The organism is Promicromonospora sp. NPDC060204 (assembly GCF_042728455.1).
Lineage (GTDB): Bacteria > Actinomycetota > Actinomycetes > Actinomycetales > Cellulomonadaceae > Promicromonospora.
Genome location: NZ_JBHWZO010000013.1, coordinates 1 through 45,004, shown reverse-complemented (window position 1 = coordinate 45,004; position 45,004 = coordinate 1). Strand labels below are relative to the sequence as shown.

At 73.8% G+C, this 45,004-nt stretch carries 39 protein-coding genes; 17 read left to right on the top strand and 22 right to left on the bottom strand.

Features of this window, described 5'->3' with window-relative positions; genetic code table 11:
* Window positions 1–410, bottom strand: a 410-nt coding sequence (locus tag ACFWEJ_RS03455; protein WP_377227810.1) for a DAK2 domain-containing protein, incomplete at its 3' end; no start/stop codon positions are given.
* Between the two features lie 331 nt (window positions 411–741).
* Between ACFWEJ_RS03455 and rpmB the strand changes: the two genes are divergently transcribed.
* Together rpmB and ACFWEJ_RS03445 are read left to right on the top strand one after the other, a co-directional pair.
* On the top strand, window positions 742–939 hold the full coding sequence (gene rpmB, locus ACFWEJ_RS03450) for a 50S ribosomal protein L28 (RefSeq protein ID WP_119143026.1): 198 nt from the start codon (window positions 742–744) through the stop codon (window positions 937–939).
* Window positions 940–1,090: 151 nt separating this feature from the next.
* Window positions 1,091–1,600: a GNAT family N-acetyltransferase gene (locus ACFWEJ_RS03445; RefSeq protein WP_377227809.1), complete on the top strand. Its 510-nt coding sequence runs from the start codon at window positions 1,091–1,093 to the stop codon at window positions 1,598–1,600.
* A gap of 56 nt (window positions 1,601–1,656) precedes the next feature.
* Here ACFWEJ_RS03445 and ACFWEJ_RS03440 read toward each other — a convergent pair whose 3' ends face one another.
* Complete coding sequence (locus ACFWEJ_RS03440) at window positions 1,657–2,724, bottom strand: thiamine-phosphate kinase (RefSeq protein WP_377227808.1); 1,068 nt, start codon at window positions 2,722–2,724, stop codon at window positions 1,657–1,659.
* 125 nt (window positions 2,725–2,849) lie between these two features.
* Between ACFWEJ_RS03440 and ACFWEJ_RS03435 the strand changes: the two genes are divergently transcribed.
* Window positions 2,850–3,341, top strand: coding sequence for a DUF3515 family protein (locus tag ACFWEJ_RS03435; RefSeq protein WP_377227807.1), 492 nt, complete (start codon window positions 2,850–2,852; stop codon window positions 3,339–3,341).
* The gene (locus tag ACFWEJ_RS03430; RefSeq protein WP_377227806.1) at window positions 3,338–4,117 is read left to right on the top strand and encodes a TetR/AcrR family transcriptional regulator; all 780 of its coding nucleotides are present in this window, start codon (window positions 3,338–3,340) and stop codon (window positions 4,115–4,117) included. The genes ACFWEJ_RS03435 and ACFWEJ_RS03430 overlap by 4 nt, the downstream gene beginning before the upstream one ends.
* A 12-nt stretch (window positions 4,118–4,129) precedes the next feature.
* Here ACFWEJ_RS03430 and ACFWEJ_RS03425 read toward each other — a convergent pair whose 3' ends face one another.
* The 4 genes from ACFWEJ_RS03425 to ACFWEJ_RS03410 all read right to left on the bottom strand — a co-directional run bounded on the left by ACFWEJ_RS03425 (window position 4,130) and on the right by ACFWEJ_RS03410 (window position 9,300).
* Window positions 4,130–4,663, bottom strand: coding sequence for a hypothetical protein (locus ACFWEJ_RS03425; protein WP_377227805.1), 534 nt, complete (start codon window positions 4,661–4,663; stop codon window positions 4,130–4,132).
* Between the two features lie 95 nt (window positions 4,664–4,758).
* A complete protein-coding gene (locus tag ACFWEJ_RS03420) occupies window positions 4,759–5,940 on the bottom strand; it encodes a D-alanine--D-alanine ligase family protein (RefSeq protein WP_377227804.1) in 1,182 nt (393 codons plus the stop codon).
* Window positions 5,941–5,964: 24 nt separating this feature from the next.
* On the bottom strand, window positions 5,965–7,563 hold the full coding sequence (locus ACFWEJ_RS03415) for an AMP-binding protein (RefSeq protein WP_377227803.1): 1,599 nt from the start codon (window positions 7,561–7,563) through the stop codon (window positions 5,965–5,967).
* A 33-nt stretch (window positions 7,564–7,596) separates the two neighbouring features.
* The gene (locus tag ACFWEJ_RS03410; protein ID WP_377227802.1) at window positions 7,597–9,300 is read right to left on the bottom strand and encodes an aldehyde dehydrogenase family protein; all 1,704 of its coding nucleotides are present in this window, start codon (window positions 9,298–9,300) and stop codon (window positions 7,597–7,599) included.
* Between the two features lie 168 nt (window positions 9,301–9,468).
* On the opposite strand from ACFWEJ_RS03410, the gene ACFWEJ_RS03405 reads away from it, so the two are divergent.
* Window positions 9,469–10,749, top strand: a complete 1,281-nt coding sequence (locus ACFWEJ_RS03405) for a PucR family transcriptional regulator (protein WP_377227801.1) — start codon at window positions 9,469–9,471, stop codon at window positions 10,747–10,749.
* Between the two features lie 9 nt (window positions 10,750–10,758).
* Window positions 10,759–11,937, top strand: coding sequence for an acyl-CoA dehydrogenase family protein (locus tag ACFWEJ_RS03400; protein ID WP_377227800.1), 1,179 nt, complete (start codon window positions 10,759–10,761; stop codon window positions 11,935–11,937).
* Between the two features lie 345 nt (window positions 11,938–12,282).
* Here the strand turns inward: ACFWEJ_RS03400 and ACFWEJ_RS03395 are convergent, their stop codons facing one another.
* Window positions 12,283–13,647: a trans-sulfuration enzyme family protein gene (locus ACFWEJ_RS03395; RefSeq protein ID WP_377227799.1), complete on the bottom strand. Its 1,365-nt coding sequence runs from the start codon at window positions 13,645–13,647 to the stop codon at window positions 12,283–12,285.
* A 115-nt stretch (window positions 13,648–13,762) separates the two neighbouring features.
* Window positions 13,763–15,085 (bottom strand): MFS transporter, encoded by a 1,323-nt coding sequence (locus tag ACFWEJ_RS03390; protein ID WP_377227798.1) that lies wholly within the window; start codon window positions 15,083–15,085, stop codon window positions 13,763–13,765.
* An 83-nt stretch (window positions 15,086–15,168) separates the two neighbouring features.
* Here ACFWEJ_RS03390 and ACFWEJ_RS03385 point away from each other — a divergent pair, with 83 nt between their 5' ends.
* Complete coding sequence (locus tag ACFWEJ_RS03385; protein WP_377227797.1) at window positions 15,169–16,218, top strand: GlxA family transcriptional regulator; 1,050 nt, start codon at window positions 15,169–15,171, stop codon at window positions 16,216–16,218.
* Between the two features lie 22 nt (window positions 16,219–16,240).
* On the opposite strand, the gene ACFWEJ_RS03380 is transcribed toward ACFWEJ_RS03385, so the two are convergent.
* A complete protein-coding gene (locus ACFWEJ_RS03380) occupies window positions 16,241–18,154 on the bottom strand; it encodes a right-handed parallel beta-helix repeat-containing protein (RefSeq protein ID WP_377227796.1) in 1,914 nt (637 codons plus the stop codon).
* A gap of 65 nt (window positions 18,155–18,219) precedes the next feature.
* The gene (locus tag ACFWEJ_RS03375) at window positions 18,220–20,700 is read right to left on the bottom strand and encodes a glycoside hydrolase N-terminal domain-containing protein (RefSeq protein ID WP_377227795.1); all 2,481 of its coding nucleotides are present in this window, start codon (window positions 20,698–20,700) and stop codon (window positions 18,220–18,222) included.
* Between the two features lie 176 nt (window positions 20,701–20,876).
* Here ACFWEJ_RS03375 and ACFWEJ_RS03370 point away from each other — a divergent pair, with 176 nt between their 5' ends.
* Complete coding sequence (locus ACFWEJ_RS03370; protein WP_377227794.1) at window positions 20,877–21,593, top strand: hypothetical protein; 717 nt, start codon at window positions 20,877–20,879, stop codon at window positions 21,591–21,593.
* 68 nt (window positions 21,594–21,661) lie between these two features.
* On the opposite strand, the gene ACFWEJ_RS03365 is transcribed toward ACFWEJ_RS03370, so the two are convergent.
* The 3 genes from ACFWEJ_RS03365 to murA form a co-directional block, all read right to left on the bottom strand.
* Complete coding sequence (locus ACFWEJ_RS03365) at window positions 21,662–22,711, bottom strand: NAD(P)H-dependent glycerol-3-phosphate dehydrogenase (protein ID WP_377227793.1); 1,050 nt, start codon at window positions 22,709–22,711, stop codon at window positions 21,662–21,664.
* Window positions 22,708–23,436 (bottom strand): lysophospholipid acyltransferase family protein, encoded by a 729-nt coding sequence (locus ACFWEJ_RS03360; RefSeq protein WP_377227792.1) that lies wholly within the window; start codon window positions 23,434–23,436, stop codon window positions 22,708–22,710. Before ACFWEJ_RS03360 ends, ACFWEJ_RS03365 begins: the two co-directional genes overlap by 4 nt.
* 112 nt (window positions 23,437–23,548) lie before the next feature.
* Window positions 23,549–24,865 (bottom strand): UDP-N-acetylglucosamine 1-carboxyvinyltransferase, encoded by a 1,317-nt coding sequence (gene murA, locus ACFWEJ_RS03355; protein ID WP_377227791.1) that lies wholly within the window; start codon window positions 24,863–24,865, stop codon window positions 23,549–23,551.
* 282 nt (window positions 24,866–25,147) lie between these two features.
* Between murA and ACFWEJ_RS03350 the strand changes: the two genes are divergently transcribed.
* Entirely contained in the window at window positions 25,148–26,530 is a 1,383-nt protein-coding gene (locus tag ACFWEJ_RS03350; protein WP_377227790.1) for an MFS transporter, read from the top strand.
* A gap of 79 nt (window positions 26,531–26,609) precedes the next feature.
* Here ACFWEJ_RS03350 and ACFWEJ_RS03345 read toward each other — a convergent pair whose 3' ends face one another.
* Genes ACFWEJ_RS03345 through ACFWEJ_RS03335 form a run of 3 tightly spaced genes read right to left on the bottom strand, consistent with a single transcriptional unit; the run spans window position 26,610 to window position 29,790 of the window.
* Window positions 26,610–27,515: a hypothetical protein gene (locus tag ACFWEJ_RS03345; protein WP_377227789.1), complete on the bottom strand. Its 906-nt coding sequence runs from the start codon at window positions 27,513–27,515 to the stop codon at window positions 26,610–26,612.
* The gene (locus ACFWEJ_RS03340; RefSeq protein ID WP_377227788.1) at window positions 27,512–28,603 is read right to left on the bottom strand and encodes an ABC transporter ATP-binding protein; all 1,092 of its coding nucleotides are present in this window, start codon (window positions 28,601–28,603) and stop codon (window positions 27,512–27,514) included. The genes ACFWEJ_RS03345 and ACFWEJ_RS03340 overlap by 4 nt, the downstream gene beginning before the upstream one ends.
* A complete protein-coding gene (locus ACFWEJ_RS03335; protein WP_377227787.1) occupies window positions 28,600–29,790 on the bottom strand; it encodes an outer membrane lipoprotein carrier protein LolA in 1,191 nt (396 codons plus the stop codon). The genes ACFWEJ_RS03340 and ACFWEJ_RS03335 overlap by 4 nt, the downstream gene beginning before the upstream one ends.
* Window positions 29,791–29,954: 164 nt before the next feature.
* On the opposite strand from ACFWEJ_RS03335, the gene ACFWEJ_RS03330 reads away from it, so the two are divergent.
* From ACFWEJ_RS03330 to ACFWEJ_RS03315, 4 genes are all read left to right on the top strand, one after another.
* Window positions 29,955–30,638, top strand: a complete 684-nt coding sequence (locus ACFWEJ_RS03330) for a response regulator transcription factor (protein ID WP_377227786.1) — start codon at window positions 29,955–29,957, stop codon at window positions 30,636–30,638.
* Window positions 30,638–31,999: an ATP-binding protein gene (locus ACFWEJ_RS03325; protein WP_377227785.1), complete on the top strand. Its 1,362-nt coding sequence runs from the start codon at window positions 30,638–30,640 to the stop codon at window positions 31,997–31,999. Before ACFWEJ_RS03330 ends, ACFWEJ_RS03325 begins: the two co-directional genes overlap by 1 nt.
* Window positions 32,000–32,114: 115 nt before the next feature.
* Window positions 32,115–32,867, top strand: a complete 753-nt coding sequence (locus ACFWEJ_RS03320; RefSeq protein ID WP_377227784.1) for a TSUP family transporter — start codon at window positions 32,115–32,117, stop codon at window positions 32,865–32,867.
* A gap of 32 nt (window positions 32,868–32,899) precedes the next feature.
* The gene (locus ACFWEJ_RS03315; RefSeq protein ID WP_377227783.1) at window positions 32,900–34,144 is read left to right on the top strand and encodes a hypothetical protein; all 1,245 of its coding nucleotides are present in this window, start codon (window positions 32,900–32,902) and stop codon (window positions 34,142–34,144) included.
* Window positions 34,145–34,162: 18 nt separating this feature from the next.
* Here ACFWEJ_RS03315 and ACFWEJ_RS03310 read toward each other — a convergent pair whose 3' ends face one another.
* Window positions 34,163–35,350, bottom strand: a complete 1,188-nt coding sequence (locus tag ACFWEJ_RS03310; RefSeq protein WP_377227782.1) for a hypothetical protein — start codon at window positions 35,348–35,350, stop codon at window positions 34,163–34,165.
* Window positions 35,351–35,454: 104 nt separating this feature from the next.
* Here ACFWEJ_RS03310 and ACFWEJ_RS03305 point away from each other — a divergent pair, with 104 nt between their 5' ends.
* Entirely contained in the window at window positions 35,455–36,075 is a 621-nt protein-coding gene (locus ACFWEJ_RS03305; RefSeq protein ID WP_377227781.1) for a TetR/AcrR family transcriptional regulator C-terminal domain-containing protein, read from the top strand.
* Window positions 36,076–36,111: 36 nt separating this feature from the next.
* On the opposite strand, the gene ACFWEJ_RS03300 is transcribed toward ACFWEJ_RS03305, so the two are convergent.
* From ACFWEJ_RS03300 to ACFWEJ_RS03285, 4 genes are all read right to left on the bottom strand, one after another.
* Window positions 36,112–36,429, bottom strand: a complete 318-nt coding sequence (locus ACFWEJ_RS03300; RefSeq protein ID WP_377227780.1) for a DUF5808 domain-containing protein — start codon at window positions 36,427–36,429, stop codon at window positions 36,112–36,114.
* A gap of 122 nt (window positions 36,430–36,551) precedes the next feature.
* A complete protein-coding gene (locus ACFWEJ_RS03295; RefSeq protein WP_377227779.1) occupies window positions 36,552–37,448 on the bottom strand; it encodes an aminoglycoside phosphotransferase family protein in 897 nt (298 codons plus the stop codon).
* Between the two features lie 36 nt (window positions 37,449–37,484).
* Window positions 37,485–38,660, bottom strand: a complete 1,176-nt coding sequence (locus ACFWEJ_RS03290; protein ID WP_377227778.1) for an NUDIX domain-containing protein — start codon at window positions 38,658–38,660, stop codon at window positions 37,485–37,487.
* Between the two features lie 93 nt (window positions 38,661–38,753).
* Window positions 38,754–39,269: a hypothetical protein gene (locus tag ACFWEJ_RS03285; protein WP_377227777.1), complete on the bottom strand. Its 516-nt coding sequence runs from the start codon at window positions 39,267–39,269 to the stop codon at window positions 38,754–38,756.
* Window positions 39,270–39,382: 113 nt separating this feature from the next.
* Between ACFWEJ_RS03285 and ACFWEJ_RS03280 the strand changes: the two genes are divergently transcribed.
* Both ACFWEJ_RS03280 and ACFWEJ_RS03275 read left to right on the top strand, forming a co-directional pair.
* Window positions 39,383–40,711: a glycoside hydrolase domain-containing protein gene (locus ACFWEJ_RS03280; RefSeq protein ID WP_377227776.1), complete on the top strand. Its 1,329-nt coding sequence runs from the start codon at window positions 39,383–39,385 to the stop codon at window positions 40,709–40,711.
* Between the two features lie 23 nt (window positions 40,712–40,734).
* Window positions 40,735–41,007 (top strand): nickel-binding protein, encoded by a 273-nt coding sequence (locus ACFWEJ_RS03275; protein WP_377227775.1) that lies wholly within the window; start codon window positions 40,735–40,737, stop codon window positions 41,005–41,007.
* 27 nt (window positions 41,008–41,034) lie between these two features.
* On the opposite strand, the gene ACFWEJ_RS03270 is transcribed toward ACFWEJ_RS03275, so the two are convergent.
* Window positions 41,035–43,959, bottom strand: coding sequence for an AAA family ATPase (locus ACFWEJ_RS03270; RefSeq protein ID WP_377227774.1), 2,925 nt, complete (start codon window positions 43,957–43,959; stop codon window positions 41,035–41,037).
* A gap of 169 nt (window positions 43,960–44,128) precedes the next feature.
* Here ACFWEJ_RS03270 and ACFWEJ_RS03265 point away from each other — a divergent pair, with 169 nt between their 5' ends.
* Window positions 44,129–44,830 carry a hypothetical protein gene (locus ACFWEJ_RS03265; protein WP_377227773.1) on the top strand — a complete coding sequence of 234 codons (702 nt, stop codon included), beginning with the start codon at window positions 44,129–44,131 and terminating at the stop codon, window positions 44,828–44,830.
* Window positions 44,831–45,004 lie beyond the last annotated feature (174 nt).

The following is a 45,004-nucleotide window of genomic DNA, read 5'->3' as shown; positions in this document are numbered from 1 at the left end:
CGGGCGGATGCCGCCGCCCGCGTGAGCAGGTCCGCCGTGGTGCCGCCGCGCCGGGCGGCGACGGCCAGCCCGCGCAGCCACTCGCTGAGGATCACGCCGGAGTTGCCACGCGCGCCCAGCAGCGCCGCGCGGGCGAGCGTGGCCAGGAGCCGCGGTCCCGTGGCGTCGGCGGGTGCCGCGGCGACCGCCCGGTCGCCCTCGCGGAGGGTCAGGTAGAGGTTGGTCCCGGTGTCGGCGTCCGCCACCGGGAAGACGTTGACCCGGTCGATCGCCTCGCGCTCGCGCCGCAGCGCCGCCGTGGCCCCGCGCGCCCACGCGCGCACGACGCCCGGGTCGTCGAGCCCGGCCCCGGGCGGGTACGCCTGGGGACCCGGTTCGGCCGTCCGGCTGCCGCTGTCGACGTCGGTCACGCTCTGCCCTCCTGCACCTGGTGTCACGAATGCTCGCGCCACGAACGACCGGCTGCCCGGGCACCCGCTCGGACGGATCCCACCGTACCCAGCGGGTGGGATGATTGCGTCCGGCCGCCCACAGGCCTGTGGACAGCCCCCGGTCCGGTCGGTGTGACGCACCACCCCGCGGCTACGGTTTGAGGGCGCGGCCCGCCATCAGGTACTCTGTCGAAGTTGCCTGGAACGCCAAGAAGCGTTGATTGCTCCGAAGTATCCAGGCGTTCCCTTTAGACCATCATCACGTCGTGCTGTCGTTATGCACCGGCGTGCACGACATTCAGGAGACACCGTGGCTGCCAACTGCGACGTCTGCGGCAAGGGCCCGGGCTTCGGGCACAGCGTGTCGCACTCCCACATCCGCACCAAGCGCCGCTGGAACCCGAACATCCAGCGCGTCCGCGCGATCGTGGGCGGCACTCCCAAGCGCGTCAACGTGTGCACCTCCTGCCTCAAGGCCGGCAAGGTCACGCGCAAGGTCTCGGCCTGACGCTGCCGCAGCCGGGTCGCTGACGCGACCCGCACATGCTTGACGAAGACGCTCGCCGGTTCGCCGGCGGGCGTCTTCGGCGTTTCCAGAACCTTCATCTGGTACCAAAGAAGTGGTTGCGCAGGGCCCCGCACGGTGAAAAGGTAAGGTCATGATGGCACCGGAAGACGTGACCATCCGCCCAGCAACGACGACCGACGCCGAAGCTATCGCTCGTGTCGACATCGCCTCTTGGCGTGGTGCTTACTCAGAGATCCTGTCCGACTCCTACCTGGCCTCGCTCGACATCACCGACCGGGCCGGGCAGTGGACGGCGGCGGTGACCGCGCGAGATACCACTGTCCTCGTCGCCGAGGACGAGAGCGGGCCCATCGGGTTCACCAGCGTGGGGCCGTCGCGCGACGAGGACGCCGAACCGGGCGACCTGGAGATCTACGCCATCTATCTCCACCCGCGCGTCTGGGGCAGCGGCGTGGCGCGCGACCTCATGCGCACCGTGCTCGACGGCCTGCACTCGGGCTCCGTGACGCTCTGGATCCTGGAGGGCAACGAGCGCGCCCAGCACTTCTACCGGCGGCACGGCTTCCAGCACGACGGCACCGAGCGCATCGACGAGATCGGCGGCCAGCCGCTCACGCAGCTCCGGTTCCGCAAGCGCTGAGTCTCAGCAGCAAGCGCTGAGCCTCGGCAGGGTGCGGCCCGCAACGGGTCCCGGCCTCACGCCCGGAAGTGGTCCCAGCCCGGTCCGACGTCGGGCTCCGCGCCGCCGATCGTGACGGCCGGCGCCTCGCCCGGCTCCAGCACGTGTCCGACGGCGGTCCAGCCCGCCGGCAGCTCCGCGTCCGCGGGGAACGTGGCGAGCAGCCCGTGGTCCTCTCCCCCGCCCCAGATCCAGCCGTCGAGCACGCCGTCGACGTCGGACCGGCCGGGCCCCCACCCGGGGTCACCCAGGCCCGACGCCGCGGCGACCGCCCGCGCCGCCGAGCGCAGCTCCTCCCGGTCGGCGGGGAACGCCCTGGCGTCGAAGTCGATCTGGACGCCGCTCGCGGCGGCGAGCCGCCCGGCGTCACGGAGCAGACCGTCGGAGAGGTCGAGCATCGCCGTCGCCCCCGCCGCGGCGGCCGCGACCCCCGCGGCGAGCGGCGGCTCGGGCCGCAGGTGCGCGGACACCAACCGCTCCCAGGCGTCCTCCAGCAGCACGCCCTCGCCGACCTCCAGCGGCACCGGCGACGGCGGCTCCTTGACCAGGCCCGCCTCCAGGAGCGCCAGCCCGCCGGCCGACCACCCGCGCACCCCGGCGTGCGCGACGACGTCGCCCGGCCGCGCGCCCGACCGGAGCACCGGTGCGCGTCCTTCCAGGTCACCGTGCACGGTGACGGCCACGACCAGGCAGGGACCGCCGGACAGGTCGCCGCCCACGGCGCCCGCACCGGCGGGCGCGCAGCCGTCGGCCAGTCCCCGGGCCAGCCCCGTCACCCACTCCACGTCGGTGTCGCCGGGCACCACCAGGGACGTGACGAGCGCGGTCGGCCGGGCGCCCATCGCCGCGATGTCGGCGAGGTTCTGCGCGGCGGCACGCCGTCCGACGTCGTACCCCGTGGACCAGCGCGCGCGGAAGTGGCGGTCCTCGACGAGCACGTCCGTGGAGACCACGAACCGTCCGTCGGGGGCGGCGAGCACGGCGGCGTCGTCGCCCGGGCCGAGCAGCGTGGCGCTCCCCCGGGGCAGCAGGGGGAGGATGCGTTCGAGGATCTGCTCCTCGGAGAGGTCACGGACGCGGGTCACTGGAAGACCTTAAGGTGCCGCGCCGCTCCGGGGCGGCATCCGGCCCGGCGCGCGGGGCGCACACCGGCACGCACCCAAGGCGGGCGCCGGGGCGGGCACGCTCACCGGGCGGGTAACGTATCTCCGTGCTTCCCGCCCGAATCGTCACCCCCCGGACCGTCGCCGTGCTGGCCGCCGCCGCCCTCACCGCCGTGGCCCTGGGCGGCTGCGCGCGGACGATCGGGGTGGAGGTCGCGCCCGACGCCGCCGACCCGCTGTGCGCGGAGGTGCTGCTCGCCGTGCCGGACGAGCTCGGCGAGGACCTGCCCAAGGTGCCGACCGACGCCCAGGCCACGGCGGCCTGGGGCGAGCCGGGCGGCGCCGTCACGATGCGCTGCGGCGTGGACCAGCTCGGCCCGTCCGGGGACTGCCAGCACGTGGACTCGGGCGACGGGACCACCGTCGACTGGATCGTCAGGACCGACGACGAGGGCACCTGGTCGTTCGTCACCTACGGCCGCGACCCCGCGGTCGAGGTGGTCGTGCCGCCCGCGGTCACGGACGACCACTCAACGTCGTTCATCGCCGACCTCGCCGGCGCCGTGTCCCAGGTACCTGCCACGAAGGAGTGTCAGTGAGCCCTGCCGTGCGAGAACGACCCACCACGGGGCAGCCGGCGACCGTCGACGCGGACCCGCCCGTCCAGTCCCGGCGGGAGCGCCTGCGTGACGAGCTGCACCGCGAGGTGCTCGACGCGGCCCGGCACCAGCTCGCCGGGCAGCACGGCCTGAGCAAGCTCACGATGGCCGCGATCGCCAAGGAGGTCGGCGTCACGCCGCCCGCGCTGTACCGGCACTTCGAGAACCGGCAGGACGTCATCGCGCAGCTCTGCGAGCTGATCGTCGAGGAGGTGCTGGACACGCTCGGCGCCGCCGTGGCCCGGCAGGAGCCCGGCGACGTCGGCGCGGCGCTGGTCGCCTCGACCCGGGCCTCGCTCGACTGGGCGGTCCGCAACCCGGCGGAGTTCGACCTGGTCATCGGGTCCGGCATCAGCGCGGAGCTGCCCGAGAGCCGCGACCTCCAGCGCCGCATGGCCGAGATGATCGGCGGCCACTACGTGCCGCTGTTCCGCGAGCTGGCCGCCTCCGGCATCCCCTTCCCGGCCGACGACGAGCTCGACCCCGAGCTGGCCGGCCAGGTGCGCACGTACCGCGACGCCGTGGGCGGGCAGGACCTGCCGCTCGGCATCGCCCATCTGATGGTGACGAGCTGGCGGCAGGTCTACGGCCTGCAGTGCATGGCCGTGTACGGGCACCAGGAGTTCGCGTTCGGCGACCACGTGGCGCTGCACGAGGACCTCGTGTCCTCGCTGCTGGTGCGGTTCGGGCTGGACCCGCACCCGACGGTCCGCTGAGCACGGACGGGCTCAGCGCACCATCGAGTCCCGACCCGCCTCCAGGGTGTGCAGCGAGTCGGCGTTCGAGATGAGCTGGATGCTCCCGTGGTAGGTGATCGACGGGTCCTTCATCGCCGCGCCCACCAGCTCGGCCAGCGCGGCGAGGTGCCGGGCGTCGTGCGCGCAGATGCGGTGCACGTGCTGGGAGGCCGTGACCATCTGCAGGGCGAACACCGGGTACTTCCAGATCGGCTTCCAGAACCCGGTGCGCTGCCACGCGCGGGTCGCGGGCCACGCGAGGCCCGCGCAGGCCGTGGCGAAGGCCGCCTCCCACGGGACGTCGTCGGCCCCGGCCAGGCGGAGCAGCAGCAGGACCACCGCGGCGATGCAGAACGGGTAGGCCACCTGGTTGGCCCAGGCCCCGATCGGCTGCGGCTTGGCCACGCCGATCACCTCGACCCGCATCACGTTGCCGAGCGCGAAGGAGGTCAGCCCGATGCTGAGCACCCCGTTCGCCACCCGCACGTCGCGCACCGCGTAGCTGTAGCGGGGCTCGCCCAGCATCCTGCCTCCTCAAGCGCCCTCGTCTCGAGCGCCGTCGCCTCAAGCACCATCCGCCGGACGTGTCCCGGCCCTGGTCAGAGGCAGAGTACAGGCGATCAGCGCAGGCCGGTGGGCCGTTCGAGGGCGAGCTGGATCAGCTCGTCGATCAGCTCCGGATAGGGCACGCCGGACGCGTCCCACATGCGCGGGTACATCGAGAACGGCGTGAAGCCCGGCATGGTGTTGATCTCGTTGACGACGACCTCGTCGTCGGGCGTGACGAACACGTCCACGCGGGACAGGCCCTCGGCGCCCACGGCCTCGAAGGTCCGGACGGCGATCTCCTGGACCTCCTTGATGACGTGGTCCGGGAGGTCGGCCGGGCAGGTGAGCTGCACCGCGGACTCGTCGAAGTACTTGGCCTCGTAGTCGTAGAAGCCGTTCTTGGTCTCGTCGGTGACCACGATCTCGCCCGGCAGGGACGCCCGCGGGCGCTCCCCGCCGCGGCCGCCGAGCACCGCGCACTCGATCTCGCGGCCCACGATGCCGGCCTCGACGATCACCTTGGGGTCGTGCCGGCGCGCCTCGGCGACGGCGGCGTCCAGCTCGTCCAGCGAGTCCACGCGGGAGACGCCGAGCGACGAGCCCGCGCGGGCCGGCTTGACGAACAGGGGCAGGCCGAGGGGCTCGATCGTCTGCAGCACGACGTCGCGGCGGACGTCCCAGTCGCCCGGCTTGATGACGGCGTACTTGCCGATCGGCAGGCCGTGGCCCGCGAGGACCATCTTCATGAAGTGCTTGTCCATGCCGACGGCGGACGCCAGCACCCCGGACCCGACGTACCGCGCGTCGGCGAGCTCGAGGAGGCCCTGGACGGTCCCGTCCTCGCCGTACGGCCCGTGCAGCAGCGGGAACACGACGTCGACGTCCGCCAGGGCGGACGGGACCTGGCCCGGCTCCAGCACGCGCAGCGCGGAGTCGCCCACGGTCAGCGGGAGCACCACCTCGGCGTCGGACGCCGGGACCTCGGCCGCCTTGCCGTCGGTGATCGCCCAGCGCTCGGGCTCGTCGGCCGCGATGACCCACTGCCCCTTCGGGGTGATGCCGACGGGCACTACCTCGTACTTCGAGCGGTCGATCGCGCCCATGACGCCGCCGGCGGTGGCGACGGAGATCCCGTGCTCGCCGGAGCGGCCGCCGAACAGGATCACGACGCGGGTCTTGCGGGCAGCGCCCGGCGTCGGCACGAGGTTCGTGGAATCCCCGGCGGAGGCTGGTTCAGGAGTGTGGTGCGACATCGCGCCCGACCCTACCGGACCCGGCTACCCCGCCGTGGCCCGCAGGTCCTTGCGCAGGATCTTGCCGGACGCCGACTTGGGCACCGCCTCGATGAACTCGACCGAGCGCACCTTCTTGTACGGGGCCACCTGCTCGGCGATGTACGCGATGACCTCGGCCTCGGTCAGCGACGCCCCGGCCGCCGGCACGACGAACGCCTTCGGGATCTCGCCGGCCTCCTCGTCGGGCAGCCCGATCACGGCGGCGTCCGCGATCTGCGGGTGGGAGAGCAGCAGCGCCTCCAGCTCCGCGGGCGGCACCTGGTAGCCCTTGTACTTGATGAGCTCCTTGAGCCGGTCCACGACCTGGAACACGCCCCCGGATTCGACCGTGACGATGTCGCCCGTGTGCAGGAACCCGTCCGCCTCCAGCGTGGCCGCCGTCGCCTCGGGGTTGCCGAGGTAGCCGACCATCACGTTCGGCCCGCGGCACAGCAGCTCGCCGGGACCGGAGACGCCGTCGGCGGGCTGCTCGATCTCCGCGCCCGTCGCCGGGTCGACGATCTTCGCCTCCATGCCCGCGACGAGCAGCCCCACCGACCCGGACGGGATGTCCGCGCGGTCGAACGGGATGACGTGCGAGACCGGCGACATCTCGGTCATGCCGTAGCCCTGCAGCACCCGCACGTGCTCGCCGAGCCGGTCGCGCACGGCGCCCGCCAGGCTCTCGCCGAACGGCGCGGCCCCCGAGAGCACGGCCCGCACGCTGGTCACGTCGTAGGAGTCGAGCAGCGGGTGCTTCGCCAGCGCGAGCGCGATGGGCGGCGCCACGAACAGGAAGGTCGCCCGGTGCTCCTGGATCACGCCCAGGTACTGGGCCAGGTCGAACCGGGGCAGCGTGACGAGCCGGGCGCGGGTGCGCAGGGCCAGGTTGAGCAGCACCGTCATGCCGTAGATGTGGAAGAACGGCAGCACGCACGGCACCACGTCGTCCGCCCCGACGCCGATGGCCATGGACTGGGCCACGTTCGCCACGAGGTTGGTGTGCGTGAGCATGACGCCCTTGGGGCGGCCCGTCGTGCCGGACGAGTACGGCAGCACCGCGAGGTGCGTCGCCGGGTCGAACGTCACGTCGGGAGCGGGGTGCGGGTCGGCCAGGAGGTCGGCGAGGGAGGCGTGGCCCGCTCCCGTGTCCGGGCCGCCGTCGAGCACCACGATCTGGTCGTCGCGCAGGCCCGCGTCCCGGGCCCCGGCCTCCCCCGCGGCGAGCAGCGCCGAGACGGTGATCATGAGCCGCGCGCCGGAGTCGGCGAGCTGCTTGGTGATCTCCGGCGCGCTGGACAGCGCGTTGACGGTGGTCACGGTGACCCCGGCGCGCAGCAGGCCGTGGAACACGGTGACGTAGGCCGGGACGTTCGGCGCGTGCAGGGCGACGACGTCGCCCACCCCGAACCCACGCGCCGCGACGGCCCCCGCCACCGCGTCGATCTGGTCCCGGAGGGCGCGGAACGTCGTGGCCGCCCCGCTGACGCCGTCGACCACCGCGACGCGCTCCAGCTCGGCGTCCGAGATCGTGCCGAACAGGTACTCGTACACGCTGACGGGCGGGATCTCCACGTCGGGCAGCTGGCTGCGGATCACCATCGTCGGTCTCCCTTTTGTTTGTCAGGCGCGTCGTCAGGCGCGGAACGCGGCGAGCAGGACCGGCACCAGCCGCCCCCACGACGGCGCCACCGCGTAGCGGGTCAGCTGCCGGCCCGTGTCCGTCACGCTCCGGGAACCACTGAACCACGGCGGCTTCGGAAAGAGCGAGAGCTCACCGTGCAGCACGCTGCGCGGGAACGGGCGGAACGGCCCGGTCACCACGGTCCGCTCGGGCCCGGCCAGCAGGTTCCCGTTGTGCACGACGTCGATCCCGGAGCCGACGTCGGCGACCGTGTGCCCCGGGAACGCGCCCCAGATCGCGCCCGGCAGCAGGAAGCCCACGCCGGTCCACGCGTTGATCGCGACGGTGCCGTAGCGCAGGTCGGCGATCGCGTCGTCGAACGCGGCCCCCATCGACCGGCGGTCCTGCGGCCGCACCACCACGTTGGCGCCGAGGGTGCCGTACAGGGAGTCGTTGGCGAAGCCGACGGCGGCGCCCAGGAACTCGGCGCCCGTGCCCGGCAGCTGCGTCCACGCCAGCACGGGCGCGAAGTACTCGTCGGTGCACGCCGGGTCGCCCGCGGCCACCTCCATCAGGATCCGGCCGGCCAGGTGCTCGGCGTCCGGGTGGGTGTCGTCGGCGCGGGCAACCTTGTCCGCCGTGCCGGGGTACCACGGGTCGCGGGCGGGCATCCGGGCGAGCGCGGCGCGCAGCTCGGCGAGGAAGTCGTCCTTCTGCGGCCAGTCCGCCGACAGCACCACGACCTGGCCCGCGATGCAGTTGTGGCCCGCGTTGTGCAGCCGCATCGAGACCAGGTGCTCGGCCTGGAACCGCAGGTCGGCGGCGCTCCACCGCCCGGGCACCACGATCATCGGTGCGACGCCGCCCAGCTCGCTCGTGATCGGCACCCTGAGGCGGGGGTCGCCGGCCGCCCGGCGCACCTCGGCCTCGTCACCGGTGCCCCACACGATCGCGTCGTGCGTCGCGGCGGAGCCGGTGATGTGCACCTTGTCGATGCCGGGGTGCCGCGTCAGGTAGGCCCCGACGGCGCCGTCCCCGGTGACGACCCGGACCGCGCCGACCTCGATCAGGGGGGCGAGCGCGCGTCGGTACACGTCGAGCAGCGCGCCGAAGGTGGGGTTGAGCTTCACGATGGAGGCGCGGTTGTGCGCCACGAGCTCGTAGAACGCGTCCAGCGGGGCGATCGACGAGATGTTGCCGGCGCCCAGCACGAGCCCCACCCCGCCGTACTCGCCGACCTTCCCGGCGCCCAGCCCCGCCTCGGTGCGCACCTGGTGCTCGCCCACGCCTGGCGGCATCCAGACCTCGGCCCGGAAGCCGTTGAACAGCACCCACTCCTGGGCGTTGCGCGGGAGCACCCGGACCGCCACGCGGCCGCCCGGGGCGGCGCCGATCCGCAGGCCCTCGGCCGGCGACCGGCCCGCCGCGAGCGCCTCGTAGGAGCGTGCGTACGCCGCGGCGCTCTCCAGCGCCCCGTACGGTCCGGTCATCCACTCCTCGCCCGCGTAGGGCGCGGACGGGTCGACGTGCTTCGCCCGGGCCGCGACGGTGGCCCACTCGTGGGCGACCTCGACGACGGCGGCGTGGACCTGCCGGAACAGCGCCGCCCGCTCCGCGACGGGCAGCTGCGCCCACCGCTCCGCGCCGACCTTGAGCTCGTCGACCGCCTGGTCGAGCTCGCGCTCGGTGGTGGCCTGCGCGTCCGTCACGCTCATCCGCTGTCTCCTTCGACCGCACTCTGCCTGCTCGACCGACGCGCCGGTCCTCGCTGACCGACGCTCCAATAGCCTAGGGGTCGGAGCCGGTCCAGGGCGAGACCCCGTCGCGCCTTTACATTTCGACCTTCGATGCACAACCGGGACGCCGCGACTAGGCTGCCTGGCATGTCGGACATCGCCGCTACTGGGCGTCATGACCTCCGCGATGCGCTGGATCTGCTCAGCGAACAGGTGGCCGACGGCATCCTGCACGCGGAGCCGGTGTATAGCGAGACCCGGCTCCCCGCCGCCGTCGTCCAGCCGCTGGTCCGGGCGAACGTCGCGGAGATCCTCACCGCCCTCGCCGGTGAGACCTCGTCGCTCGCCCCCGCCCGGGAGACCGGCCGGATCACCGCCGCCGAGGGCATCCAGCTCGACCTGCTCCAGGACGCCTACCGGCTGGCCGGGCTGCGCATCTGGGAGGAGCTCGCCCGGCGGCTGCGGCACCAGTCCGACACCGGCGTCCTGCTGCGGGCCTCCTCGCGGGTCTGGTCCGCGATCGACCGCTCGTCGAACGTCGCGGTCCGGAGCCACCTGGAGGCCGCGGCGGGCTTCGGCGAGAGCATGGCCCGCACCGAGCTGCTGCGCGGGATCCTGACCGGGGTCGTCCAGGACCTGGAGACCGCACGGCGCGCCCTCGGGCTGCCCGCCGACGTGATGCTGGTGGTCGCGGTCACGGCGCAGGGTCCGGCGTCGGGCGGGGTGCGGGGTTCGACGTCGGGTGCGGCACGGGGTCCGCGGTCCGGCGCGACGCCGGACGCGGCGTCCGGACCGGCCGCGGCGTCCGACGCCGCCCGGGTGACCACCCGCTGGCTGATCCACGAGGGCGACCGGCTCACGCTCGTGGCCGCCCCCACCTCGCCGGACGCCCAGGAGGCGCTGGCCGGTCTCGCCGCGGGTACCCGGACCGGCGCGAGCCGCCCGTTCACCAGCCTCGCCGACGCGCCCGCCGCCCTCGCCCAGGCCCGCACCGCGGTGCGCTCCCTGTACCCCGGGCAGGCCGGGCTCTCCTGCTTCGGCGACCGCCCGCTGGACGCGCTGCTGGCCGCGGACGACGGACGCGCCGGCGAGCTTGCCCTCGCCGTCCTCGGGGGGCTCCGCGAGCGCGACCCGCGGGACGAGGAGCTGCTCCTGGCCACAGTCGAGGCGTGGTTCGAGCACGGCGGGTCCGGCACCCGGGCCGCCGAGGCGCTGCACTGCCACCGCAACACGGTGCTGAACCGGCTGGCGCGCGTCGCCGACCTGACCGGCCGCGACGTCAACGACCCGCGGGCCGCCGCGGAGCTCTACGCGGCCGTGCGGGCCCGCCGGCTGCAACCCACCGTTCTGGGCACAATTCACCCTGCGGTGATACTCACCGGACATCCAGCCGAAAACCAGCACCACCCCGGCCCCTCCCAGGGTTAGCCTCGTGACGTGACCGATCTCCTGTCCGGTGAGCTGCTTGCCGACATTCGCGAACGTGCCGCCGACTACGACCGGGACAACGCCTTCTTCGCCGAGGACCTGGCCGACCTCCAGGCGTCCGGCTACCTCGGCGCGATGGTCCCCACGGCGTTCGGCGGGGGCGGGCTCACGCTGCACGAGACCGCCCACGAGCAGGCGCGCCTGGCCGCGCACGCGCCGGCGACGGCGCTGGCCGTGAACATGCACCACGTCTGGGTCGGCGTGGGCCGCTACCTGCACGAGCGCGGCGACTCGTCGCTGGACTGGCTGCTGCGGGAGGCGGCGTCGGGCGAGGTGTTCGGGTTCGGCTACTCCGAGCCGGGCAACGACCTGGTGCTGCTCGGCTCGCGCACGGAGGCCCGGCCCGACGGCTCGGGCGGGTACACGTTCCACGGCCGCAAGATCTTCACGTCCAACTCCCCCGCCTGGACGCGGCTGGGCGTGCTCGGCCTGGAGAAGGCCGGCGGACTGCGCCACGGCCGGAACGGCGCGCCGCGCCTGGTGCACGCGTTCGTCACGCGCGACGGCGGCGGGTTCGAGATCCTCGACGACTGGGACACCCTCGGCATGCGCGCCTCCCAGTCGCGCTCCACGCTGCTCGACGGCGCCCACGCGCCCGCCGACCGGGTGCTGCGCCTCCTGCCGCCGGGCCCGTCGCTGGACCCGTACGTGCTGGGCATCTTCACGTCGTTCGAGGTACTGCTCTCGTCGGTGTACGCGGGGATCGCGGACCGGGCGCTGGAGCTCGCGGTCGAGGCGGTGAACAGGCGCACGTCGATGAAGACCGGCAAGACCTACGCGCAGGACCCCGACGTCCGGCGCCGGATCGCCGACATGGCGCTGGCCCAGGACAGCGTCTGGCTCCAGATCGACGGGATCACCCGCGACATCGACGCCTCGGCGGCTGACCCGACGCTGGACCGCGGCGCGGGCTGGTTCCGGGCCACCGCCGGGCTCAAGGTGCGCGTCACCGAGACGGCCCGCGAGGTCGTCGACCAGGCTGTGCGGGTCTCCGGCGGATCGACGTACTTCAACGGCTCCGAGCTGGGCCGCCTGTACCGGGACGTGCTGGCGGGCATCTTCCACCCGTCCAGCGACGACGCCGCCCACAGCACGGTCGCCCAGTCCCTCCTGGGCCCGCTGGACTAACCCCCTGACTCGCCATAACCACCCTGCCGAGTCAGCCATCTGGTCCGACCACCTGGCTGACTCACCATCACAACCCCGCCGAGTCAGCCGGCTGGTCCGACCACCTGGCTGACTCACCATGGCGACCCTGCCGAGTCAGTCGGCTGGTCCGACCAACCCGCTGACTCGACATGGTCGCCAGGTGGTCCGACCATCTGGCTGACTCGACACGAAAACTCTGCCGAGTCAGTCAGGTGGTCCGACCAACCCGCTGACTCGGCAGGGTTGCCATGGCGAGTCAGTCGGGTGGTCGGACCAGATGGCTGACTCGGCGGGGTTGTCGTCAGCAGGTTGGCCGGCGGTGGGTCAGGCGCGGAGCGCCTGGTCCAGGTCGCGCCAGAGGTCTTCCACGTCCTCGATGCCGACCGACAGGCGCAGCAGGTCCTCCGGGACAGTGTGCGCCTCGGTGCCCCAGCGGCGGCGGCGCTCCAGCATCGACTCCACGCCGCCCAGCGACGTGGCGGGCAGCCACAGGCGGACGGCGTCCACGACGGCGTCGGCCCGCTCGACGGCGGCCTGGTCGACAGCGGCCTGGTCGACAGCGGCCGCCCGCTCGACGGCGGCCTGGTCGACAGCGGCCCGCTCGACGGCGTCCGCCCGCTCGACGGCGGCCGGTCCCGTGCCAGCGACCGCCGCGTCCCCCGCGGCCAGTCCCGTGCCGGTGACCGCCGCGTCCCCCGCACCGGGCCGGGGCCGGGGGCGGACGCCGATGATCGCGCCGAACCCGTTCATCTGCGCCTTCGCGCGCTCGTGCCCCGGGTCGCCGGGCAGGGAGGGGTGCCGCACCTCGGCGACCTCCGGGTGCTCCGCGAGCCGCCGGGCCAGCTCGGCAGCGCTCGCCTGGGCCCGCTCGAAGCGCAGCGCCAGGGTGCGCAGCCCGCGCAGCGCGAGCCAGGTCTCGAACGGCCCGGCGATCGCGCCGTGCAGCGTCCGGTGCTCGCGCAGGGTCGCGGCCAGGGCGGCGTCGCGCGTCACGAGCGCGCCCAGCACGACGTCGGAGTGGCCGGCCAGGTACTTGGTGACCGAGTGCAGCACCACGTCGGCGCCGTGCTCCAGCGGGCGCTGACCCAGCGGCGTCGCGAACGTGTTGTCGACCACCGAGCGCACACCGGCGGCGCGGGCCGCACCCAGCACGGCGGGCAGGTCCGCGACCTCCAGCATCGGGTTGGTGGGCGACTCGACGAGCAGCAGGTCGGCGCCGTCCAGGGCCGCGACCACGGCGTCCGTGTCCGCGATGTCGACGTACCGCAGGGTCACGGCGTGCCGCTCGGAGATCTGGCGCGCCAGCACCATGCCCGCCTGGTAGGCGTGCCGCGGCAGCACGAGCGTGCCGCCGTCGGGCACCAGCGAGAACGCAGCGGCGACCGCCGCCATCCCGGACGAGAACAGGATCGCCGTGGCGGGAGCGACCCCGCCGTCTTCCACAGCGCCGCCACCGTCGGCCCCGCCCTCCAGCGCCGCGAGCGCCTCCTCGAACGGGTGCCAGGCGTCGTTGTCCCCGCGCGCGTACGACAGCTCGTCCGGGCTGACGACGCCGCGGGACACGTACGTCGAGTTCAGCGGCACGGACGGGTTGATGTGCCCGCCCTGCTCGCGGGCCGGGCGCCCGGCGGAGACGACGACGGTGGCGGGCGCGAGGCCGGCGGCTGACGGGTGCAGGGCAGTGCTCATGGTCCGGAGAATACGACCGCCCCGCGCCCACCGCCCCGCCCGTCCGAGGGACGGCCGGACCACCGGACCTGTCAGACCCGGGCGACCTGTCAGACGTACAGGTCCCCCGAGGGACTCACGCGGCTGACACGTCCGCCGTGGTCTGCCGGACACGGCGGATCACCATCGACATGAGCGCGGCGCCCGCGCACAGCGCGCCGGCGCCGTACCAGACGGCGTCGTACGAGCCCGTCATGTCCCGCACCAGACCGCCCGCGAAGGCCACCACACCCGCACCGACCTGGTGCGACGCGAGCACCCAGCCGAACACGATCGGCGCGTCCTCGCCGTAGAACTCGCGGCACAGGGCGAGGGTCGGCGGCACGGTCGCCACCCAGTCCAGGCCGTAGAACACGATGAAGAACAGCATCGGCATCTCGACGTGCGGGGCCATGAGCGACGGCAGGAACAGCAGCGCGACGCCGCGCAGCGTGTAGTAGACGCCCAGCAGCACGCGCGGGGAGAACCGGTCGGTGAGCCAGCCGGACCCGATGGTGCCGATCACGTCGACCACCCCGATCACGGCGAGCAGGCTCGCGGCGACCGTGATCGGCATGCCGTGGTCGTGCGCGCCGGGCACGAAGTGGGTGCGGACCAGCCCGTTCGTCGTCGCGCCGCAGATGGCGAACGCCCCGGCGAGCAGCCAGAACGGGCCGGTGCGGGCGGCGTCGAACAGGGCGGTGACGGCGCGCCGGGCCGCGCCGCGCGTCGGCGCGGGCTTGGGCGCGTAGGTACCGCCGTAGGGCGCGAGCCCCATGTCGGCGGGGTGGTCGCGCAGCAGGAACAGGACGAGCGGGATGGCCACGAGCGAGGCGATGGCCACCGTGACCGACGCCGGGCGCCAGCCCTGGTTCTCGACGATCCACGCGAGCAGGGGCAGGAAGACGAGCTGGCCCGACGCCGTCGCCGCCGTCAGCACACCGCTGACCAGGCCGCGCCGCGCCACGAACCAGCGCCCCGTCACGGTGGCCGTGAACGCGAGCGCCATGCTGCCGCTGCCCACGCCGACCAGGAGCCCCCAGCCGAGCACGAACTGCCAGGGCTCCGACATCCACACGGTCGACAGGGCGCCGCCCGTGATCACGACGAGAGCGATGCTGACCACGGGGCGCATGCCGAACCGGTCCATGAGGGAGGCGGCGAACGGCGCCGTCAGCCCGTACAGCACGGACTGCAGGCCGACGGCGAACCCGATGGTGGCGCGCGACCAGCCGAGCTCCGCGTTGAGCGGGTCCACGAAGAGACCGGGCGCGGCGGTGAACGCCGCGGCGCACATGACGGTCACGAAGCTGACCAGGGCCACCCACCAGGCGGGGTGGATGCGCGGGGCGCGACGCGGGGCGTCCGGGGTCTGCGCTGCGTTCTGGCCCGCCGGCACGGGGACGTCTGTCTGGGTCACGGGATCAGCATGCTGGGGCGCGGCGGCGAGAAACAGTGGCCCGGAGGACACACATCGCTAGGTTCGGGCCATATGATCGAGGCATGGCCCAGACCACCCCGCGCCGGCACCGTGTCGCCGTACTGATCCGGCCCGGCTTCATCCCGTTCGAGCTCGGCATCCCGCACCGGATCTTCGGCATCGCGCGCGACGCCGAGCACCGCCCCCTGTACGAGGTGGTGACCTGCACGCCCGGCGGCCCGGGGCTGGTGCGGTCCGACTCCGACGTGCTGGTCCAGGTGGAGCACGGGCCCGAGGTCCTGGAGACGGCGGACACCGTGGTGGTCCCGGCGTCGCACACCTCCGGTCCCGACGGCACGGACCCGGCCGCCGGCGACCCGGTCCTCGAACCCGAGCTCGCCGCGGCGCTCGCCCGCATCCGGCCCGGCGCCCGGCTCATGTCCATCTGCACGGGCGCGTTCGTGCTGGCCGCCGCAGGGCTGCTCGACGGCCGTCCCGCCACGACCCACTGGCTGGAGAGCGACCGTTTCCGGCAGCTCTACCCGCGCGTCGCCCTTGACCCGGATGTGCTCTACACCGACGACGGCGACGTGCTGACCTCGGCCGGTGTCGCCTCCGGCGTCGACCTGTGCCTGCACGTCGTGCGCCGGGACCACGGCACGGCGGTCGCGCAGGACGTCGCGCGCCGCACCGTGGTGCCGCCGCACCGGGACGGCGGCCAGGCGCAGTTCATCAAGCGGCCCGTGGCGGTCGAGCGGGCCGTCGCGCGGGGCGACGCCTCCGGGTCGGCCGCCACCGGGGCCCGCGGCACGAGCACCGCCGCCGCCCGGACCTGGGTGCTGGACCGCCTCGACGAGCCGCTCACCCTGTCCGACATGGCCCGGCACGCGGCCATGTCGGTGCGCACCTTCACCCGCCGGTTCCGCGACGAGACCGGCGAGAGTCCCGGGCAGTGGCTCACCCGGCAGCGCGTGGAGCACGCCCGCACCCTGCTGGAGTCCACGAGCCTGCCCGTCGAGCAGGTCGCCCGGCGGTGTGGTTTCGGCACGGCCCAGTCGCTGCGGGCCCACCTGACCACGGCGCTCGGCGTGACGCCGTCGGCCTATCGCCGGACGTTCCGCCGGGCGGCCTGACGGCGGCCGCCCGGCGGACCGGTCAGGACTCCGGGACCGGGTACGGGAAGGCGTCGGTGACGCCGATCTTGTCGTACTCCATCGCGGAGGCGTCGAAGTCGTCCTCCCAGTTGGCGTTGCTCACCTCGTTGCACTGGTAGGACTGGTACGACTGGTCGGTCGTCTCGCCCACCTCGATGTTGCTGAACGAGAAGGCGCAGCCGCCGGCGTCCATGTGGATGCCCCGCGTCCCGCTGTCGGGCATCTCGCCCACCGGGTCGGGGAGCACGTCGCCGATGACCATCTGGTCCACGGTGTTCTGCACCGGGTACGGGTCCTGGTTGTCGACGCCGTAGGTGTAGAACGCGCCCATGTCGCCGGAGTCGAGGCCCGCCTCGTCGATCCGGATGTACCGGAACGTGTTGTGGTCGGTGTACTGGTCGCCGTCGACCACCTCGGGGCGGGACTCCAGGCTGATGCCGTACCGCGCGGAGTGCCGCACGTTCACGTGCTCGACGAGGTTGTCGCCGGTGCCCATGAGCTCGATGCCCGCCGCGTCGCCGGGCACGAGCTCGCCGACGTGGTGGATGTAGAGGTTGCGGAAGGTGTGGTGGTGCGACAGGTCGCCCTCCCCCGGCCAGCCGCCCTCGACCTTGATGCCGTCCGCGCCGATGTTCTCGAACAGGCTGTTCTCGACGGTCAGGTGGTCGTTGGCGAACAGCGCGTAGACCCCCATGAAGCCGGTGTCGCGGACGTGCATGCCGGTGAGCGTGATGCCGCTCGTGTTCTCCAGCGTGACGGCGCCGAACCGGTTGCGCGGCATCTCGATCTGCCGGTCGTACTCGGGGTACTTGTGCTCCTCGCCGGAGTCGCCCGCGCTGATCCAGCCCGAGCGGTACCAGCTCACGAAGTCGGAGTACTGGATGCCGATGCCGTCGAAGGTGATGTCGTGCGCCTTCTGCTCGGGCGTGGCGCCCTTGACGTCGATCACCTGGGTGACCGTGGGCTTCATGATCGTCACGTCGTCGATGTCGCCGCGCGGCTTGTAGTACAGCTCACCGGCCTCGCGGTCGATGTAGTACTCACCCGCCTGGTCCAGGAACGGCAGGGCGTTCTGGATGAAGTAGCGCGAGCCGCTGCGGCTGTTCACCAGGGCGTACCGGGCCCAGTTGTCGAGCGTCGCGAAGCCCTTGCGGTAGTCGGCGCCGCCGATCGGCACGATGTCGGTGAACCAGCTCCACGAACCGCCCGACCACAGCGTGACCTGGGCGTCCTTGAGCGGGTTGCTCTCGGGGGTGTCGTCCCAGGCCGGGTCCCAGTCGCCCTCCTCCCAGTACAGCCACTGGTGCACGGCCTCCTTCTCCGGCTCGCCGAGCCGCGAGAACAGGTACGGGCCCTGGGTGTCGTCCGAGCCGCGGTTGGGATACCGGGCCAGCTCGGAGCGTTCGCCGTCCTCGAACAGCGTGTAGAACTGCTCGTCGGGATCCACCTGGGTCTTGTAGATGCCGTCCTGGTACTCCTCCCAGCCGGTGACCTCCTCGGCGCCCACGAGGTTGGCCGCGCCCGGGCCGTCGCTGCTGCGGTACACGACCTGGTGGCCGCCGCCGCCCGAGTCCTGCTCGGTGAAGGCGATGGTCTCCGTGACGGGGTACTCGCCCGCCGCGAGGTTCACGGTGATGTCGCACCGCTGTCTGCCGTCCCGGTTCAGGCCCTTCTCGCGGATGTGGTCCCGCGCCGCCTCAACGGTCCTGAACGGGTCCTTCGCCGTGCCCTTGCCCCGGTCGTCGCCCGACGGCGAGACGTAGAGCTGCGGGCACCCGCCGCCCGAGACCGCGGCGGCGGCGTCGGCCGCCGCGCCGGCGAGCCGGTCGAACGCGATCCCGCCGCCGCCCATGGCGGCGACCAGGCTCACCGCGGCGACCGCCACGGTGCTCGTCTGTATCCAGTTCCTGGACATCGATGTCCCTTCCTCGGTGTGGGTTCTTGCGGGTGGTCGGTAGGGGTGGTCCGTGGGGTGGCCGGTCAGGCCCGCGGTTCGACGACGTAGGTGGCCCCGCGGCGCGTCCGGAAGACGGCGAGGCCGTCCTCGGGGTGTTCGACGTCGACCGGGCCGCCCGGGCCCGAGACGCGGACCGGGCCGTCGGTGCGCAGCCGGATCGTGTTGCCGGCCAGCGACTGGATCCGCGCGCTGCGGAGCCGCCCGTCGCGCCAGGAGAGGGCGAGCTCGAAGGCGCCCCGGGTCCGCAGGCCGCGCACCCGCCCGGTCGGGAAGGCCGCCGGGAGGCACGGCAGCAGCCAGACCTCGCCGGAGTGGCTCTGCACGATCGTCTCGTTGATCGCCGAGGTACCCCCGAAGTTCCCGTCGATCTGGAACGGCGGGTGCAGGTCGAACAGGTTCGGCGCGGTGCGCCCGGGCGAGAGGAGCTGCTTCAGGTGGGTGTAGACGCCGTCCCGCTGGAGCAGCCGGGCGCGGATGTTCATCTTCCACGCGAGCGACCAGCCCGCCGTGACCGCGGGACCGCGCAGCTCGAGCGACCGGTTGGCCGCCGCGGCCAGCTCGGGCGTGCGGCGGGGGGTGATCTGGTCGCTGGGGAACACGCCCCACAGGTGCGAGACGTGCCGGCTGGTCTCCTGCGCGGCCTCCTCCCAGTCGACCAGCCACTCCTGCACCTGCCCCAGGAAGCCGATCTGGTTGGGCGGCAGCTGCTCGCGCGCGGCCAGCGCCTGCGCGGCCATCTCGCGGTCCTGGCCGAGCACCGCGGACGCCTTGTCGAACGCCGTGAACAGGTCCCGCAGGATCTGCATGTCCATGGTGGGGCCGGCGCACATGCTCACGCCCACGTTGTCGATGTCGTGGTGCTTGAGCTCGGGCGAGTGCGAGGGGCTGGTGACGAGGTAGCCGGTCGCGGCGTCCTGCACGAGGGTGTCGAGGAAGAACTCGACCGATCCGCGCAGCACCGGGAAGTACTCCCGCAGCACGTCGAGGTCGCCCGTGTACTCGTAGTGCTCCCAGAACAGCAGCGAGAGCCAGGCGCCGCCGGTGGGCCAGACGCCGTAGTACGCGAAGTCCACGGGCGCCGACCCGCGCCACAGGTCGGTGTTGTGGTGCGCCACCCAGCCCTTGGCGCCCCACATCTTCTGCGCCGTCCGGGCGCCGGACTCGGCGAGCTCCTCGATCATCGCGAAGAGCGGCTGCCAGCACTCGGCGAGGTTGGCAGGCCCGGCGGGCCAGTAGTTCATCTGGCAGTTGATGTTCAGCGTGTACTTGGACTGCCACGGCGGCAGCATCTGGTCGTTCCACAGCCCCTGGAGGTTGGCCGGCTGGCCGGGGGTGCGGGAGCTGGAGATCAGCAGGTAGCGGCCGAACTGGTAGTACAGGGCCGCGAGCTGCGGGTCCTGGCCGTCCCGGAAGGCGGCGACCCGCTGGTCGGTCGGCAGGTCGACCGACGCCGAGGTGCCCAGGTCGATGTCCACCCGGCCGAACATCTCCTGGTGGTCGCGCACATGGGCCCGGCGCAGGATCCCGTAGCCCTGTGGCGTGGCCCGCTCCAGAGGGGCCAGCGCCGCCGCGAGGTGGTCGCCGCCGACGTCGAGGTAGTTGCGGTGGCTCGTGCCGATCGACAGGACCAGCGTGACGGCGTCCGCGCCGCGCACCCGCAGCCCGGTGTCGTCGCAGGTCACGGTGCCGCCCTCGGGCATCGCCCGGACCAGGCTGACGAAGCGGACCTTGCCCTCCAGCCCTTCGGCCTCGCCGCTGCGGCCCTCCAGGGCGAGCGTGCGGCCGTCGTGGGCATGTGTCGTCGTCTCCTGGAGCGACGTGTACCCGGCGTCGAACGAGATCGCGCCGCGCGCGCTCGCCGTGAACCGGGCGACGATCACCTGGTGCGCGTGGCTGCCGAACACCTCGCGGGTGTGGCGCACGCCGTCGGCCACGAACGTCGTGGTCGTGATCGCCGTGGCCAGGTCGAGCGACCGCTCGTAGCCCGTGACGCCCGTGACGCCGGTGCCGTCCGTGCCGGCAGTGCCGCCCGTGCCGTCCGTGAGGTCCCCGGGCAGCCCGGGAAAGGTCAGGTGCAGGTCGCCGACCGGCTGGTACTGCATCTGCTCCGTGGGGCGGCCCATGAACCGCTCGTCGGCGAGGTTCTGGGCCTCCAGCCACCTCTCCTCGCTGATCAGCCGCCGGATCTCCGGCAGCGCCTCGTGCCCCAGCGGGTCGGCGTAGTCGTGCGGGCCGCCGGCCCAGACCGTGTCCTCGTTGAGCATGAGCTTCTCGGCGGCCACGCCGCCGAACACCATGGCGCCGAGCCGGCCGTTGCCGACGGCGAGCGCCTGCAGCCACTCCTGGGCCGGGGCGGTGTACCAGAGCCGCATCGGGTTGGTGTCCGGGGCGTCGCCGCCCCCGGGGTCGGCCGCCGCGCTCGTGGGGGCCTGCCCGGCGAGCGCGAACGCCCCGGCAGTCAAGCCCGTCGTGCGCAGGAGGTCTCTTCGCGTGATCGGATTCATCGAGCGACTCCTTCGTCCTCTTTGTCATCACTCTCATCACTGCCATCACCGTCATCACCGTTGAACGACGCGGGCTAAATGTAGTACGTCACATGTATCACAAGTCAAGAGTGCGGACTGGACCCGTTGGCCGATCGTGACCGGCCCCGCCACGTCCCAGGCCCTACGCTGGGCACATGGGACGAGCCGGACACCGCACAGCTCTGCTGATCGCCGCCTGCGCGGCGCTGCTGCTGGCCGGGTGCACGGGCGCGCAGGGCACGAACGGCCCGGAGCTCAGCAACACCAGTCCCGTGCCGGTCGCCCCGGACTCGGACACTGACGCGACGCCGTCGCCGTCGGACGGCTCAAGCGACGACGGCTCGGACGACGGCTCAGGTGACGACGGGGACGACGCCCCCGAGCCGAGCGCCTCCGCGACCGAGACCGAGTCCGGCCCGGCCTTCCCGGCGAACACGAAGCCCGACACCGCGGAGCCCTCCGGTGAGGGCGAGACGTTCCTGAGCGTCACCGACGTGCGCGTCGCCGCGCACGACGGCTACGACCGCGTCGTGTTCGACCTCGACGGCACGGGCAGCGGCAAGCCCGGCTGGCGCGTCGAGTACGTGGACCAGGCGTCCGACGACGGGTCCGGCGACGCCGTCGCGGTGGACGGCGACGCGATCCTGCGGGTGTCGCTGTCCGGCACCGCCATCCCGACGGACAGCGGGGTCGAGGAGTTCTCGGGCGACCGCATCGAGCCCGCCGACACCGACTCGATCGAGGAGATCGTGTACCGCTACTGGTTCGAGGGGTACACGACGGCCTTCATCGGCGTGGACGACGCCGAGCGCCCGTTCCGTGTGTTCCTCCTGGAGGACCCGATGCGCGTCGTGGTGGACGTGCAGCACTGACGGCCCGGCGCCGACACCGGCGGCGCCGAGCCGGGCTGGGCCGGCCCACCCAGATCAGCCCCGCAGGCTCAGCCCGCGACCTCGGACTTCTGCGGCCGGGCGAGCAGCGTCGCCGCGAGTTCCGACAGCGGCAGCCTGCCCGCCAGCACCTCGACGACGCCGGCCGTGATCGGCATCTCGACGTCGTGCGCCCGCGCGAGCTCCAGCACCGACTGCGACGACTTCACGCCCTCGGCCGTGCCGCCCGTGGCCTTGATCGCCTCGGCGAGCGTGAGCCCCTCGCCCACGTGCTTGCCGAGGCGGTGGTTGCGCGACAGCGGCGACGCGCACGTCGCCGTCAGGTCGCCCATGCCGGCCAGGCCGGCGAACGTGGCGGCGTCGGCCCCGAGCGCGAGGCCCAGGCGCGTGATCTCGACCAGGCCGCGCGTGATGAGGGTCGCCAGCGTGTTCCAGCCGAAACCCTGGCCCTGGGCCATGCCGGCGGCCAGGGCGATGATGTTCTTCACCGCGCCGCACAGCTCCACACCGACCACGTCGGTGTTCGTGTAGGGCCGGAAGTACCCGGTCGAGCAGGCCGCGGCCACGAGCTGGGCCGTGGCCTCGCTGCGCGAGGCGACCACGGTCGCCGTCGGCTGCCGCTCGGCGATCTCGGGCGCCAGGTTGGGGCCGGAGACGATGGCGACGCGCTCGTCCGGGAGGTCGAGCACCTCGGCGATGACCTGGCTCATCCGCTTGTCCGTGCCGAGCTCGACGCCCTTCATCAGGGAGACGACGACGGCACCTGGCGCGGCGACGTCGTGCACCAGGTCCTTCATCGACTCCAGCGTGGCGCGGGCGACCTGGGAGGGCACCGACACGACCACGATGGCGGCGCCCGCCAGGGCGGTCGCCGGGTCGGTCGTGCCGTGCATCGGCGGCAGCTGCACGCCCGGCAGGTACTTCTCGTTGCGGTGCGTCGTCTCGACGGCGTCGAGCACCGCGGCGTCGCGGCCCCACAGGGTGACGTCGCACCCGGCGTCGGCCAGGACCATCGCGAACGTGGTGCCCATCGAGCCCGCGCCGAGGACGGCGACCCGGGGCTGCTGAGTCGCGGCGCTCTGTGCTGTCGCGGCGCTCACGGGCGCTCCACCGAGGGGTAGGTCGTCATCTTGGCCTCGTATTCGGGGTGCTTGCGGAGGTCGAAGCGCGGCTTGGGGGCCACCTCGCCGCGGATCTGCTCCAGCTCGGCGGTGATGGCGTCCATGATGCGGCTCGTGGCCTCACGCAGGGTGGCGGTGTCCTGGGGCCGGTCGTACAGGTCGCTCAGGTCCACGGGCGGGCCGGTCTGGATGGTCACCTTCTTGCGCGGGAACGGCTTGAGCACCCGGCTGTACCGGCCGAGGATCTCGGTGACGCCCCACTGCGCGACGGGCAGCACCGGCAGGCGCGTCGTCAGCGCGATCCGGGCCACACCCGTCTTGCCCTCCATCGGCCAGTACTCGGGGTCCCGCGTCAGCGTGCCCTCCGGCAGGATCGCCACGCAGGCGCCGTCGCCGAGCTGGCTCGCGGCGTCCTTCAGCGACTCGGCGGACTTCGCGGAGTCCCGGTCCACCGGGATCATCTTGGTGCCCCGCAGGGCCCATCCCGTCAGCGGCGAGTCGAACAGGCCGCGCTTGGCCAGGATGCGAGGCTCACGGCCCATGTCGAAGAGGTAGTGCGCCAGCGTCAGCGCGTCGAGCTCCGTGACGTGGTTGGCCGCGGCGATGAACCCGCCCTTGGCCGGGAAGTTCTCGCCGCCCTTCCACTCGTACTTGCACAGCGCGAACATGAGGTTCCGCACGACGAACGCGACGAAGCGATACATGCGTGACTCAGGGCGTGGGATGGACACGGCCGAAAGGATACTCGGCCGAACCGTGTCAGACGCTCAGGTCACCGGGGGGACCTGAGCGTCCGACACGTGCGAGGAGAGAGCGTCAGCCGCGGACGACCTCGGCGCCCAGCGCCTCCAGCTTGTCCTGGAAGTTCTCGTAGCCGCGGTCGATCAGGCCGATGCCGCGCACCGTCGACTGCCCCTTGGCGGCCAGGGCCGCGATGAGGTGGGAGAACCCGCCGCGCAGGTCCGGGACCTCGATGTCCGCCGCGGAGAGCGGCGTCGGGCCGGAGACGACGGCGGAGTGGTGGAAGTTGCGCTGGCCGAACCGGCAGTCGCGACCGCCCAGGCACTCCTTGTAGACCTGGATCGTGGCGCCCATCTTGCGCAGCGCGTCCGTGAAGCCGAAGCGGTTCTCGTACACGGTCTCGTGCACGATCGACAGGCCGGCGGCCTGCGTGAGCGCGACGACGAGCGGCTGCTGCCAGTCGGTCATGAAGCCCGGGTGGACGTCGGTCTCGAGCACGATGGACTTGAGGTCGCCGCCGGCGTGCCAGAAGCGGATGCCGTCGTCCTGCACCTCGAACCGGCCGCCGACCTTCCGGAAGGTGTTGAGGAACGTCATCATCTCGGGCTGCGTGGCGCCCTTGACGGTGATGTCGCCGCCCGTGGCCAGGGCCGCGGAGGCCCAGGACGCGGTCTCGATCCGGTCGTTCAGCGCGGTGTGGGAGTAGCCCTCGAGGCGGTCGACGCCCTCGATGCGGATCACGCGGTCGGTGTCGACCGAGATGATGGCGCCCATCTTCTGCAGCACCGCGATGAGGTCCATGATCTCGGGCTCGATCGCCGCGCCCGAGAGCTCGGTGATGCCGTCGGCGCGGACCGCCGTCAGGAGCGTCTGCTCCGTGGCGCCCACCGACGGGTAGGGCAGGGAGATCTTGGTGCCCTGCAGGCGACGCGGCGCCCGCAGGTGGATGCCGTTGGGCCGCTTGTCCACGACGGCGCCGAACTGGCGCAGGATGTCGAGGTGGTAGTTGATGGGGCGGTCGCCGATGCGGCAGCCGCCCAGGTCCGGGATGAACGCCTCGCCGAGGCGGTGCAGCAGCGGCCCGCAGAACAGGATCGGGATGCGGCTGGAGCCGGCGTGGGCGTCGATGTCGGCCACGTGGGCGGACTCGACGTTGGACGGGTCGAGGTCCAGGATGCCGGCGTCGGTGTCGTACTTGACGTTCACGCCGTGCAGGTCCAGGAGCCCCGAGACGACCTTGACGTCACGGATCTGCGGAACGTTCCGCAGCACGCTCGGGGTCTCCCCCAGCAGAGAAGCCACCATGGACTTCGACACGAAGTTCTTTGCGCCTCGAACGGTGATGGTCCCGTTCAACGGGTTGCCGCCGTTCACATACAGCAGATCGTTCATATCCTCGTCGTCGTCTCGTTCGTTCCGATGATGGATGTCCGATGGCGGAGCCTCCGGGAGCCCGGTCGATCCTGCCCCTCACCGCCGGTCGTGCCAACACGGCAACCGGTGGGAGTATTCACCGTTCACCACACCTTCACTCGCGACGCACCAGGCCGCAGTTCGACACGCCGCTCGTGCACAGGGCCCGCGCATGCCGCCGTCGGCAGCCTACGTCAAGACCCCATCCGTATCGCGAGACGACCTTCCCGGATCGCGGACGCCGTGCCTAATCTCGCGGGCATGAGCACCTCCGCAGCGCCGACCGCCGGGACCCCCGGCGGCGGGGAGAGCACAGCGCCGGCCGGCAATCCTCGCGGCCGCGTCGTCCTGGCCTCCCTCATCGGTACGTCCATCGAGTTCTACGACTTCTACATCTACGCGACGGCCGCCTCGCTGGTCTTCCCGGCGCTGTTCTTCCCGAACGCCGAGGACCCCACGACGCAGCTCCTGTCGTCGTTCGCCGTGTTCGGCGTCGCCTTCGTGGCGCGGCCGGTCGGCTCGGTCCTGTTCGGGCACTTCGGTGACCGGATCGGCCGCAAGGCGACGCTGGTCGCGTCGCTGCTCACGATGGGTATCGCGACGGTGCTGATCGGCCTCATCCCGGCGGCGTCGACGCCGGGCTGGGCCGTGGCCGCCCCGGCGGTGCTGGTGCTGTGCCGGTTCTGCCAGGGCCTCGGCCTGGGCGGCGAGTGGAGCGGCGCCGCCCTCCTCGCCACCGAGAACGCGCCCGAGGGCAAGCGCGCCATCTACGGCACCTTCCCGCAGCTCGGCGCGCCGATCGGCTTCATCCTCGCCAACACGGTGTTCATCGCCCTGTCCACGTCGCTCACGCCCGAGCAGTTCGCCGCCTGGGGCTGGCGCATCCCGTTCATCGCGTCCGCCGTGCTCGTGATCGTGGGCCTGTGGGTGCGGCTCTCGCTGCTGGAGACCCCCGCGTTCCGCAAGGTGATCGAGGCAGAAGCCGTCAGCAAGGTGCCGGTGGCCCGCGTCTTCCGCACCTCGTGGCGGCAGATCATCTCGGGCACGTTCATCATGCTGGCCACCTACGCGCTGTTCTACCTGATGACGACGTTCACGCTGAACTACGGCGTCGCGCCGACCGCGCCCACCGACGGCTCCCCCGCCGGCCTCGGCTACGAGAAGATCGACTTCCTCTGGATGCTGATCGTGGGCGTCGTGTTCTTCGGCATCTTCACGCTGGCGTCCGGGCCGATGGCGGAGAAGTTCGGCCGCCGCAAGCACCTCATCTGGGTCACCGTGGCGATCATCGTGTTCGGCGCGCTGTTCGTGCCGCTGTTCGCCGCGGGCCACGTGGGCGTGCAGACCCTGCTGATCCTCGGCTTCACGCTCATGGGCCTCACGTTCGGCCCGATGGCCGCCGTCCTGCCCGAGCTGTTCCCGGCGAACGTGCGGTACACGGGCTCCGGCATCGCGTACAACCTGTCCTCGGTGCTCGGCGCGGCGGTGGCCCCGTTCATCGCCGTGTGGCTGTGGGCCGAGGCCGACGGCTCCCCCGTGCTGGTGGGCGTCTACCTCTCGGCGATGGCCGTGATCACGCTGGTCGCGCTGCTCCTGACGCACGAGACGCGCGACGTGGACTACGCGGAGAACGTCGGGGACTGACGGCCGCGCCGCTCGCGCTCCGAACGCCGACGCCGTCGCGCACCTTCCGCAGGGAGGGTGCGCGACGGCGTTCGTGCGCTCAGCCGTCGCGCGTCGTGAGACGGGCGTAGGCCAGCGACATGCCGATCACGAGGTAGCACAGCGACCGGAACGCGCCCTCGCCCAGGTCGCCCGTCGCCACGGGGTCCCGGATCAGGTCGACCAGGCTGCCCAGCGACTGCGGCAGCAGGTACGGGTGCAGCCAGTCCAGGGCCGAGATCTGCAGCAGCACCCCGGAAACGATGAGCCCGCCGAGCACGCTCACCACCACCAGCATGGGGTGCTCGGTGGATGCCGAGATCGCCAGCGCCACCGCACCCACCGCCATCAGGTAGAGCGTGGCCCAGGCGATCGCGACGGCCAGCCGCCCCAGCACCTCCCCGACGGACAGCTCGGTCCCGGACATCGACGCCAGGTTGTCCGTCCCGGCCAGGACCAGCCCGGTGACGAAGCCGGACGCGACGACGAGCGTGGCCGCGACCAGCGCGACCACCAGCACGCCCACGGCCTTGACCACGAGCAGCCGGCCGCGGGCCACGGGCGCGAGCAGCCAGCCGCGCAGCGCGCCGTGGGACTGCTCGCCGGCCAGCGCGTCGCCGGAAGCCATCGCCACCGTGAGCGGCAGCAGGAGCATCAGCAGCGTCATCAGCGAGCCCAGCGGCAGCACGAACGCGCTGGTGGCCATGGTCACGAAGATCGGCGGCTCCCCGCCGGGCGGCCCGTCCGGGCCCGCGCCGCCCGCCCCCGGGGCGGCGCCGCCCGCCGTCAGGTCCACGGCGATGCCGGTGATCACCGGGAGCACGGTCAGCAGGCCCAGCACCACCAGCGTCCGCGGACGCCGGAAGATCCACCGCAGCTCGGCCCGCAGCAGGCGGCCGACCGGGGCGCGGAGCCGGGCCGGCGCCGGGTCCGGCGCGGTGACCGGGGCCTGGGTCGGGGCGGTCATCGGGCCGGCTCCCGGTCGGGCGCGGGTTCGGCGTGCCCGGCGGTGCCGGGCTGGGCGGTGCCGGGCTGGGCGGCGGCGCGCTCGTTGGTGGCGGGCTCGCCCGAGGCCTCCCCGGGATCGTGCGTGAGCCGCGCGAAGACGTCCTCCAGCCCGGTGCGCTCCCGCCGGGCCTCGTCGACCCGGACCCCGGCCCGGACCAGCGTCTCGATCACGGTCGCCGGCGTCGTGCCCGTGAGGTCCACGCGCACGCCGGCCGGGGCGAGCCACGCGGTGACCCGCTGCTCGCGCAGGGCGGCCGCCGCGGCGGCGCCGTCGGCGGTGGTGACGAGCAGCGTGGGGTTGCCGGACTCCAGCAGGTCGTCCAGCGGACCCTGCGCCACCACGACGCCCGCGTTCAGCACGACGACGTGGGTGCACGTGGCCTCGACCTCCGCCAGGAGGTGCGACGAGACGAGCACCGTCACGCCCTGGGCGTGCAGCTCCGCGATGATCCGGCGCACCTCCTGGGTACCGGCCGGGTCGAGGCCGTTCGTCGGCTCGTCCAGCACCACGAGGCGGCGCGGGACCAGCAGCGCGGAGGCGAGCCCCAGCCGCTGCTTCATGCCCAGCGAGTACGCGCGGTACTTCTTGCGGGCCGCGCCCGCCAGGCCCACCCGCTCCAGCGCCGCGGTCACGGCGCCGTCCAGCTCCCGCCCGGACAGCAGGGGCTCGGCGGCGGCGAACCGCAGCAGGTTCTCCCGGCCGGACAGGAAGGGGTGGAAACCCGGCCCCTCCACGAGCGCCCCGACGTGCGGGAGCACCCGGTCCACGGCCCCCGGGACCGGGACGCCCAGCAGCTCGATCTCCCCCTCGGTCGGCTGGACGAGGCCGAGCAGCATCCGGATGGTCGTCGTCTTGCCGGAGCCGTTGGGCCCCAGCATCCCGACCACGGCGCCCTCCGGCACCTCCAGGTCGACGCCGTCCACGGCGACCGTGCCGCGGTAGACCTTGCGCAGGCCCCGCGTCCGGGCGGCGACCGCGGTCTGCGCCGCGGTCGCCACCGGTCCGGTGGCCGGTCCGGTCGCTGGTCCGGTCGCTGGTCCGGTCACTGCTGGTCCAGGGCGTCGACGAGCACCTGCCGGGGCACCGCGCCGGCCGCGAACTGGCCGTCGTCGGTGACGATCGCGCCGCCGACGGCGATCCGGACGTACGAGCCGGAGCCGAAGTCCCCGGACACCGGCTGGCCGATCTGCGCCAGCAGCCCGGCGACGTCCTGCTCGCCGCCCGCCGAATCTGCGCCGCCGAGGAAGCCCTCGCTCCCGGCCGCGCCGCCGTCGGACCCCGTGCCCGCAAGGTCCCGGCCCAGCGCGTCGGCGGGCACCTTGCCCACCAGCACCGCGTCCCAGCCGTCACCGACCGTCATCAGCCCCTCCCCGGGACTGCCCGGCTCGCCGGCCTGCCCGGCGTGCTCGCCGTGCGCCTTGGCGACGTCGCCCGCGTCGGTGGTCTCGACCTTCGCGCCGGCCGGGGGCGTGAACTCGAACAGCCCGGCATCCTGCGCGCCGACCTCGAACTCGGTGAAGCCGAGCGACAGGACCGGTTCGGACCTGCCGTTCGCGTACACGTCGAACCGCAGCGGCACGCGCGTCTGCTCGTCGATCGCCACCGTGATCTCGCGCAGCAGCGTCTTCTCCGACGGCTTGGGCGTGAGCACGAGCTCGTAGGCGGCGCGGTCGGCGACGCGCGCCGTGCCGTCCACGACGATGTCGCTGGTCGGGCGCAGGTGCTCGATGATCTCGGTCGCCGCCTGCGACGGGTCCGCCATCCGCGCCTCGGCGTGCCCCTGGGCCGCGGCGTGCTTCCCGGCCTGCTTCTCCGCCTGGGCCCTGGCCGCCGCAAGGTCCGCGTCGTCCCAGGTGAGGTGCCGCGCGCGGTTCTCCTGCGAGTCGTAGGCCCACGCCTCGTCGGTGTTCTTCACGAACGTCAGCTCCGACGTCGGCCGCTCGACCTGGACCCGGGCGGCCTGCGCGCCGTCGTGGAAGACCCGCACAGAGTCGAAGTCCAGGGCGTCGGCCCCGGGCACGGCGGGCAGCCCGAGCTCGTTGCTCACCTCGGCTACGCCGTCGAACGCGGGGGGCGTGGCCTCCAGCGCGGAGGTCACGAGCTGCTCCGCGTCGATCGTGGGGAGCACCGGGTCGTCGTCCGCGCCCGCGGGCAGCGCGGTGAACGCCAGCCCGCCGAGCCCGACCGCGATCCCCGACCCGGCGGCGACCAGCGCCTTCGTCCTCGGCCTCATGTCCCGCTCCTTCGCGTCCGGTACCAGTGTGCTTCCCTTGTGCTCCTTCCACGATCCCCCAGGGCGGCTGAGACCTCGCTGAGAACCGCGCGCCGGGCACGACACGCCCACCAGCGCACTCGCCCGCCTACGCACCGGACGCCGCGTGCGGCATGCTGGCAGGCATGAGGCCGCAGATCCTCGTGGTCGACGACGAGCCGGGCGTGCGCAAGGCGCTGGACCGCGGCCTGCGCGCCCAGGGCATGGACGTCACGGTCGCGGCCGACGGCCCGACCGCGCTGCGCCTGGCGCGGACCGGGTCGTTCGACGCGGTGCTGCTGGACATCATGATCCCGGGCCTGTCCGGGTACCGCGTGCTGCAGGAGCTCCGGTCCGCCGGCGTCACCACCCCCGTGCTGCTCGTCTCCGCGAAGGACGGCGAGGTGGACCAGGCCGACGGGCTGGACCTCGGCGCCGACGGCTACGTGGTCAAGCCGTTCTCGTTCGTGGTGCTGCTCGCCCAGCTCCGCGCCGTCCTGCGCCGCGCGGCCCCGGGCACCACGCGGGAGCCGATCCGGCTCGGGCCGCTGACCGTCGACCGCGGGGCCCGCGCCGTCCGCTACGACGAGGTCGACGTGCCCCTGAGCCCGCGCGAGTACGCGCTGCTCGTGGCGCTGGCCTCGCGCGCCGGGACGGTGTGGACCAAGCAGGAGCTGCTGACCGAGGTCTGGGGCGACGAGCAGGCCGCGACCCGGAACGTCGTCGAGGTGTACGTGGGCTACCTGCGCCGCAAGCTGGCGGCCGCCGGCGCCGGTGACCTGGTCCGGACCGTCCGGGGGCAGGGGTACCGGCTCGGGGGCGCGCCCTAGTGCGGGCGGCGCCCGGCGGGCACCGGGCGGGGGCGCCCTGGGCGGGCGTCTCGCTGCGCCTGCGGATCACGGCCCTCGCGACGGCGGTCACGCTGGTCTGCCTGCTGGGTCTGGCGCTGGTCGCGGGCCGGGGCCTCGGGCCGCTCCTGACCGGCGCCGTGGACGACGAGCTCCGGACGGCGCTGGGCGGCGCCGCCCAGGACGTCGTCGCCGGCGCGGAGCCCGCCCCGGCCGACGGCCTGGAGGTGCGCGTGCTGGACACCGCGGGCGGGGCCGTCGACGACGCCCCGGCGCCCGCCCGGCCAGCCCCCGCACTGACGCGGGACCAGGTGCGGGCCCTGAAGGCCGGGACCCCGGTCACCGCGGGCGACCGGCGGCAGGTGCGTTGGCAGGGCTCCGTGGTCACGGCGCCCGACGGGAGCCAGCGGCTCGTCGTGGTCGGCACCGGGCTCGTGGGGCAGCGCGCCGCCGAGGCGTCGGGCAGCCGCTGGCTGCTCGTCACGGCCCTCGTGGGGACGGTGGTGGCGGGGGTTGCTATCTGGTTCGCCGTCGGGTCCGCGCTGGTCCCGGTCGCCCGGATGCGCCGGTCCGTGCGCCGGCTCGCGCCCGGCGCCCGGGTGGAGGTGCCCGCCGGCACCGCCGGCGAGCTGCGCGCCCTGGCCGACGACTTCAACGAGCTGCTGGACCGGCAGGAGGCCACCACGGAGCGGCTGCGCCGGTTCACGGGCGACGCCGCCCACGAGCTGCGCTCGCCCGTGGCGTCCATCCGCCTCCAGTCCGAGGTCGCGGTGGCCGACCCCGACCCGGCGCTCTCGCAGGAGGTGCACGCCGACGTGCTGGCGGACGCCGAACGCCTGTCGGCCCTGCTCGACGGGCTGCTGGCGCTGGCCCGCTCGGACGCCGGGGAGCTGCCGCCGGCGGACGACGTGGACCTGGTGGGCGAGGTGCACGCGGCGGTGGCGCGCGCCGGGGAGCAGCCGGTGCCGATCGTGGTCAACGCCGCCGCCGACCAGGTCTGGGCGGCCGCGGCGCGCACGGAGACGGGGCTCGTGCTGGACAACCTGCTGCGCAACGCCTGCCGGTACGCCCGCACGCGGGTCGTGGTGTCGGTGCTCGCGGGCCGGTCCACCGTGCGCGTGCTCGTCGACGACGACGGCCCCGGGGTGCGGCCCGAGCACCGGGACAAGGTGTTCGACCGTTTCTACCGGGTGTCCGACGACCGCGCGCGCACCTCCGGCGGCGCCGGCCTGGGCCTCGCGCTGGTCGCCGAGCTCGTCCGCCGCCGGGGCGGCCGGGCCGCCGTCGGCGAGTCGCCCGACGGCGGCGCCCGGTTCACCGTCGTGTGGCCCCGGGCCCGCTGACCGGACGGCGCGCCACGTGCGTGGCCGTCACGGTGTGGGAGACGCAACACTGACCGGCCGCTGATCAGGGCCTTCACGGACCGGCGCGGGCCGGCATCGGGGTTAGCGTGGCCGGGTGGAGACGACGGCCCTGATCGCAGCGTGCCTGGCCGTCGTCCTCGGGGCCGGGCTGCAGCGCGTCGCCGGGATGGGCGTCGGCATGGTGGCCGCGCCGGTGCTCACGGTGTTCCTGGGCGCGTCGGTGGGCGTGCTGGTCAGCAACGTGGCCGCGATCGTCACGGCACTGCTCATCCTGCGGGCGCTGCGGGACGGCGTGGACTGGCGGCGCGTGGTCACGATCCTGCCCCTCATGCTCGTGGGCTCCGTGCTGGGCGCGCTGACGGTCCGCGAGGCCGACACCGCGTGGCTCGACGTGATCGTGGGCGGGTCCGTGCTGGTCGCGCTGGGCGCCTCGGCCGTGCTGCGGCGGCGGGTGCGGATCCAGGGCCGTTCCGTCGCCGTCGTCACCGGGCTGGCGGCGGGCTTCATGAACACGACCTCGGGCGTGGCGGCGCCCGCCTGGACCGCGTACGCGCTGGCCACCCGCTGGGAGCACCGGTCGTTCGCCGCGACGATGCAGCCCCTGCTCGTGGTCATGAACGTCATGTCGGTGATCACCAAGCTGGGCTTCGGCGCGATCCCAGCCGGCTCCGCCCCCGCCTGGTGGGTCTGGCCGGTGCTCCTCGCCGCGGTGCTCGCCGGGGTGGCGTTCGGCAACCTCCTGGCCCGCCGGCTGCCGACCTCGGCCGCCTCCCGCATCGCGGTCACCGTGGCGGTGGCGGGCGCAGTCACGGCCCTGACCAGGGGAATCCTCACGATCGCCGGCTAGGTCGTGTCAGTGGCGTCCGGAATACTTGCCGCGTGATCCGGATCGTGCGCTCTCTCGCCGTGGGGTTCGCCCTCGCCTGCCTCCTGCTGATCGGCCTCCGGCTCGATCACGGTGCCCCCGCCTGGTGGCTGCCCGTCGCCCTGGTCGTGAGCAGCACGGCGGTCATGCTGACGGCCATCGCGACCACCCTCACGGGCGTCGGCCGGACCAACGCGCTGCGCACGGCGCCGCCGGTCGACGTCGTGGTCACCGCGGAGCGCGAGGGACGCCTGCACCTGGCCAAGGTGCTGGACATCTCCTCGACCGGGAGCGAGCTCGACGGCAACCCCGTGGCCGAGCTGCGGCTCGCCGTCGCCGCCCGGCCCCGCCCGGCGTACACGACCACCACCCGCGCGCTCATCGACACGACCCGCCTGCCGCAGTTCCAGCCGGGGGCCGTGGTCGTGGTGCTGCAGGAGCAGGCCGACGCCCCGGGCGTCACCCTGCTCCAATCGCCGCCGCCGTCGTGGCGGGAGAAGGCCGCGGACGCCGACGCGGTCGCCCGGATGGACGAGCCGGCCGAGTGGGCCGCCGCCCCGGTGCCAGCCGGCCGCGTGCCCGTCGGCCGTGACGCGCGCGGGTTCGTGAAGATCCCGGCGGCCGTGCTCGCCCTCCTGGTCCTCGTCGGCTTCGCCGTCCGGCTCCAACCGGTGCGCGAGGACATCGCCGCACTGCTCACCGGCACCCCGCTCCTCGAGGTCTCCGCGGCCCAGGAGCGGCGCGTCGACCGGGAGGCCAGCACGCTCGACCCGTCGCGCGCCCAGGAGGTGGTCGACGCGTTCGTCGCCGAGGCCGGGGACAGCGCCTTCACGGACGTCGGCCTCGGCAGCACCACCGCCACCGCGACGGTGCCCGCCGCCCCGGGCTCCGACAACACCGACGACATGGTCTGGGCGCGCGGCGACGTGGAGCGGCGCGAACCGTCGTCCATCCAGCCGAGCGGCGACGAGCTGCCGCTGCAGACCTTCGACGCCGCCGACGTCGACTGGGGATCGCTCCAGGAGCTCGCCGACCGGCTGCCGCAGCAGGCGGGCTTCGAGCCGGAGGACCTGGTCACCGTCCAGGTCCGCGTGCCGAACCCGGCGTTCGGCGACACCGGCCTGGCCTACGAGATCCACGTCTGGGGCTCCGGCCCGTACGACGACGCCTCGGTCACCTACGGGCCCGACGGCGAGGTCGTCGACATGTCCGGCGGGGCGAAGGGTTCCGAGATCGCACGGTGGGACGCCGAGCACTAGCACGCCGGAACGGGGGGGTCAGCGCCTCAGCCGCCGGTCGACGAGCAGCAGCCCGCCGACGGTCAGCCCGATGATCACGACCAGCCCGACCCGGTCCACCGTCGTGTGCGCCATGATCACCAGCCCGCCGAGCGAGTGCGCCACCAGCGCTCCCCCGACGAGGGCGAGCGTGTGCCGCGGTGTCCACCCGGGCCGGGCCGCCGTCCGGGTCAGGTAGCGGTAGCAGGCCACGGCGCCGACGGCGGTCAGGGCCATCGGGACCAGCACCAACCACCCCTGCGTGAACGCCGGCTGCCGGGCGCCGAACACCGGGAACGACAGGCCGAAGAAGACCAGCGTGGCCAGCCCGGACGCCCCGAAGAGCACGCCCCGGGACGGGACGGACGCGCTGCCGGCCCCGGCACGGACGTCGGCCCGGCCGGGCGCAGCGGCCGGGTCGCCGGGAGCGGCTGCGTCGCCGGGAGCGGCCGCATCGCCGGGGGCGGCCCGCCCCCGCACTGGCGGCACGACGTACAGGGCGACGATCCCGAGCACGACCACCAGCACGGCGACCCCGAGCACGAACGGGACCGGCGCCTGGTAGCCCGCGTCCTCCGACAGCGAGACGGTGCGCAGCAGCCCGACGCCGAGCACGGCGACGATCGCGGCGACGACCGTCCCGGGCACGCCGAGGTACGGGCGGCCCCGGTGCGCGGGGAAGAGCAGGTTGGTCAGCGTGATCGGGATGCAGACCGTGAACACGGCGTGGTAGATCGCGTTCGCCTCGAAGTAGGGCAGGTTGACGCCGAGCACCCGTGCGCCCCACGACGCGGCGTCGTACAGGTGCGGGCTGGTCAGCGCCTGCAGCCCGATCCCGTCCTCGACGAGCTCGTACGCCAGCGCCAGCAGCAGGATGCTCGGCCAGCCCCGCCCGCGCCGGGCCACCAGCTCGCGGATCAGCAGCACGCCCGCGCCGTAGACCGGCATCCAGAGCAGTACCAGCCAGGCCATCCGGACCGGCGTCGAGCCCAGCGCGAGCTCCGCGATGAGCGGGGTGAGGACCACGAGCGTCCACGCCGCGCCACGGTTGCGTGCCGTGCGCGGGCCCGCCTGCGCGGCTTCCGGCCCCGTGTCCGTGCTGGTGTCCGGGCCGGCGTCCGTGCTGGTGTCCGGGCCGATCTCCGCCCCGGCCGCCCCGGCCCGTGCCGTCGTCCGCTCGTCGGTCATCGCAGCTCCCCCGTGTCGCACGCCGCTCCCGCGACGCTCCTTATCACTGATAAGTATCACTCATGATTATCACTGATAAGGACCAACCTGGCTAGAGTCGGGCCATGCCACGCACCCGCCCGCGACTGGACCGGCCCACGATCGTCGCCGCGGCCCTCGAGACGCTGGACGAGCGCGGCCTGGACGGGCTGTCGAGCCACGGCGTGGCGCGGCGGCTCGGGGTGCAGCAGCCCGCGCTGTACCACCACTTCCGGAACAAGGCGGAGCTGCTGGCCGCCGTCGCGGCCGAGGTGCTCGACCGCGGGCACACCGAACGCCTGCCCGAGCCCGACGAGAGCTGGGACGCGTTCCTCCTGCGCAACGCGCGCAGCCTGCGCCGCGCCATGCTCGCCGTCCGCGACGGCGCGCGGCTGATGGCCTCGACCGGGCCGCGGGCGCCGAACCTCGCCAACTCCGTCGCCCAGGTCGCCCACCTGGAGGCCCAGGGGTTCACCGGTCCGGACGCGGTGCTGGCGTTCATCGCCGTCTCCCGCTACACGATCGGGGCGACCCTGGAGGAGCAGTCGGCACCCGGCGGGCAGGCGGTCCTGGCGGACGGCGCCGACGCCGTCGAGGGCGCCGACCACCTCGCGGACGTCGTCCGGGCCGTCGCCGGCCTCGGCCCCGAGCACGAGTTCGACGTGGGCCTCACGGCCCTGGTCAGGGGCTTGACGCCGCCCCGCTGAACGACCGCCCCGCTGACCGACGGCCCCGCCGACGACTCAGACGTCGAGCTTCTCCCGGACCAGCGCGACGACCCGGCCCACGTTGACCGCCCAGCCCACGCCGAAGACGCGCGGCCCGATGACGTGCTCCGCCTCCGGGTCCCACAGCCGTTCCTTGGCGCGCTCCAGCGTCGGGAACCGGAAGTCGTACGGCACCACGGCCGCGACCTTCCCGTTCCACGTGCGTTCTTCCTCCGGCAGGCGCAGCTCCTTGACCACTGCCGCGACCGCCAGGCCGATGGTCACGAGCGTGACGAGCCGCTTCAGGCCGCCCCCGCGGTGCTGGGTGCTGCCGCCCGACTTGGTGGAGCCCACGGCGTCCTCCGGTGATCGCGGCGCCGGCTCTCGCCGCCGGTGCCTGTCGGCACCATCCTGGGCCACGCGTCAGCAGGCCGCGAACGCAGGTCGGGACGCCGCCGGCGCGGTTCGCGCCGCGGTCAGGCCAGGGCGCCGACGAGCCGGGCGCACCGGGGCGGGTCCTCGGTGAGCCCGTTGTCCAGTCCCCACACCCAGTAGTCGACGACCCGCCACAGCGCCCACGCCCGGGCCAGCGCGGGGTCGAGCTCGGCGGCCCCGACCAGCACGTCGAACCAGCCCGGGATCTCCGCGTCGGTCATCTCGTCCACCCGGTGCCAAAGCACGTTCACCGCCGTCCGCTCGGCGTCGCCCCGCCGCAGCACGGGATCGACGACGCACCACCGGCCGTCCCTGTCCCGCAGCACCTGGTCGAAGTGCAGGTCGGCGTTCACGGCCACCGGGTCCCGGTCGCCCGCGAGGATCACGGCCGCGGCGCCGGCCGCGAGGTCCAGCACACCCGGGTCGAACGGCCGGCCCAGGTGCTCCCAGGCGGGGCGCAGGCGCGGGGTCAGCCGGGCGACGTCGTCCGCCACGTGGCCGACGCCGGCCGCGACGTCGTCGCCGGCGGGGATCGCGAGGCGTCGTGCGATCCGGCCGATCTCGGCGAGCGCGACGTCCAAGGGCTCGCGGACGAGCGAGCGGTCCGGGTCGAGCCGGTCCAGCAGGAGCGCCCCGGCCGCGGGGTCCGCCTCGAGCTCCCCCACCACGCCGTGGCCGCGCCAGAACTCCAGCGCCGTCGAGAGCGCGGCGGTGTCGTCGGCCGGGGGCGTCAGACGCAGCGCGGCGGGCGACCCGGCCCGGCGCACGGGGACGACCAGCGCGTTCGAACCGTGCCGGGGCAGGCCGTCGACCGTCAGGCCCCAGCGCCGGCACCGGGCGTCCACCAGGCGCGGCAGGTCGGCCAGCCACTGCTCCTCGGCCGCCGTCGCGGTCCACCAGCGCGGCATCGCGAGGAAGGTCGCGGGGACCTCGATCACGGCGCCTTCGCGGGGATCACGGCGCCTCCGCGGGGATCACGGCGCCTCCGCGAGCAGCGCGTGCCGGTTGGTCCGGATGAACGCCTTGAGCGCGGTGGGCACCAGGTCGACGTCCGCGAGCGCCTTCTCGTCGCGCAGGTCCACGTGCTCGACGTCGTAGGTGCCGCGCGTCGGCTCCTCGAACTCCGGGCCGGACCGCAGCGCCAGGTCCATGGAGGTCACGCGCGCGAGGAAGTAGTGGTGCACGGCGACGCCCGCGTCCTTGGGCCGGGAGGTCAGGAACACCTGGCGGACGACGTCGGCCGTGGCGCCCAGCTCCTCCATCAGCTCGCGGCGCAGCCCGTCCTCGATCGAGGCGTCCTCGGGTTCGACGCCGCCGCCGGGCGTCACCCAGTACGGCGCGCGGCCCCGCACGGTCCGCTTGATCAGCACGAGGCGGTCGACGTCGTCGAGCAGGATCGCGCGGGCCGAGCGGCGCACCACGACCGGCGCGACGGTCCGGGCCGCCGGCGCCTCGTCGACGACGGGCGCCTGGCGCAGGTACCCCTCGAAGAGCGGTCCGCCCGCGGCGTCCAGGGTGGCGCGGGCGACGTCGACCATGGCCTGGTCGTCGTGCCGGGCGGCGACCCACCGGGCGGCGTAGCCCAGGTCCCAGGTGCGCAGCTCGCGCAGCAGCCACTTGCCGCCGCCGTCCCACCGCCCGGCCGCCGCCAGGGCGAGGTGCCCGACCCGCTCCCACAGCACGGACCGCACGACGTCCGCCTCGCCGCCGTCCCGTGCGTACGCGAGGTCGTCCAGCAGGTCCGTGACGCCGTACCGGGCGTCCTCCAGCGCGGTGTCCGACGCCGGGCCGGGGCCGGCGTCCAGCAGGGCGCGGCACTCGGCCTGCAGGTCGTCGACCGCCCCGGCCGGGCCCGCCACCAGCACGCCCGTCGCGATCATGCGCGCGAGCGTCGGCCGTCTCCGGGCCGTCTCCTTGGCGATGAACCAGCGGTGCCCCGCCTCGGTGTTCACGAACAGCTCGACCGGCCAGCCCCGCCAGCGCAGCGCGTCGCGGTGCCCGACGGCGTCGTCCGGCAGGCACACCACGATGTCCAGGTCGGAGCCCGCGGTCCGGGAACCGGGGTCGAGCACGCTGCCGGCGAGCAGCGCCCAGCGCGCCTCGGGGTAACGGTCGGCCACCAGGGCAGCAGCGTCAGCTCGCGGGTCCACGTCCGTCATCCTTGCGCACGACGAGGGGCCGACACATTCGTTTTCGTGAACCCTGCCCCACGTCCAGGTGAACCCGGGTGGGCGAGCCCGCCGTCAGGACACCGGCACCCGGCGTCGGACGCGCGTCACGATGCTGCGGGTCGCGATCCTGTGGAAGCCGGAGTCGATCACCAGCAGGCGGTAGATCGCGCCGAGCACGCCCGGGAAGGTGGCGTCGGTGTGCGCCTCGACCCGCGTGGCGGCGCCGTCGGGCACGAGGCGGAAGGTGAGGGTGTAGACCGAGAACCGGTGGACGCCGTCGAGCACGAGCCGGCCCGGCGCCTCCGCCGCCCGGACCCGGAAGCCCGGCACCACCGAACCCGCCGTGAGCGGGCGCGGCCCCGCGGGCCGCCGGTCGCGGCAGCCGATCAGGCGGACGTACCAGGCCGGCCGCCCGAGCACCTCGACCTGGTCCAGGACGGCGCGCCAGACGACCTCGGACGGGGCGCCGATGGTCGCGGCGTGCACGTCCTGGTACCGCCGGGGGCCGACGCCGCCCGGACCGGCGTCGCCGGAACTCGCCTTGCCGGAACCTGCCTTGCCGGAACCTGCCTCGCTCGCGCCGGTCATGACCGGACCCTATCCGGCAGGCCCCCAGGATCGGGACCAAAGACCCTGCCGCCGCGACCTCGGGCGACGGACACTCCGAGGTAGGTGAGGGGGCCTGTCCACGGAGGTACCCCATGTCCGCCACCCGCACCATCCTCCGGAGCCTGGCGGCGTTCGGCGGCAGCCTGGCCGTCCTGCTCGGCGGGCTCGCGCTTCCCGCCGCCGCCGAGCCGGAGACCCCGGTGTACTACGCGTCCGGGTCGACCTGGACCCGGGCGGACGGCCTCGGCTTCGACACCTGCACCGCGCCGTCGCTCACGCAGCTCGCGGCCTGGCGGGGCACGTCGCCGTACAAGGTCGTGAACATCTACTTCGGCGGCAACAACCGCGGCTGCGCCCAGCCGAACCTGACCCGGACGTGGGTACGCGACGCCGTCGTGGGCGGGTGGAAGCTGCTGCCCACCTACTTCGGCTACCAGCCGTACTGCAAGTTCGGCGCGAGCAAGCCGAACCGCTACACCGTGGCCAACGCCATCGCCCGGGGGAACGCGGACGGCGCGGACGCCGTGACGCAGGCCGCCGCCCTGGGCGTGCGGCCGGGCAGCGGCCTGTACGCGGACGTCGAGCACTACGACCGCACCGACGCGAACTGCCGTAAGGCGGTGCACATGTACGTCTCGGCGTGGACCAAGACGGTGCACGCCTCGGGGTACCTGGCGGGCGTGTACGCGCACCAGGACTCGGGGATCCGCGACCTCTCGGACGCCTACAACTGGACGACGTACGCCCGGCCGGACGCCGTCTGGATGGCCCGCTGGGACGGCAACCCCTCGCTGAGCAACTGGCCGACGGCGCCGAACTCGCACTGGCCCAGCTACCAGCGCGCCAAGCAGTACCAGGGCGACCACAGCGAGACCCACGGCGGGGTGACGATGAACATCGACTCCGACAACGTCAAGGCGCCCGTCGCCACGGTCGCGCGCACGTACCAGGTCACGAGCACGGATCCGCTGAACGTCCGCAGCGGCCCGGCGACGTCCTACGCCGCCGTCCGCACCTATGCGCCGGGTGCCACGCTGTTCGTGGTGTGCCAGACCACCGGGCAGCGGGTCGGCACGACGTCGGTCTGGGACCGGCTGACCAACGGGGCGTGGGCGAGCGACTACTACGTCTCGACGCCGTCGAACACCGGGTTCTCGTCGACGCTGCCGCGGTGCCTCTACCCGGGGCAGGTGACCGTCGACTCGCTCAACGCGCGCACCGGACCGGGGGCCTCGTTCCCGACCACCGGCAGCCCGCTGCGCCGCGGCGCCCTGGCCCCCGTGATGTGCCAGGCGTCGGGGAGCAGGGTCGGGACGACGTCGGTGTGGGACAAGCTGTACGGCAACCGCTGGGTCAGCGACTACTACGTCTCGAACCGGTCGAACACCACGTGGAGCGCGCCGGTACCGCGCTGCCCGTGAGGCCGGACTGAAGGAGGTCCATCGTGCCGCTCTATGTCATCGAGCGAACGTACGCCGAACGCGTCCAGCCCTTCCTGGGCGCCTTCGAGCGGGTCAACGAGATCAACGCCGACACCGGCGTGCGCTGGCTGTACTCGTTCCTCTCGCTCGACCACCGCAAGTCGTACTGCCTCTACGAGGCGCCGAACGCCGAGCTGATCCTGAGCGCCGCCGCGGCGGCGCGGGTCCCGGCGGACCGGGTGGTCGAGGTGGTGGGCCGGATGATGCCGTCCGGCGCGCTCGAACCGGTCGACTGAGGCCCCGGTCGTCTGAAGGCCTGGTCGTCAGTCGAGCAGGCCCTGGGTCGCCGCGTAGCGCGCGGCGCGGGTGCGGTTCTCGCAGCCCGTCTTGAGCAGGATGCTGCGCACATGGTTGGCGGCCGTGTTCTCGCTGATGACCAGGGAGCGCGCGACCTCGCGGTTGCTGAGCCCCTGCGCCACGAGCCGCAGCACCTCGATCTCGCGCCCGGTGAGGCCGTCGGGGCGCCGCGCCGGGACGCCGTCCTGCTCCCCGAGCGCCGCGTCCAGCATCCGGAGCACGCGCCGCGACCCGACCGACGTGGCGATGCGCCGCGCCTCGGCCGCGAGCGCGCCGACGTCGCAGCCGTCGGCGCCCGTGGTGACGTGCGCCGTCACGTGCGCGGCCAGGGTGTGGGCCACGTGCAGGTGCGCCCCCATTGCGCGGTCCATCGCCTCGGCGCGCGCGAAGTCCGCCTCCCAGTCGCCCGTGCCCAGCAGGGCGTCGAGGGAGCCCAGGTAGCGGTCGGCGCTGCCCATCGCGCTGACGAGCGAGCCGAACATGATGTTGAGGCCGGCGTACGGGGCGAGCTCGGCGCGCACCCGCCGTCCCGCCTCGACGTCGCCGAGCGCGACCGAGGCATCGGCCAGGAACGTCAGGACGCCCGCCCGGGTGCCGGGCGACGAGGGGGTCGTTCCGGACTCGATGAGCCACCACAGCGCGCGGCGCGCGGCGTCCTCCATGCCGAGCTCCGTGTAGAGCGCAAGCAGGCCGGGCACCCATCGCCCGTCGAAGTCGGCGTCGCTGCTGACGAGCCCGCGGACCTGCTCCAGCTCGCCCCGCTCCCGGCGGAGCACGAACTGCTGTACCCCGTACTGGCCGTCCGGATGCACCTCCGCGCTGAGCTCCACGGATTCTCCGATCTGGAGCAGCTCCTCCGACACCTGGGCGGCCCGGGCCAGTCGCCCGGCCGCAAGATCCCGCGAGAAGTCGACGCAGCCCGCCAGATAGCCGAAGTAGCGCTGGTGGGTGCTCTCGACCGCCAGGCGCAGGTCGGTGAGACCGGCCCGGACGACGGCGGTGTCCCCGCGCTGGTAGCCCAGCAGCGTGCGGTACGAGGCCGCCGGACCGAGGCGCTCAAGGTTGTGGGTACGCAGACAGTGCTCGGACAGCTCGACCGCCCGGCTGAGCTTCGCGTCGGCGTCGGTGACGGAGCTGCCGAGGACGAGCGAGGCGAGCAGGACGTCCCCGAGCAGGTCGTCGCCCCCGAGCTCGCGGGCACGCGTGATCGAGCGCTCGAAGAGCACACGGCCCGGCTCGTCCTTGCCGTCGAAGGCGAGTGCCCGGCCCAGGCCCGCCTGTGCGCGGATCCGGAGCTCCTCGTCCGCGTCGTCGGACGAGTCGAGCGCGGCCCGCAGCAGCTCGATCGACCGGCCCGCGTCGACGTTGGTCCGCCAGTTGGCGTCCTCATACTGCACGGCGGCCCGCAGCCGGTGCGCGGACGCCGCGTCGTCCGCGATCGGTTCGACGAGAGCTTGCGACCGCACGACCGCGCCGCTGAGCATGCGCTCCCGGGCGGCGAGCAGCACGGCGTCGTCGGCCCGCGCCCGGTCGTCGTCGATCGCCGCGGCGCGCTCGTAGAGGTCGGCGGCCTCGTCGTGCGCCAGGCCCTCCGCCGCCAGGACCGCCGCGAGGCGCAGGTAGCGCACGGCCTCGGCGCGGTACCCCAGCAGGTAGGCCGCCTCGAAGTGGTGGGCCACCCTGGCCACGTGGGCGCCGCCGCGGCCACCGCGCGCCTCCAGCGCCTGGGCGACCCGCAGGTGGAGCCCGGTGCGGCGGGCCGACGGCATCGCGCCGAGCACGACGTCGCGGGTGATCGCGTGCCGGAAGCGGACGGCGGACGGCGCGTCGTCGACCGGCTCGAGGAGGTACGCGTCGACCGCGGCGTCGAGGTGCCCGAGCACCGCCTCGGGCGGGGCCTCACCGGCGGCGACCAGCAGGTCCACGTCGACGACGTCGCCGATCACGGCCGCGTGCTCGACCGTTCCGCGCGCCCTGGGGTCCAGGGCGCCCAGCCGCGCCTCGACGGCGTCCTGCACCGACGGCGGCGTCCGCCGGCCAGGCTGCACGAACCCGGCGGGGCCTTCGGCTTCGAGGGTCTGCACGAGCTCGCGGACGAAGTACGCGTTGCCGCCGGTGCGCTCGCACAGGTCCACCGCGGCGGTCGCGGCCAGCGCGGCCGGTACCTTCGCCTCCCGCACCAGGTACTCCTGGACGTCGCCCGCGGCCAGCGGCGGCAGGTCGACGCGGCGCACCCCGTCCAGCCGGTAGAGGCGGGCCACGTGGTTGACGAGGTGGTCGGTCCGGTCGGTCGCGGTCACGCGCTGGGCCGCCACGAGGAGCAGCCGGAGGTCCGCCGTCTGCTCCACGAGGTACGAGAGCAGCTCCCAGGCGGTCTCGCCCGCCCAGTGCACGTCGTCGAGCAGGAGAACGAGCGGCTCGATTGCGGCCGCCGACCGCACCGAGGTGACGACGGCGTCGAGGAGGTCGCGACGGGACGCCTGCCCGGCCGGACGCTCGCCCGCCACCGTGTCCAGGTACGCGACCGTGTCCGCCACGGCCTGTTCGTCGGGGTCGGGTGAGGGACGGGCCAGCGGGAGCAGGCCGTCGGCGATCGCCCCGCGCATCGTGGCGACCGGGGCCACGAACGGCTCGTACGGTGACGCGAGCGTGCTCGGGCACGCGCCGGCGAGCACGGTCACCCCGTCGTGCGGCAGGTCCGCCGCGAGCTGCGCCAGGAGGCGCGACTTGCCGGCCCCGGGCTCGCCGCCCACGATCCTGACCTGGCGCGACCCGTCGCGGGCCGCCGCCCAGGCCTCCTGGAGCTGGGCGCGCTCGACCTGGCGCCCGACGAACCAGCCCCGTGCCGCCTCGCCCCGGCGCCGCAGCTCCTGCGCCGACCAACCGGACACGTCAGCCACGTTACGCCCGGCGCCCGTGCCGGTCGATGGTCAGAACTGACCATGTGCGCCGCCCGCCCGAAGATGGTCGGTTCCGGTCATGATCCTGCGTGCTCCCGCTCCTAGCGTCGCTCGTACCAGGGCTCCTGGTGGAGGGGTCCGATCACGAAGGAGTGGACCCATGTCTGGACAGAACCCTCAGGGCAGGCAGCACACCGGTCTCCTGGCGGGCTTGCTCGCCACGCTGGGCGCCGCGACGCTCGCGCTGGCCGCACCGGCCACCGCGCAGACCCTGGAGGACGACGAGACGAAGGCGCCGCGGCTCGTGCTGGGCGGCCGCGCCGCACTGGACAGCGGCGAGCTGGCCGACGGCGGGTGGTCGATCGTCACCGACACGACCGACCGGCTCGTGCTCGTGGCCGGCGCCACCCGCGTCCGCGTCGTCGTTGACGCGGTGGTCGGCCCCACCGCCGACCCGTCGAGCGCGAACGGCCTCATCCCGGCGCTGGCCGAGGCCCCCGGCCTCACGGCGCCGAGGTACCTCGAACGGCCCTCCGGCGCGCTCGCCGTGCTCGACGTCGACACCTCGGCGAGCGGGGCGTCGTCCTGCACGGCGCTGCCGTGGCAGGTGGACACCGCGAACCGGACCACGCTGACGGGCGAGGGCGACGCCAAGGTGGTGCTGGGCACGCCCTGCACCGTCGAGCGGGCGTACGTGGTCGCGCAGGGGCCGGGCAACCTCCTGGCCGAGGCGCAGGCGCCACGCGGCCCGGACGGCGGAGCCGCATCCATGGACGCCGCGGACGCGCTGGTGCTCACGCTGGTCCCGGCCGGGACCCGGGGCGACAGCACCGCGTCATCGCTGGGGTACATCCCGCGGTGAACGTCACGCGGTGAAAGTCACGGGTGAGAGGAGAAGGTTGACACGAGCCGATCGACCTGGACATCGCGGTGGTGCCGTATCGGCGCCACCGCGTACCTCTGAGCCCGCGAGCAGGCGGTACGGTGACGCTCATGCCGCCGCGCCGATCGCTCCCCGTCGCGCTGAGCCTCGCGG

What these genes read in the sequence shown, in the direction of transcription:
- ACFWEJ_RS03445 (WP_377227809.1), top strand. Translation starts at nt 1,091, where the DNA reads ATGATGGCACCGGAAGACGTGACCATCCGCCCAGCAACGACGACCGAC.
- ACFWEJ_RS03425 (WP_377227805.1), bottom strand. Translation starts at nt 4,663, where the DNA reads ATGCTGGGCGAGCCCCGCTACAGCTACGCGGTGCGCGACGTGCGGGTG.
- ACFWEJ_RS03420 (WP_377227804.1), bottom strand. Translation starts at nt 5,940, where the DNA reads ATGTCGCACCACACTCCTGAACCAGCCTCCGCCGGGGATTCCACGAAC.
- ACFWEJ_RS03415 (WP_377227803.1), bottom strand. Translation starts at nt 7,563, where the DNA reads ATGGTGATCCGCAGCCAGCTGCCCGACGTGGAGATCCCGCCCGTCAGC.
- ACFWEJ_RS03410 (WP_377227802.1), bottom strand. Translation starts at nt 9,300, where the DNA reads ATGAGCGTGACGGACGCGCAGGCCACCACCGAGCGCGAGCTCGACCAG.
- ACFWEJ_RS03405 (WP_377227801.1), top strand. Translation starts at nt 9,469, where the DNA reads ATGTCGGACATCGCCGCTACTGGGCGTCATGACCTCCGCGATGCGCTG.
- ACFWEJ_RS03395 (WP_377227799.1), bottom strand. Translation starts at nt 13,647, where the DNA reads ATGAGCACTGCCCTGCACCCGTCAGCCGCCGGCCTCGCGCCCGCCACC.
- ACFWEJ_RS03385 (WP_377227797.1), top strand. Translation starts at nt 15,169, where the DNA reads ATGGCCCAGACCACCCCGCGCCGGCACCGTGTCGCCGTACTGATCCGG.
- ACFWEJ_RS03380 (WP_377227796.1), bottom strand. Translation starts at nt 18,154, where the DNA reads ATGTCCAGGAACTGGATACAGACGAGCACCGTGGCGGTCGCCGCGGTG.
- ACFWEJ_RS03375 (WP_377227795.1), bottom strand. Translation starts at nt 20,700, where the DNA reads ATGAATCCGATCACGCGAAGAGACCTCCTGCGCACGACGGGCTTGACT.
- ACFWEJ_RS03370 (WP_377227794.1), top strand. Translation starts at nt 20,877, where the DNA reads ATGGGACGAGCCGGACACCGCACAGCTCTGCTGATCGCCGCCTGCGCG.
- ACFWEJ_RS03360 (WP_377227792.1), bottom strand. Translation starts at nt 23,436, where the DNA reads ATGTATCGCTTCGTCGCGTTCGTCGTGCGGAACCTCATGTTCGCGCTG.
- murA (WP_377227791.1), bottom strand. Translation starts at nt 24,865, where the DNA reads ATGAACGATCTGCTGTATGTGAACGGCGGCAACCCGTTGAACGGGACC.
- ACFWEJ_RS03350 (WP_377227790.1), top strand. Translation starts at nt 25,148, where the DNA reads ATGAGCACCTCCGCAGCGCCGACCGCCGGGACCCCCGGCGGCGGGGAG.
- ACFWEJ_RS03345 (WP_377227789.1), bottom strand. Translation starts at nt 27,515, where the DNA reads ATGACCGCCCCGACCCAGGCCCCGGTCACCGCGCCGGACCCGGCGCCG.
- ACFWEJ_RS03335 (WP_377227787.1), bottom strand. Translation starts at nt 29,790, where the DNA reads ATGAGGCCGAGGACGAAGGCGCTGGTCGCCGCCGGGTCGGGGATCGCG.
- ACFWEJ_RS03330 (WP_377227786.1), top strand. Translation starts at nt 29,955, where the DNA reads ATGAGGCCGCAGATCCTCGTGGTCGACGACGAGCCGGGCGTGCGCAAG.
- ACFWEJ_RS03310 (WP_377227782.1), bottom strand. Translation starts at nt 35,350, where the DNA reads ATGACCGACGAGCGGACGACGGCACGGGCCGGGGCGGCCGGGGCGGAG.
- ACFWEJ_RS03305 (WP_377227781.1), top strand. Translation starts at nt 35,455, where the DNA reads ATGCCACGCACCCGCCCGCGACTGGACCGGCCCACGATCGTCGCCGCG.
- ACFWEJ_RS03285 (WP_377227777.1), bottom strand. Translation starts at nt 39,269, where the DNA reads ATGACCGGCGCGAGCGAGGCAGGTTCCGGCAAGGCAGGTTCCGGCAAG.
- ACFWEJ_RS03280 (WP_377227776.1), top strand. Translation starts at nt 39,383, where the DNA reads ATGTCCGCCACCCGCACCATCCTCCGGAGCCTGGCGGCGTTCGGCGGC.
- ACFWEJ_RS03265 (WP_377227773.1), top strand. Translation starts at nt 44,129, where the DNA reads ATGTCTGGACAGAACCCTCAGGGCAGGCAGCACACCGGTCTCCTGGCG.